The 43,562-nt window shown below is 41.7% G+C and carries 48 protein-coding genes and 4 pseudogenes; 15 read left to right on the forward strand and 37 right to left on the reverse strand.

All coding sequences use genetic code 11. The features are described 5' to 3' along the window. Positions 1 to 399 precede the first annotated feature (399 nt). Both AACX38_RS09875 and AACX38_RS09880 read left to right on the forward strand, forming a co-directional pair. Positions 400 to 930: a hypothetical protein gene (locus tag AACX38_RS09875; protein WP_228864122.1), complete on the forward strand. Its 531-nt coding sequence runs from the start codon at positions 400 to 402 to the stop codon at positions 928 to 930. A 250-nt stretch (positions 931 to 1,180) separates the two neighbouring features. Then, a complete protein-coding gene (locus tag AACX38_RS09880) occupies positions 1,181 to 1,381 on the forward strand; it encodes a hypothetical protein (RefSeq protein ID WP_228864123.1) in 201 nt (66 codons plus the stop codon). A 21-nt stretch (positions 1,382 to 1,402) separates the two neighbouring features. Here AACX38_RS09880 and AACX38_RS09885 read toward each other — a convergent pair whose 3' ends face one another. From AACX38_RS09885 to AACX38_RS09960, 16 genes are all read right to left on the reverse strand, one after another. Further along, positions 1,403 to 1,603, reverse strand: a complete 201-nt coding sequence (locus tag AACX38_RS09885; protein WP_228864124.1) for a hypothetical protein — start codon at positions 1,601 to 1,603, stop codon at positions 1,403 to 1,405. Then, entirely contained in the window at positions 1,603 to 2,388 is a 786-nt protein-coding gene (locus AACX38_RS09890) for a phage baseplate assembly protein V (RefSeq protein ID WP_228864125.1), read from the reverse strand. The genes AACX38_RS09885 and AACX38_RS09890 overlap by 1 nt, the downstream gene beginning before the upstream one ends. Before the next feature lie 58 nt (positions 2,389 to 2,446). After that, positions 2,447 to 3,430 (reverse strand): hypothetical protein, encoded by a 984-nt coding sequence (locus tag AACX38_RS09895; protein WP_228864126.1) that lies wholly within the window; start codon positions 3,428 to 3,430, stop codon positions 2,447 to 2,449. Further along, a complete protein-coding gene (locus AACX38_RS09900; protein ID WP_228864127.1) occupies positions 3,427 to 4,158 on the reverse strand; it encodes a hypothetical protein in 732 nt (243 codons plus the stop codon). Before AACX38_RS09900 ends, AACX38_RS09895 begins: the two co-directional genes overlap by 4 nt. 74 nt (positions 4,159 to 4,232) lie before the next feature. Beyond that, positions 4,233 to 4,481 (reverse strand): phage tail assembly chaperone, encoded by a 249-nt coding sequence (locus tag AACX38_RS09905; RefSeq protein WP_228864128.1) that lies wholly within the window; start codon positions 4,479 to 4,481, stop codon positions 4,233 to 4,235. Between the two features lie 26 nt (positions 4,482 to 4,507). Continuing rightward, positions 4,508 to 5,275, reverse strand: a complete 768-nt coding sequence (locus AACX38_RS09910; protein ID WP_228864129.1) for a hypothetical protein — start codon at positions 5,273 to 5,275, stop codon at positions 4,508 to 4,510. An 88-nt stretch (positions 5,276 to 5,363) separates the two neighbouring features. After that, on the reverse strand, positions 5,364 to 5,684 hold the full coding sequence (locus AACX38_RS09915) for a phage tail assembly chaperone (protein WP_228864130.1): 321 nt from the start codon (positions 5,682 to 5,684) through the stop codon (positions 5,364 to 5,366). 40 nt (positions 5,685 to 5,724) lie between these two features. Beyond that, complete coding sequence (locus tag AACX38_RS09920) at positions 5,725 to 6,507, reverse strand: hypothetical protein (RefSeq protein WP_228864131.1); 783 nt, start codon at positions 6,505 to 6,507, stop codon at positions 5,725 to 5,727. A gap of 20 nt (positions 6,508 to 6,527) precedes the next feature. After that, entirely contained in the window at positions 6,528 to 6,725 is a 198-nt protein-coding gene (locus AACX38_RS09925) for a hypothetical protein (protein WP_228864132.1), read from the reverse strand. 3 nt (positions 6,726 to 6,728) lie between these two features. Further along, a complete protein-coding gene (locus tag AACX38_RS09930) occupies positions 6,729 to 7,655 on the reverse strand; it encodes a hypothetical protein (protein ID WP_228864133.1) in 927 nt (308 codons plus the stop codon). An 11-nt stretch (positions 7,656 to 7,666) separates the two neighbouring features. Beyond that, a complete protein-coding gene (locus tag AACX38_RS09935; RefSeq protein ID WP_228864134.1) occupies positions 7,667 to 8,392 on the reverse strand; it encodes a hypothetical protein in 726 nt (241 codons plus the stop codon). Next, positions 8,392 to 9,555 (reverse strand): hypothetical protein, encoded by a 1,164-nt coding sequence (locus AACX38_RS09940; protein ID WP_228864135.1) that lies wholly within the window; start codon positions 9,553 to 9,555, stop codon positions 8,392 to 8,394. Before AACX38_RS09940 ends, AACX38_RS09935 begins: the two co-directional genes overlap by 1 nt. Then, a complete protein-coding gene (locus AACX38_RS09945) occupies positions 9,552 to 9,866 on the reverse strand; it encodes a hypothetical protein (protein WP_228864136.1) in 315 nt (104 codons plus the stop codon). The genes AACX38_RS09940 and AACX38_RS09945 overlap by 4 nt, the downstream gene beginning before the upstream one ends. After that, positions 9,863 to 10,489, reverse strand: a complete 627-nt coding sequence (locus AACX38_RS09950) for a hypothetical protein (protein ID WP_228864137.1) — start codon at positions 10,487 to 10,489, stop codon at positions 9,863 to 9,865. The genes AACX38_RS09945 and AACX38_RS09950 overlap by 4 nt, the downstream gene beginning before the upstream one ends. Positions 10,490 to 10,860: 371 nt before the next feature. Further along, positions 10,861 to 11,637, reverse strand: coding sequence for a hypothetical protein (locus AACX38_RS09955; protein ID WP_228864138.1), 777 nt, complete (start codon positions 11,635 to 11,637; stop codon positions 10,861 to 10,863). Positions 11,638 to 11,711: 74 nt separating this feature from the next. Next, on the reverse strand, positions 11,712 to 12,065 hold the full coding sequence (locus tag AACX38_RS09960; protein ID WP_228864139.1) for a helix-turn-helix domain-containing protein: 354 nt from the start codon (positions 12,063 to 12,065) through the stop codon (positions 11,712 to 11,714). 36 nt (positions 12,066 to 12,101) lie between these two features. On the opposite strand from AACX38_RS09960, the gene AACX38_RS09965 reads away from it, so the two are divergent. Beyond that, complete coding sequence (locus AACX38_RS09965) at positions 12,102 to 12,272, forward strand: hypothetical protein (protein ID WP_228864140.1); 171 nt, start codon at positions 12,102 to 12,104, stop codon at positions 12,270 to 12,272. A gap of 239 nt (positions 12,273 to 12,511) precedes the next feature. Here the strand turns inward: AACX38_RS09965 and AACX38_RS09970 are convergent. Then, positions 12,512 to 13,366: pseudogene (locus AACX38_RS09970) on the reverse strand (IS701 family transposase); the annotation flags it as partial. Positions 13,367 to 13,399: 33 nt separating this feature from the next. Next, positions 13,400 to 16,385, reverse strand: a pseudogene (locus tag AACX38_RS09975) (Tn3 family transposase). A gap of 160 nt (positions 16,386 to 16,545) precedes the next feature. Here AACX38_RS09975 and AACX38_RS09980 point away from each other — a divergent pair. Beyond that, complete coding sequence (locus AACX38_RS09980) at positions 16,546 to 17,130, forward strand: recombinase family protein (protein ID WP_228864142.1); 585 nt, start codon at positions 16,546 to 16,548, stop codon at positions 17,128 to 17,130. A gap of 86 nt (positions 17,131 to 17,216) precedes the next feature. Then, complete coding sequence (locus AACX38_RS09985; RefSeq protein WP_228864143.1) at positions 17,217 to 18,080, forward strand: PhzF family phenazine biosynthesis protein; 864 nt, start codon at positions 17,217 to 17,219, stop codon at positions 18,078 to 18,080. 302 nt (positions 18,081 to 18,382) lie between these two features. On the opposite strand, the pseudogene AACX38_RS09995 reads toward AACX38_RS09985, so the two are convergent. After that, positions 18,383 to 18,676 (reverse strand): annotated as a pseudogene (locus AACX38_RS09995) (transposase); the annotation flags it as partial. A 297-nt stretch (positions 18,677 to 18,973) separates the two neighbouring features. After that, positions 18,974 to 20,125, reverse strand: a complete 1,152-nt coding sequence (locus AACX38_RS10000) for an LLM class flavin-dependent oxidoreductase (protein WP_228860598.1) — start codon at positions 20,123 to 20,125, stop codon at positions 18,974 to 18,976. 424 nt (positions 20,126 to 20,549) lie between these two features. On the opposite strand from AACX38_RS10000, the pseudogene AACX38_RS10005 reads away from it, so the two are divergent. Together AACX38_RS10005 and AACX38_RS10010 are read left to right on the forward strand one after the other, a co-directional pair. After that, positions 20,550 to 20,793: pseudogene (locus AACX38_RS10005) on the forward strand (ISKra4 family transposase); the annotation flags it as partial. A gap of 152 nt (positions 20,794 to 20,945) precedes the next feature. Next, a complete protein-coding gene (locus tag AACX38_RS10010; protein ID WP_228864144.1) occupies positions 20,946 to 21,251 on the forward strand; it encodes a hypothetical protein in 306 nt (101 codons plus the stop codon). 642 nt (positions 21,252 to 21,893) lie between these two features. On the opposite strand, the gene AACX38_RS10015 is transcribed toward AACX38_RS10010, so the two are convergent. Both AACX38_RS10015 and AACX38_RS10020 read right to left on the reverse strand, forming a co-directional pair. Further along, positions 21,894 to 22,403 (reverse strand): ClbS/DfsB family four-helix bundle protein, encoded by a 510-nt coding sequence (locus tag AACX38_RS10015; protein WP_228864145.1) that lies wholly within the window; start codon positions 22,401 to 22,403, stop codon positions 21,894 to 21,896. 108 nt (positions 22,404 to 22,511) lie between these two features. Further along, entirely contained in the window at positions 22,512 to 23,099 is a 588-nt protein-coding gene (locus AACX38_RS10020) for a recombinase family protein (RefSeq protein WP_228864146.1), read from the reverse strand. 152 nt (positions 23,100 to 23,251) lie between these two features. On the opposite strand from AACX38_RS10020, the gene AACX38_RS10025 reads away from it, so the two are divergent. The 3 genes from AACX38_RS10025 (at position 23,252) to AACX38_RS10035 (ending at position 28,708) form a co-directional block, all read left to right on the forward strand. Next, positions 23,252 to 26,308 carry a Tn3 family transposase gene (locus AACX38_RS10025; protein ID WP_228864147.1) on the forward strand — a complete coding sequence of 1,019 codons (3,057 nt, stop codon included), beginning with the start codon at positions 23,252 to 23,254 and terminating at the stop codon, positions 26,306 to 26,308. Positions 26,309 to 26,702: 394 nt separating this feature from the next. Beyond that, positions 26,703 to 27,884 (forward strand): hypothetical protein, encoded by a 1,182-nt coding sequence (locus tag AACX38_RS10030; RefSeq protein WP_228864148.1) that lies wholly within the window; start codon positions 26,703 to 26,705, stop codon positions 27,882 to 27,884. Positions 27,885 to 28,261: 377 nt separating this feature from the next. After that, positions 28,262 to 28,708 (forward strand): helix-turn-helix domain-containing protein, encoded by a 447-nt coding sequence (locus AACX38_RS10035; protein ID WP_228864149.1) that lies wholly within the window; start codon positions 28,262 to 28,264, stop codon positions 28,706 to 28,708. Between the two features lie 99 nt (positions 28,709 to 28,807). Here the strand turns inward: AACX38_RS10035 and AACX38_RS10040 are convergent, their stop codons facing one another. From AACX38_RS10040 to AACX38_RS10050, 3 genes are all read right to left on the reverse strand, one after another. Beyond that, on the reverse strand, positions 28,808 to 29,227 hold the full coding sequence (locus AACX38_RS10040) for a type II toxin-antitoxin system HicB family antitoxin (protein WP_228864150.1): 420 nt from the start codon (positions 29,225 to 29,227) through the stop codon (positions 28,808 to 28,810). 51 nt (positions 29,228 to 29,278) lie between these two features. Continuing rightward, complete coding sequence (locus AACX38_RS10045; protein WP_228864151.1) at positions 29,279 to 29,458, reverse strand: type II toxin-antitoxin system HicA family toxin; 180 nt, start codon at positions 29,456 to 29,458, stop codon at positions 29,279 to 29,281. A 268-nt stretch (positions 29,459 to 29,726) separates the two neighbouring features. Further along, positions 29,727 to 30,098: a helix-turn-helix domain-containing protein gene (locus AACX38_RS10050; RefSeq protein ID WP_255712033.1), complete on the reverse strand. Its 372-nt coding sequence runs from the start codon at positions 30,096 to 30,098 to the stop codon at positions 29,727 to 29,729. A gap of 267 nt (positions 30,099 to 30,365) precedes the next feature. Here AACX38_RS10050 and AACX38_RS10055 point away from each other — a divergent pair, with 267 nt between their 5' ends. Then, positions 30,366 to 30,695, forward strand: coding sequence for a hypothetical protein (locus AACX38_RS10055; protein WP_228864153.1), 330 nt, complete (start codon positions 30,366 to 30,368; stop codon positions 30,693 to 30,695). Between the two features lie 3 nt (positions 30,696 to 30,698). On the opposite strand, the gene AACX38_RS10060 is transcribed toward AACX38_RS10055, so the two are convergent. From AACX38_RS10060 to AACX38_RS10100, 9 genes are all read right to left on the reverse strand, one after another. Further along, on the reverse strand, positions 30,699 to 31,226 hold the full coding sequence (locus tag AACX38_RS10060) for a hypothetical protein (protein ID WP_228864154.1): 528 nt from the start codon (positions 31,224 to 31,226) through the stop codon (positions 30,699 to 30,701). Between the two features lie 94 nt (positions 31,227 to 31,320). Beyond that, positions 31,321 to 31,911, reverse strand: coding sequence for a tyrosine-type recombinase/integrase (locus AACX38_RS10065; RefSeq protein ID WP_228864155.1), 591 nt, complete (start codon positions 31,909 to 31,911; stop codon positions 31,321 to 31,323). Between the two features lie 680 nt (positions 31,912 to 32,591). Next, a complete protein-coding gene (locus tag AACX38_RS10070) occupies positions 32,592 to 34,301 on the reverse strand; it encodes a terminase (RefSeq protein WP_228864156.1) in 1,710 nt (569 codons plus the stop codon). Beyond that, positions 34,301 to 35,425, reverse strand: coding sequence for a hypothetical protein (locus tag AACX38_RS10075; RefSeq protein WP_228864157.1), 1,125 nt, complete (start codon positions 35,423 to 35,425; stop codon positions 34,301 to 34,303). Before AACX38_RS10075 ends, AACX38_RS10070 begins: the two co-directional genes overlap by 1 nt. A gap of 12 nt (positions 35,426 to 35,437) precedes the next feature. Next, positions 35,438 to 35,788, reverse strand: a complete 351-nt coding sequence (locus tag AACX38_RS10080; RefSeq protein ID WP_228864158.1) for a hypothetical protein — start codon at positions 35,786 to 35,788, stop codon at positions 35,438 to 35,440. A 61-nt stretch (positions 35,789 to 35,849) separates the two neighbouring features. Next, complete coding sequence (gene lysC / locus AACX38_RS10085) at positions 35,850 to 36,077, reverse strand: Rz1-like lysis system protein LysC (RefSeq protein ID WP_228864159.1); 228 nt, start codon at positions 36,075 to 36,077, stop codon at positions 35,850 to 35,852. Beyond that, entirely contained in the window at positions 36,046 to 36,447 is a 402-nt protein-coding gene (locus tag AACX38_RS10090; RefSeq protein WP_228864160.1) for a hypothetical protein, read from the reverse strand. Before AACX38_RS10090 ends, lysC begins: the two co-directional genes overlap by 32 nt. Then, positions 36,447 to 36,875 (reverse strand): transglycosylase SLT domain-containing protein, encoded by a 429-nt coding sequence (locus AACX38_RS10095; RefSeq protein ID WP_228864161.1) that lies wholly within the window; start codon positions 36,873 to 36,875, stop codon positions 36,447 to 36,449. The genes AACX38_RS10090 and AACX38_RS10095 overlap by 1 nt, the downstream gene beginning before the upstream one ends. Before the next feature lie 67 nt (positions 36,876 to 36,942). Then, positions 36,943 to 37,191, reverse strand: a complete 249-nt coding sequence (locus AACX38_RS10100) for a hypothetical protein (protein ID WP_228864162.1) — start codon at positions 37,189 to 37,191, stop codon at positions 36,943 to 36,945. 451 nt (positions 37,192 to 37,642) lie between these two features. Between AACX38_RS10100 and AACX38_RS10105 the strand changes: the two genes are divergently transcribed. After that, positions 37,643 to 37,996 (forward strand): SH3 domain-containing protein, encoded by a 354-nt coding sequence (locus AACX38_RS10105; RefSeq protein WP_228864163.1) that lies wholly within the window; start codon positions 37,643 to 37,645, stop codon positions 37,994 to 37,996. Positions 37,997 to 38,098: 102 nt separating this feature from the next. On the opposite strand, the gene AACX38_RS10110 is transcribed toward AACX38_RS10105, so the two are convergent. After that, the gene (locus AACX38_RS10110) at positions 38,099 to 39,301 is read right to left on the reverse strand and encodes a tyrosine-type recombinase/integrase (RefSeq protein ID WP_228864164.1); all 1,203 of its coding nucleotides are present in this window, start codon (positions 39,299 to 39,301) and stop codon (positions 38,099 to 38,101) included. A 173-nt stretch (positions 39,302 to 39,474) separates the two neighbouring features. Between AACX38_RS10110 and AACX38_RS10115 the strand changes: the two genes are divergently transcribed. The 3 genes from AACX38_RS10115 to AACX38_RS10125 all read left to right on the forward strand — a co-directional run bounded on the left by AACX38_RS10115 (position 39,475) and on the right by AACX38_RS10125 (position 41,564). Beyond that, a complete protein-coding gene (locus AACX38_RS10115) occupies positions 39,475 to 39,699 on the forward strand; it encodes a hypothetical protein (RefSeq protein WP_228864165.1) in 225 nt (74 codons plus the stop codon). Between the two features lie 321 nt (positions 39,700 to 40,020). Next, complete coding sequence (locus AACX38_RS10120) at positions 40,021 to 41,217, forward strand: hypothetical protein (RefSeq protein WP_228864166.1); 1,197 nt, start codon at positions 40,021 to 40,023, stop codon at positions 41,215 to 41,217. A gap of 116 nt (positions 41,218 to 41,333) precedes the next feature. Further along, entirely contained in the window at positions 41,334 to 41,564 is a 231-nt protein-coding gene (locus tag AACX38_RS10125) for a hypothetical protein (protein ID WP_228864167.1), read from the forward strand. 139 nt (positions 41,565 to 41,703) lie between these two features. Here the strand turns inward: AACX38_RS10125 and AACX38_RS10130 are convergent, their stop codons facing one another. Next, the gene (locus AACX38_RS10130; RefSeq protein WP_228864168.1) at positions 41,704 to 42,669 is read right to left on the reverse strand and encodes an oxidoreductase; all 966 of its coding nucleotides are present in this window, start codon (positions 42,667 to 42,669) and stop codon (positions 41,704 to 41,706) included. A gap of 716 nt (positions 42,670 to 43,385) precedes the next feature. Then, a partial coding sequence (locus tag AACX38_RS10135; RefSeq protein WP_228864170.1) for a transposase occupies positions 43,386 to 43,562 on the reverse strand: 177 nt, incomplete at its 5' end.

Raw genomic sequence — 43,562 nt, forward strand, 5'->3', positions numbered from 1 at the left:
GTTATTTCCAGTGTTTGAGTATATAACTAACAGTATCTTCAAGTAAGATTGGTTTATCCCCTTTGATTAATTTAGTTTTTTCTTTTAAAGAAGTAGTTGCTTTCATTCAAACCAAAATTTTCTTTTTTGCGGAAATAATTATTTATATCATCTTTATATACTCTATCAGGTAATTCAACTCATAGGTGTGTGTTTTTACATAAATTAACCTCAATTCTTAATAATCTTGGTCCAAATATCCAGAAGTATGAAGAGCTAACAAGAATCCCTATTATATCAATAAGTTTTACTCTGCCAATTTATAAGGAGCCTCAGTACAGCATTATCGATAGTGTTGTCTTTCAAAGTGATGATTTAATGCTCGTCACCATATTTTCGAGATAACTTAGGATAATATAAATGAATAATCTGATTCTTCCCACTGATATGTTGTTAAAAGAGGGACAGGCCGTATTATTAACCCCAGTAGATCTAACCAAAGAAGATTCATCTCTGCTGGATTTACTACAACAGCAAACTGAAATAGAGGATAGTCTCGCACAATTAGCCGGACCAAGTTGGTATCGTGCTAATTCAGGGCCTAAACCAACTCAAGGCGGAATGTTTATTCCTGGTGCGACTCTGGCCCCTTTAAACGGACAGACTCTTTCAGGAATTGTAAGCAGCATTCTGTGTAACTATAACCGACTTAATTGGGCTGGTTGGCAAAATCAAATCACGCTGCGTCTTTATATTACCACTCCGAATAGTTCTGCTGCATGGGAAGCATTTTTGGATGTGGCCAGCGGCTCGGCCACTGTCAATGCTACAGGCGCGAATATCCCAGCCGATTGTAGAATTACTCTGCAAATGAAAGTTGGAAATATCACGGGTGGGTTGTATCAGCCACCGTATATTTCAACTTATGATTGTACGGTGTATTACAACTAATATGAACGGCTAAGAACTTGCCTTTGGTCTCTATTTTATGGAAGAAACCAAAAGGAAACTTTTTCAGTGGTTAAGTCAATTAGTTGTTCTACATAGCAGTAAAAGGGATGGGGATATACGTAGTGCCCCTCCCTTAACTATTGTATACATTAAAGCGCTTTCCTAACAAAATAAGATAAGTCTGTTTTGACTGATAAGAGTTAGTTAATGCCGCGCAAGAGCGCGGCTATGTTCATACAATGGAGAAACTATGGATAAAAAATTGTTTAATAATTTGGTTGAAAGCATGAATCAGATGGTAGCGATTGAAAAAGGTGAACTTGCTATTCCTGATAAAAATATCCATCACCAATGTCTATCTGATATAAAAAATCTGAGTGAATTTACTGAAACTGTTGGTAACTCAATTTCCTTAATTCAAAGCGAAGAATTATCAGGAACCAAGCGATAGCTCAAACTTCTGACCCTATCACTACACTATTTTAGCGATTTCCCCACTATAGTGACCACCACCTATCACAATCACCTGACCACTAGCGGTAATATGTTCAACAACCGCTTTTGCAATGGCTTCGGCTAAGTCGTTCATTCTTCCGTGTTCGTTGGCTGCAAAACCCAATGAAATCAAGTTGACTTCAATCATTCCTTTCAGTTGACCGCTGTTTAAAGCCATTATTTACCTGCCGTGACTCGCAATGAAAAATCAGAATGTGGTCTGCCAGTAAAGGAGCAAAGGCACTCAGCTGTAACCACACCTGCTCCTTTGTTTAGGTGAATACTTGTTGCATCTATATAAGCAGAACCACTGACATTAATACGCCAGAATCCACCGACTTTCTCAGTTAAGTGATTGCCTGCATTATTTGTAACGTTACCGGATGAATGATTTTCCATATCTCCGGTTGTCGAGTGATGGCTATCGCCCTCAACATGCAAAATTGAGTTACCCCGTGCATCAAATTCAAATGCCGTGCCTGTGGGCATATGGGTAACGCGATACACACTGTCTTTTTCTATCTCAAACATCATGCCATGCAGGATGTACACTTTACTTTCGTGATAACCCTGTCGTGCCGATTGCGGCTCTTTATGACTGCGTTTGTGCTGATAACGACCTTTACCCGCAAAAACCTCTGGCGGGAGATTGGGGATACCGTCTGGATTATGATGAACTGAACCGGTGATCCTTGGGCGACGAGTGTCTTTTCTGCCATGAGTATAATAAGGGAAATCTATCCAAACTAAGTCACCCACTTGCACTGGGGTAAAGTCACCTTCGTTTACTCTGGCTCCAATAGGTAATTTATAAGTAGCCCACGGTAATTTTTCATCTGACACATCATCAAATACACCAAAAACACGCACTTGTACGCGCATTTGTTTTTCTGGATCTTGTACATTAACTACCACAGCTTCTAGTTCTGGTCGCTGAAGCAGTAAATCTGCTGGGTTATCCATTTAATACCTTATTTATATTTAATAGATACTTATTTAATGCTGATTAAATATCTAATTACTACTTATCTAGTATTCCTTTTATACGAGCATACAGCTTTTTACCTTTGTAGCTATGTGCGACAAGTCCAATAACTACAAGGGTTGGCAGGCTTTCGTCTATCGGTCGTTCTAAATCAGAACGATTCCATACCACTTCAACTACATCTCCAGCCCTTAATCCACCATTACCAAACATGTAAGCATCAAGAACAGGAATGGGGATTTTGCTCAGGTTATCGAGCACGAACTTATTCGTGACGCCAGAATGTTCGATTGGTGTATTGGTGTGCTTACCTGAATAAACCATACCTTTTTTATCATCCCAACCGACAAAGCGACGATGAGTTAAATCCCTAATCAAAGAGCTATCATTCGGCAAAGAGTATTGGGCAATTTGATATTTTTCACGGGTATCGTTGTAGTGATAAGTAAACGTTGGCTTCATGGTCTGAAGTTCAGCCAGAGTGCGAAATACGAGCGTACCCCGACGAATAAACACAAGCGCACCCAGCTCTTTTGCCATTTGACGGATTAACCGTGATGGGCGTTGTGCCGGTAGTAGATGAAAATCCAGTCGGATGGGAAATGTTCCAACATCAATGGGCAGATTTGGTACTAATTGACGAAGCACTTTACTGACAGGTTCTCTGACAAAACAGCGAGCAATAGGCGATGGCTGTTTAAGATCATACAGCGTTTTCAAAAGTAGGTTAAACGTGATGATATCGCCTTGATTGACTGGCATAGTCATGACCACCCACTCGGCTTCCCAACTCAATATATCGAGATTTACCGGATCAGAAAGTACAATAGTGAATACGTCTCGTTCGGTAATAGCGAGGTCGTCTCTGAGGTACTTTTCTTTATCATCATACTCAATAATGAGTTTTGGCCCGTCTAATGTCGTCGTTTCTATGAACGTAGCTTCTTTGAGAAACGACAGATCCAATTCTTCTCCGTTGAATATAATCGACTGAACCAACTGATGTTGATGACGGCTCATGAAAACACCTCTTCAAGTGGACTGAACCCCACTGTCCAATGAATCGGACTAACATGACTTACCCCTTTACCATACAAAATAGGGGCATTTACTCTATGCTCTACCTCAACGGCATAGAGCCGACCATCTGCATAGTTATGGCTCAGGTTATTCGCTTCGATAGTTTGTGAGTCTTCTATCGTGATTGGTAGTTTGATGTCTTCACCAAACAACTCATAAGCGACGTAAAAACGATGGCCTCCAATACGGCGGCGAGAGATATACATGTGCCAGGCAAGCAACAGACGTTCTACAGATGCTTTATCATTACCCATAAAGACAATGCGATAGGTCAATTCCAGATAACTGATACTGATATTGGTTTTCTTCAGTAATGCATCATCCCAACCAGTCGCGTTCTCAACAAACTGGGCATACTCAGCTGATGCGCTACGAAATCCTATCGGTCGATAGTAGTTAATCAAAGGCAAGCGAGCCGCATTGAATTTACGTAAGCCGTCACTGCCTTGTTGCTTCTGGAACTGGCGAATAGCCTGAATAAAGGATTTGGGAGAATCGTAGTCACCGCGAAAAACCTGCTGTCTAGAATCACGCTGTAAGAACGATTTAACATGGTGCGGACAACTTTCCTGATCCAACACTGCTAAGGCATCAACGATATGGCTACCAAATGCCACATCAATGGGATAAAAATCAGTAATGTCGTTCTTTTCTGTTATCTCAGTCATGGTCGTTACCCAATGAAAAAGGGATAGCAATAACGCTACCCCTTTTCTTATCTGAGGTCGCTAACAGAGAAATGTTAAATGGATGGCTTTGTAGGCCAAACAACCGAAAATGGATCTTCGAATGATTGAGGTATATCCCGTAATTTTTTGCGATAAGCTCTGACTTCTTTTGAATCAAGATCGTTATCTAGTACTATATTGACTAGATTGTCAGCTTCCTTAAGTAAAACTGCTCGCTTTTCTATAATTTCAATCCACTTAGGATGAACAAGACCACGCTCTGTAGCAATTAGTATGCCTGAATTATATTGTGATAAATTCATAATAATATATTCCTTTATTCTTAATTTTAGTCATCAGTTTTAGGATGATGGCTACGCATATGCTTTTCTCTGGGGTTATATAAATTTCCATGCATGTATTCTTTAGGGAACAAGCCCGTACAAATAGTTGGAAGCGCTAAATACAATACATCTCCGACTTTAACATTATCTGAGAAATTAAGGTCAATATGAATGTAATGCCCGGGTGAATTATGCTGAATGTGCGAAAACGCTCTTTCCCATTTCCCACCACTATTACCTAGATAGCTAACCCCAAAATCACCCACCGTTTTGTAATACGCCATAAATGTAGAGCTAGGTGAAGTTTTTACATGTTGATCTGGAATAAAGAAATCGTAGTGTTCTAATTGAATGAAACTAGTATCAGTGACGGTCATCTTCAGAATATTAAATGTCTCTGAAAAATGTTTTATATTCCCAATTCCCATGAAATTCAATAACTCTATAGCTTCTGGGTTTCGTGTACTGGGCTCATCCCCTGTAGTCACTGGTATCATTTCCATTTTGAAGCAATCGTTTCTTTTTTCAGTAATTCCCATGCCAATTGGGAATGCATTGACTTCACCTTTAACATTCTTCATTTCAATAGTATCCATGAAGTCGCCGTTGTAATTGATAGCTTCAAAACCAGAAATAATACTTAACTGCTTTGCAAAAGCTTTGAATTCTTCCTTTGCATTATCAACTTCTTTTTTAATATCATTAATCTTTGTTTCTACAGCTAGATTTAAATCTCTGGTGCTTTCTATTACTTCTCTCAAAGGATCACTCATAAGACCTTCTTATAATTATGGTATACAATAGTAATGATGATTGTCATTCAATCATCCATTTAAAATAAAAAAACATTATCCTTAGTATCTATATAGGTGATTCTGGTTTTTCAGGCCACATTACGTCAGATAAAAATTGGTATTCATTTGTTATATTTCTTAATTTTTGTCGGTAATCTCTGTATGGAGCAATATCCAATTGCTGATCTAATGCGGTATTAACTAAGTGATCTGCTTCAGCTAAAAGAGATTCCCTATGAAGGCGGATTTTATTTAACTCTATTTCTAATAGATGCTCAGAGATTATTTTATTTGCTTCACTTTCCGATAAACCAAGTTTTATCAGAATATTTTTTTCTGCTGGGATATTAATCAACTCTTCATCGTTAATCAGTAATTTTGGGATCATATAGGTTCCTATTTTTTACTAGATGGCTATTTTTTTAATTTCAAGCTGATTCATATACTGCGCTGATAGTATCTGATTTTGATGCATATCCAATATATGAAACACCATGATTATTATTTTCATCTCCTGATTCAGCATCCGCTAATGCTACGGTTCTAGCCACCCATTTAACATTTGTATGGTCATAATCGTGTTCTGAAATAACATCACCGTCGTTCATTAACCTAAAATTAATAGGATAGTTTGAATAAACTTCATACGTTAAATTTCCACCACGTAGCATAAAAGAAGAACATTGCTTTTCTAAATAACCAGTTACATTACTGTTATAACCAGTATCTGGTTTGGCCGGATCTTTTTTGGTAGCTTCACACCATGCCTGAAATCCGACTTGAGCAACGCATTGACGATAGCGCTGAAAATTGACAACCGTTCTTAAATAATTTGCATCACCATGCCAAGGATTAGCTTGTCCTTTCAAGATAACCAATGCCGATGCAACATGTGTTGCATCAAAATCACTTGGATCGTTAGTATGATTAGCATTCCATGCATAAGCACGATATATTTGAATAACAGTTTCATCTCCTGAATTCATTGTAAAAATGACAGGATAAAATGTGTCTTTGTCACCTTTAACTGTTAATTTTGTTACATATCGCCCCTGTCCACTAAGATCAATGGATTTAACATTATCTTTCCAGTTGTTAAGATTATTAAGGCTACTATCTAACGTTGAGTTAATCTGTGATATTTGCATTTCTACAGTCTTATTCAAGCGGCGATTACTTTCTATCAATGCTTGAAATTGTGAATCACTCATGACAACCTCTCATCGTTTTTTTACGCATTAATTTTTCCATTTATTCGATCTGCTGACTCATTGTTTTGCTTCGTGATGGCAACAAATACTTCCATCATATTCTGCTTAAACTGTTCAAATTCGAGCTTGGTGAGCATGCCAGTCTGAGCTTCTTCTTTCGCTGTAGTTAATTGAGCTTCCGTAGCCAGTTCTTTATAACGTTTAGGAACTATTGCCATGATTTAGCTCTGTGTGAATGTTAGTGAAACTCGCACTGAAACTGGTGTGACACTGGCATCATGTGGTTGTGGCCGGAAATGAACGCCTTTCGATTTCAATGCAATGGTGAAACCTACAGCGAGTTTTTTAGTGATGTGCGCTTCCACTAACTGATTACCTTCTACTGTGGCTGTCGCCATGTAGTCAGTTGCTTGTGCGTAACTTCCTAACCCTTCCTGAGTCGTTAAAAAGTCATAAGTACCGGACGTACTGGAAATAGTGATATTCTTCTCTTTGAGCTTACGCATGGAATTAACCATATTGACGGTTTCCTGCATTTGCTGGAGTACATCTGTGTCAGTCTTACTCAGCTGTGCAAGTGCTTCATTGATAGTTGCAACTTTAGCGGCAATATCTGAATCCGTTGCATAAGTGGCATCAAGAGCTGCAATTTTTTCCTGACTATTCTTAATGGCACCGGAAAGCGTTGTCAGATTCGTCATCACTACCGACAGACGTTGGTTTATCGCCGTAGCCATGTCGGTATTCTGTTGCTTGTTATCAGTGCGGATTGTGGCTAACTCAACATTGATCGAGTCACGCAGGGCAACCATTTTGTTGTTGATTTCTACAACTTGTTGACTGTGTTCGGTTCCCAATTGGCCCAAGATGAGCGACACAGAATTAGCGAATGAAGTTAGCTTGGCATTAACATCATCGCGCAGTGTCTTGGCTGTGCGGTTTAGCGATTCATCGTTAACCTCATCAGCAGTAGATACAAGCGAGAAGTCAACAGCCTGTGGCGCTGAAACAGCAGGAATAGTGACCTTATTCTGGATCGGCTGTGTCACAATATTGCCGGGGGACGGTGCTTTGACTGCTGAACCATCCACGCCAGTGACTGGCGTCAATTTAATCTCGACGGGCGCATTAGGATCGATACCACTCACTCACTTTCCCCTTAAAACACATCAAAAATATCAGCAATGGAACCCACTTTTTCTTGTAGATCCGCCGCCTGTTTATTCAAATTCTTTTCGTTAACTTCATCTCGCTCACTCACCATTGGCACCGGCTTACGCAAAACAGCAATTTTATCTTTGCTTGCCATCTGAGAGAGTTTGTTAACTACACTGGTTAAACTTGGCTCTGGGTGTGGATTAGGCAAGAATACAATAGGCTCACCGGCTTCTGGCTTGAATTTGTCCGGTAAGAAATCACTACCGACATCAAACGACATAAGATTGTACTTAAAGCCGCCTGAACCGTGCTTACCTATAGGCTCAGCTTTGATGATATACAGTAAACGAACTTGTATCGTTTCATCGCTGGTCTGCTCTTCAATCCACAGCACACTTTGTTCTGGTACGTTCAGTTCTTTGATCAGCATCTGGAAGACTTCTTCACCTTCATCTGTGCCATCGCCAAATGCCATCATCTGAATAGAGCCGCTATCATGGGGCAATTCTATGGCCCGTGTAATGGTCGGGCTACTATAAGAAAATGTTTCCTCTCTTGATTCCAAATTTCCGACAACATCACTCTGACTAAGATGCTCTAACGCATTGAGATTGGCTTTAAACAACAGGCAATCAAAGGCATTCGGGTTAATATCCAGTGTCTTTTGCAGGTCGCCGTAGATTTGTTGAAATACATGGCGGCGGTCGATGGGCGTAATTCGGCTCATTACAGCTCCTTGGCTAGCTTCTGTGCTTCAGTGAGTGACAGCTTGTTCAGTTTGGCGAACACTTTCACCGCGTTCTCTTTGTCTGCGCCATACATCTTGGCGCGATCTAGCTCAGTACGTAGCATGGCCTTGAGCTGATCACGATCGGCGTTTTGTGCTTTCTTCTGATTTTTATCTATGGCCGATTTTGCCTTGGCTTTACTGATTGAAGCTTGTGATTGCTGTTTACTTAACTGCTTACGCAATTCTGCGACTTCTTTTTCCAGCTTCTTGATGTACTTAGGATCTTTAACCTGACGTTTAAATACGCGCTTCGCCTGTTTCATCTTCTGAATAACCTGCATAGCAGCCGCTTTGTCTACATTACGAGGCCGAGCGCGCTCCAATTCTTCACGGTCTTTTTTGGTTAAGAAAGTATTGCTACTGTCACCGGCAAAACCTTCTTTTTCTGCTTGGGTTTGAAGTTGTTTAGATAATTGAGCCTGTACTGTTGGTGATTTCAGTGCAGCTAATGCCTTGAGTTGATGTTTACAACAACATCCGGTTAGTTGTGGGTTTCGGATCTTGGGAAAGTCTTTTTCATAGGGAGCAATGGCAAAATTTCCAGCGGTAGCAACATAGCGATACCAATACTGGTATCGTCCACACTGGCAGTCGATAGACACATAACCCAACAAAATTCGTTTGATAGCCGCAGCCCAACTTCGTTGTGTTTGGGTTAACTCCTCCATCCAGTTTTCAAGACGAATGCGTACCTGATAATTATCTTCGCCATGTTTTCCCGAAGCGGTCACATTGAAATGCAGTAAGTCGCCACAGATTTTATAAAATCTGGCAGTCTTGATTTCTGTATTGGCACGGTGCACATCGATTTTACGTGGAGCCACGATAAGCTGATCCAATGGCGCACCACGAGTACGACTCCACTTCTTAGTGGTTGCTTTACGAGCCTTATCAAAAGCGCGTATATCATCAATTGTGAATGGCTCACCGCCTTGCTTCGAACCCAGCAAAACAGAGTGATAAACAGGAAGTTCACCAGCGCCTATTGCTTCACGAATTGCTGATGGTGACAATGTTCGCCTTGCGTACTGGCGCACTGATTTTTGTTTGCGACGACGAACATTAAATTCTTTGTCCTGCTCGCGGAGTGAATTTGTCATGTTCCCTCCTGTTCAAACTGGCAATAATAGCGAATACGTGTTCTCACCCACAAAATCGTTGGGAGTTTTATCAAGCTTCCTGCCCCCAAATTTTCTCGCATATCATCAAGCCCGGCACATACAGCAACCACTTTCTTCAGGCTGGTCGTTCCGTAATAACGCAGCGAAATAAGCTCAGGCATCCGTATTTCATCAAGAGATACTTCCCACTCTTCCCATTCAAATAACCCGTCACGCAATTCCTTATAAAATCGTGCTCGTATCAACTCATCCTGAATATTGAGGGGACTAAGGCGCGAAATCTGAGTCATAGTGTGGCCATATCTTTGTTAATAATGATGCTGCGAAACGTAGAGTAGGCTGACTCTTCCTCTTCTGCGTTAATGCCTGACAGGAAAGAATCGAGATAACCCTCGTTCATTTGGTTAAATTCACACGCAGCCAGCACACACAATAATATGGCTCGCTGATAACCAGAGAATTTGCTGTGGTCAATGTCGTAGCAATACCGCCCACGGTCATCAGGCACCACGTTAACCATCTGCTCACGGATCCAATGGCGTTCTAAGCCATCATTCAGGACTAAACAGCCTTGTTGATTACCATCCGAAGTACCGCCTATTCGGATTAGGTTAAAATAATGGTCAAAGGCGACATTCATGTAGCCCCGTCGTTCGGTTAGATCTGCATCTTCCAGCAATATCTTGTGTGCGTATTCACTAAAATCATCACCACGCTCTTCAACCAACAGATGGAAACCGTCTTCGTGCTTTTTCTTCAGTTCCTTTTTCAACCGTTGCTTCCACATCCCGAACGGGCCCATGATTTTTTCCAGCTTCACAATCACCAAAAGGTCATTATCAAACACCGCTGTGGCCTGAACCTGCTCACGCCCTAACAAAGAGACACAAAATATCTTCTTCTGAGTACTCATCGTTTCGTCTCATGTTGTAAATCAGGCCATGATGAAGGTAGGAGAAAAATGCCGCAGCAACAGGGAAATATTGCGATCTTTATGTTGCTTTGATTGGCTTTATATCTCGATATGTCAACTAGAGGAGGAGAGAGAGTCAATTATCCTTGGTATGACTGGTTTTTCTAATTGCTTTAAATTGCTTTTGTAAATTAAGATTGATGTTATTACAAACAGCCGTTAATAATTACATAATTAAAACCACTGTTGGCATAGTTTCATCGAACCACTACCTTTACTTGTCATTATTTAGCTAACGGATAACGACTCACAATTGAGAGTAAGCACACAGTGAACTCACCTTATGCTTACTGAAGTCATAAATTTATTTTCTAAATGCGTGGAAATGGGTTTGATGCAACAAGTAATGCAGTATAAATAGAACTAAAGAGTTTTTGTGATAGAGCTTCATATTCTTTTTGAATCTTTGGATCAGGAAAAAAGATGTCATTCCATGATCCCATTCCTCCAAATACCCAAGATGAAAGGCAAGCGTATATTAATTGATTACATTCTTCAGGCATATAATCAATTGGAAAAATTTCACTACCCCTTAAGTCGTGACTGGGGCCTCCAGATAAATATTTTAATCCTCGGTCAAAACAATTACCAAAATTAGGGTAACCATTTTTATGTGAAAATGAGCTAATCTCTTTTAATATCATTTCAAATTCAGATTTCATTTCTGTAAGGCTTGGGATTTTAGGTATATATTTTTGTGGGTGAAAAATACTTTTTTGAACCCGTACATAAGTGACACGGCAAGTATTATCGTGCTCCCACTCCCATTTAGCTTTCCAAAAATCTGAATAGTTAGAATTAACAACTTCTAACAGCCAATCGCACTTTTTTTCATCATTGAAAGATAAATAGCAAGTACGTAATTGTTTCACTCCGTAATTTTTTAATTTATCCAACCAAGATATAGGATCGCTTGCATAGGGTATTTCAAGCCATTTCTCACTATTTTTTTGTAGATCAACAAATTTAACGGATTGACAAAATTTAAACGCAACATGTTTAGGATAAAATTTGTCATAAAGTTTTTCTTCTAGATAAGCGTTTCCATATGTTGCTAATGATAATAACTGAAAAATTTCCGAGTTCATTTTATATTCCATTATAACGTAGGTGGTTTTTCGATGGAGTATCAATATTACACTTGCAAGACTCATTATTCTGGTTAAAAATCCAAAATTAATTGTGTGGGCTTACAATCATAAAGTAATGCCAATTTTTCCAATATTTCAGAGCGTAGGGTCTCTGCTTTTTCAAAACGAAATACTGCAGTTTGTTTTATCCCTAATTGCTCAGCCACCTCTTTTCGTGAAAAACCACGATATATACGCCATGCTGCATGAAGTGTGGTTCTTTCATCAATCATTACGCTAATAACTTCATGGGGAATGGTTTCATCATCATTAGCACCTTTGGTGTAAGAAATACTAACATAATCTTCATCACGCTCATCAATGGGTATTATCATAATTTGTTTAAAGTGGTTTGCAAAGTAGACAATAACCTCAGCAATTTTCAATGAAAAAAATTCTTTTTTATTTACATGATACTACAAGTGAAAAATAAAAAAGTTTTCGCGCTATTTGGTGCCATTCCAGATAGAGAAAAACGATATTTTTACTTTAAACCCGCCAATCCTTTGACTGGGTTAAATGCTGAGGCAATCATTGAAATTGCTAAGACACCAACATCTACGTTGAGCAAACGTCGTTCACTTATCGATTAGGATAATTACTATAAGGTACTCACACAAGTACCGCGAGCGATATATAGCTCGCATCTAGTACTACAGTCGTAACTGTTCCATGATCAGATATTCCTCTCGGCGGTGATAATGGCATTGTTGAGCGCGATACTGATGTCGTCGCCGCCAGTCTGACCAAAATAAAATCTGTTCTCTCGTTTCTCCTGCCTTTTCCATCAGTTTTGACAGCAGCTTACGCAGTTCCGCTACACTCAGGGCTATCAGTCCCGCCGGCGTTTTTTTTTCTCCTGTATCCGCAAAACCGCCAGAACCGCATGCGCCAATAATGACAACGTAATATGCCGATACCAGCTGTGCCACTGCCGCACTTCGTAATGATCCAGACCGCACTCGCCTTTTGTTTCCTCAAAACCGCTTTCGATTTCCCAGCGATGGCCGGCCACCTGAATCAACGTCTTGAGATCGGCCTGTTCTTTAAGGGCATAGACAACATAGGAGGCCAGTTCTTGCTTCTCATCCCGGTTACGCCGGAGCAGCAGATAATGACCATAACGCCGTTCCTCTTCACTCATTTGCAAGCGCCAGAGCGGGATCCGTGCCCAGTCATACCAACGTTCGCCTTTTGTTCCCAGCCCGGCTGACTGTGTTTCCCAGTCGTCATCGGTCAGACTGGCTGCAATGGTGTCTGCTCGGGTGTAATGCGGTGTTTGCCACCAGAGGCGCTCATTTTTGGGGATCGCTAAGACAAACGGTTGGTGCTGAGATTCCAGCCAGCATCGCAAGCGACGATCCTGTCCATAGACCGCATCAGCGGTGACCCAGCGACAGGGGATATTGGCCTTGAATGCCCGCGCCAGCATGTTCTGGGCGAGCTGGGGTTTCGTGGCAAAACTGACCGAGTCAGGCATGCCGGCGGCGTCACAGCGGAGGCGATCCTCTGTCCACTGTTTAGGCAGATATAAAGCCCGGTCAATGAAGGCATGACCACCGTTGCCGGCGTAACACAGGAAAACCTCTATCTGACTATTTTCAATCCGTCCCGCCGTTCCACTATACTGACGCTGCACGCCGGCAGAATGCGTCCCTTTTTTGATAAAACCGGTTTCATCGATAATGGGGTCCGCTTGGAAAACGGAAAATATCCCACGTTAAGACTGTTTTTTGTACAATTCGGTGTCGACTGTACGTAATGGCCGATATTTTCCGGACCCCAGCTTAAGATTATGGCGCCAGACGTAATCGCCACTCAGATTAATATGTTCCCAGCCCAGAGGAGAAAGATGAGCTACCAGTTGTTCATTAATCGGGACACCTTTTCGTTTCAGTGACTCAATGGCTCTTTCTATATATACCGTGTTCCACAACGTGATCGCCGCTGTCAGTAACGTCAGTCCGCTGGCGCGGTAACTCTGATTCTCCAGCCCACGATCCCTGATTTCACCCAGACGATGCATAAAGACCGCTCGCGCAAGGGCATTACGGGCCTCACCCTTATTCAGCCCCGCCTGGACGCGTTGGCGCAGACCCGGTTCACGAAACCAGTCCAGCATAAACAGTGTCCGCTCTATGCGGCCAATCTCTCTCAGCGCTTTGGCAAGCCCATTCTGTTTTGGGTAACCGGCTAACTTTTTCATCATCAGCGATGCGGTGACTGTCCCCTGCTTAATCGAGGTTGCCAGGCGTAATACCTCATCCCAGTGCGCCTCAATGTCTTTGAGATTCAGGCTGGTTGTTGATATGACGGACTGAAGCCCCGGATAGCACTCGGTCTTTCCATGAATAAACAGCCGCTTGTCATGAAGATCCCGGATCCTTGGCGCAAAAGCGAATCCCAGCAAATGCATCAGGGCAAAAACATGTTCAGTGAAGCCTGCGGTATCGGTGTAATGCTCGGTAATTTCCAGGTCGCTTTCATGGTACAGCAGGCCATCAAGCACGTGAGTTGAGTCACGCACCCGACTGATCACTTTGGCGTAGAACGGACTGTATTGGTCTGAGATATGGGTATAAATCTGCACGCCCGGCTCCTGGCCATATTTAAGATTGACCTGACCGGCATAACGTCCGTGACTGCCTACTCGAAAGTTCTGTCCGTCTGACGACGATGTTGTACCATCACCCCAGAATGCGGCCAGAGGTCGCGCTTTCTGAGCGTTGACCAACTCGACGAGGGCTGCTGAATAAGTTTCATCTCTGATGTACCATGCCTGAATACCTTCGAGTGACGATTTTGTTGCCCCTGGGCAGGATTCCGCCATTTTTGTCAGCCCCAGATTGATGCCGTCAGCCAGAATGGTAGTCAGCAACAGTCTTCCGTCTTTTGGTCTGACGTGATTATTTTTGAGGTGCGTGAAGTGACGCGTAAACCCTGTCCAGTTGTCCACTTCTTCCAGTATCTCCGTAATTTTCGGATGGGGAAGCATGCCATAAACCAAATCGGCAAAGGGGGGAGACACCTGAAGGAACGCTGTTCTCCAACGGAGTTATTTTTACGCCTTTATCTGAAATATCAACATCGGGCAACTCACCGGCAAGCGCCATCGCGTTAACTTCTTCCAGACGCGATGCAAGAAGGGTCATACGGGCCTGAAGGTATGCCTGGCAATCGGTCTGAACGGCCAACTGTAACTGATCATTGTGTCGGAATTTCTCAAACTCAGCAACCGGGATGAGATAATCATCAAAATTTCTGTAGCGACGTGATCCTTTTACCCAGATATCACCGGAACGTAACGCCCCTTTGAGTTCATTCAGTCCGCAAAACTCGTAGTATTTGCGGTCGATTCCTGACGGCGTGAGCACCAGTTTTCGCCAGCTTTCAGGGATAAAGCCTGTTGGCGCTGCCGGCGGAACTTTACGAAGTTGCTTACGGTACATTTCCGTTATGGTGTCCAGCGCATCGCTGAGCGTCTGCGCAGCAGGCGTCGCCGTGAACTGCAATGCTGATAGCATACGCGGGGCGTATTTACGCAGCGTGCTGTATTTTTCGGTGATCAGGTGAAGTGGGTCGAAATTGCCCTTACGTGACAAAAACCGCGTTTCCTCCACGCTGTTGATGAATTCCTGCCAGGGAAGGACGTCTTCTATTGCGGTCCAGGGATCTTCGCCGGATTCTCTGGCGTTAAGTAACGCCTGACCGACGGTAACGTACAGCTTTAGCTTGCTCTGAATAAGCTTTCCCGTTTGCTGGAGTCGTTCGGCCTGCGTTCGTTTTGCCCTGCTGAACAAACTACCCAGAATACGCTCGTGCAGATCAATCACTTCGTCTGTCAGGGTGGCCCTGGCCTCTGTTATTATACAAACCATCGTAGCGTAACGTCTAACATCGGTGAATTTTGCCAGGTCTCTGCTGCTCATTTTTCGGCCCTCACGCGCCAGTTTAAGCAACCTGTTCTGGTGAACGGAAAGCGCAATACCATCAGGCAATCCCAGCGCGGCAATGGAATTAAGCCGGTCGATATGTTGCAGCACATTTTTACCGTTGATTTTACCCGGAGGCTGAAGTAGCCATGCCAGACGGGAAGGTTGGTCACTCTCTGATATGAGCAGGCTGTCGAGTGCTGATTTATGCTGATTTTCCAATTGCGCGGTAAGTGCCGAAAATACGGCTCTGTCAGCGAGCGTGACGACTTCGGCAATCGTCCGTTCGATCACATCAACAGAAGGGAAAATAACATTATTGTTATGTAGCCAGCTGAGCATTTCTTCCGCCAACATAAACCCTTTGTCAGTTCGCATGGCATAGGGGTGCAGATGCCGGATACAGTCTTTTTGCCGCGTTCGGCTGAACGGGGATAATTTCAGGTAGCGATAAAGTTCGGTCAGATGTTCCCAGCGGGTTTGCTCTCTGGATGCATATTCATGCCATAAATCAGGCTGAAGTTTCAGTCGGGAAGCGACTCTGGATACGACGCCACTGTAAGGCGCGGTACTTTTGTCCGGAATAAATCCAGGTCCACGCAGATAGCAGAGTAAAACGGCAAAGCCCAGGCGATTCGCTGGCCGTCTGTGCTTATTAATGAGCGCAATATCACGCTCATTCAAAAAACACATTCGGATCAGAATAATTTCATCATCGGGTATAACCAGTAAGCGCTCCTGTTCTTCACTGCTCAGTATCTGTCGCCGTGGCATAAATGCTTCTCTCGCGTATAGTTTCAATTTGTTATTGGTTAACGATGACCGAAACTGACCGGTTTCGTACACCAGTCAGCAAACCTGTCCAAAACTTAGTGAATTTAATTTAGTACATATGTTATATTTCGTACATTTATTTCGTACAGGAAATTACGCTATGTCACGAGTTTTTGCCTACTGCCGGGTGTCCACCCTGGAGCAGACTACTGAAAACCAGCGCCGGGAAATTGAAGCCGCCGGTTTTACCGTCAGACCCCAGAGATTAATTGAGGAACAAATCAGCGGTTCGGTGGCAGCCAGCGAACGCCCCGGTTTTGCCAGGCTGCTTGACCGCATGGAAAATGGCGATGTGCTGATTGTCACCAAACTGGATCGCCTGGGTCGCGATGCAATGGATGTGCGAAAGACCGTGGAGCAACTAGCGACGTCAGATATTCGGGTTCACTGTCTGGCGCTGGGCGGTGTTGACCTCACCAGCCCTGCCGGAAAAATGACCATGCAGGTGATTTCAGCGGTCGCTGAATTTGAGCGTGATTTACTTCTTGAACGCACTCAGGCCGGTATTGCCCGTGCCAGAGCATCGGGTAAACGTTTTGGTCGTCCGCCAGTATTAAATGAAGAACAAAAGCAGGTGGTACTTGAACGAATTCAGTCAGGGATAAGTATAAGTGCAATTGCCCGTGAGTTCGGAACAACACGTCAGACTATTCTCAGGGTGAAAGCTACACATGTATTATTATAGAATTTCCGATTATTTTTAATATAAACATTACATTTCCGTTAAGAGTTATGTTATTTAAAAATAAACAATAAACAATCGGAGCCGTAATGAAAAATCTAATTCCTGAGCTGATACACATCGCTGCATTTTCCGATAACGGGCAAGGTGGGAATCCAGCAGGCGTATATATTGGTGCCAGCTTACCGGTAGCAGCGGATATGCAGCGTATTGCCACTGAAGTGGGGTTTTCTGAAACGGCTTTTGCTGCCCCGGTGACAGAAGATAATACACACGAATGGAAAGTCCGTTATTTCTCACCAGAAGCGGAAGTACCCTTTTGTGGCCATGCCACTATTGCCACAGGAGTAGCTCTGGCAAGGCGTTTTGGCAAAGGTGAGTATAAGCTGCATCTAAATCAAACTAATATTCACGTTTCAGGTTGGTTGGATAATTCAGGGATATGGCAGGCGGCTCTACAATCACCGCTGACCAGGAGTCAGCCTGCATCCAGAGAGTTAGTGGAAAAAGCGTTGGCTCTTTTTGGTTATACCGTCGCCGATTTGGATCCCCGAATTTCTCCGGCTCTTATTCACGGCGGTGCAGATCACTTAGTCCTTCCCTTAAAGCACCGGGCTTCACTGGCGTCTATGCATTACGAGTTAGAGCGAGGGCGCGATCTGATGCAAACATATGGCTGGGTAACAATTTTATTAGTTTATGTGGAGGAGGAGCGGATATTCCATACACGTAATCCATTTGCTTATGGGGGAGTGTATGAAGATCCGGCTACCGGTGCGGCAACAGCGGCATTTGCCGGTTATTTACGGGATATACGCTGGCCACACAACGGATCAATTGATCTTATTCAGGGCGAAGATATGGGCATGCGATCCAGAATCCGCGCGGAAATAACAGATGAGTTAGGGGGTTCTATTAGAGTGTCAGGTCAGGCCCGGCTGATACAAATCTAAAAAAACATCATATGGATAGCGTCTGGCGAATCACTAGTTTTCGTACGATTGGGCTTCAAACACCATATAAAAAGAGCCATTGAGTTATTAGTCACTGAAACGAAAAGGTATCGAGATTAATGAGCAGCGGTACCTCATCTTTCCTCTCTGGGTTGGGAACATATTAATCTGAGTGAAGATTATGTCTGGCGTAATAACGTTAAGCTGGGGTCAGGAAAATACCGTCCATTACGTGCAGTCGATACTGAACTGTACAAAAAACAGCCTTAGCGTGGGATATTTTCCGTTTTCCAAGCGGACCCCATAATGAGGATACCTTGCTCATCCCCCAAATGTGCGGTGACATAATCACGTAAGATATCGCGGGCGGCTTCAGCATCCCAATGAGCCCGTTCCAGAAAATATTGAATGCCATCCGGTGAGCGTTCACCCAGCCATTCAGCCAGTTGCCAGCCGTTTTTACGTTCAACATCGCTGAGTAATCCACGAAGATACGCCAAACAACGTTGCTGAGAACTTGCAGAGCAAAATAGTGGGATCAGACGGGAATGAGCCAGCAGAAGCGCCTGTTCCCAGAAATTGACAGGTGAGGCCATAGGGCACCTCCCTTAGGATGAGGAAGAAAGAAGATAGCTATCATGACACAATGCCGGCTACGACTGTAGTACTAGGTCAAACAAGCCAGCCGGATATAGAGAAGTGGCTCCATCTTTCCAAAAAAATGGTTCAGCGAATGCGATTTATCTCCCCAACGCATCCATGCGCTTCAATGTGGGCTCCCAGAGAAATGTTAAACTTATGATGTTGCGTTTAGATGATATTTTGACCTAGTTGGGGGAATCACATTATCATCAATCATCACAGTAAAAAGCATATTTTACCGCGCCAAAAAATTAATCGCTCTCAGAATTAAATTGGAGTCGTAAGCCAGCTTGCTCCATAGCTGGTAAGACATCTCTCACGAAGCTCTTAATGCCCTCGTGATAATCCAGCCAGGTCAGAGCAATACCATCGATTCCCCAGTCTGAGTATTTCTTGAATTGCTTGACAATAGATTCGACAGAGCCAACAAGTGGAACACCTGCCAAGCCGGCTTTGAAGTGGAATTTGAATTCTTGTGCTTCTTCAGGAGTAAATATACCCGTTTGTATCCCTAACTCCTTGGCAATATTGTCGGCACCTTCGTCATCTCCTTGCTCGACAGCGTAGTAATTCACATATTCAGCCGCCTCTTCATCAGTATCCTTCTGTACAACGTAACCATAGCACCATATCTGTATATCTTTACCGAATTCCGTCTTCGCCAGATCTTTATATGAGGCAATTTGCGATCTAACAGCATCTTCGCCATGCATGTGTTTTATTATTAAAAACGCTGCATCGCAGTATTGGGCGCAAAATCGCTTGCCCCGGGGCGATCCCCCGGCGTTAATTAGGAATGGTTTGTTTATAGGCTTGGGATCGGAAATAGCTTCGACAATCGAAAAATGTTCTCCAGTGAAGTTGAACGGTTCCTGCTTTGTCCATGCATTTTGAGCAATCTCTAGCCATTCTTCGGCGTAATCATAACGCTTATCGTGGTCCATCATAGTGCCGTTGAACATTCGCATTTCGGCACCGTACCAACCGCAGACAATGTTCAACCCGAAGCGTCCACTGCTGATATGGTCGATAGTTACCGCCTGTTTAGCCGCGAATAATGGGTGCACTGTGGATAAATGGGATGTGGTGAAAACCGCTATCTGATTTGTCAAAGCTGCAATTCCAGCAGCCCATGTGTAAGTCTCGTAGCAGACGCCACTGGTATTATTTTCCCCACCAAATCCCTTCCATCGCCCTACAGGAATGAATGCTTCAAAACCTGCTTGATCGGCAATTTTCGCTATCTCAAGATTCCCCACCCAGTCGTCACCACGCAATCTCTCAGGTGCGTTAGTTACAGTGCAGCCGCCCTCAGTATTGGTAGAAAAAACGCCCAATTTCATTAAATTTTTGCTTGTACGAACTGGATTTTCCTTCACAAAATAATCTAACTTTTTATTCATGTTTTTCTCCCGGCTAGGCCAGATCAAGTGTATATCCAGACAATTGTGTTGCAGGGAGATTGTAGCATTGTATTCAACTGCAATTCTGCGACAACACAACCTATGATATACACATACGGGAGAAATCGAAGACAGCTTAATGCCTGAACACTTAGTAATTCTTTGCTTGAAACGCTCCGGAGGTTTGCAGGCTTGATGCGCCCTGTTATATTTTATTTAATCTATTATTTTTTATGATAATAATGAAAAACCATATCAACTTTAACCCTATCTCACCCAATAAAAATCAAGAGGTTTATCACAGTACCTAATCATTGGTAGAATGACCGTCCATCACATCCTACAGCCTAAGCGCTTCCTCTGAGCCCGATAAAGGAGCGGCTATGTCATTTCAATTCACCATAAAAGTCGAGCATCGCGTGAAAATAAGAAATCCTTGTCAAGACATCTCGATGAAATGTATACCTATATTGAAAATAACCGCCTGATGATCCCGAATTATGGTGAAAAAACAGCAAATGCAGTGGAGCCAACAAGGTGCGCATTACTTACTTCAGACACGCACAGCCGTACTGAATGATGATTTGAAAACCCAATTTGGGCATTGGTATCCGGGCATAAAATTAGGTGACGAAGCGGAGCATTCTTGGGCAGAAAAGATGGCTGCATCAATGCCCAACGGTTTTTTATGGTCTCCAGATAGTCCTCAAGACCACGCGAAAGACATAATCTCATTAGTCGATAAATGTAAATAATATCAAGGCCGTCAAACGGTGGCCTTTTTATCGAAGTCTTACATCTTAATAATAGGAAAGTAGATATGAGAAAATACAGTTTTAGAATTGTGGTAGGCGGAAAAAAAATCACTACCGACAATGATTTGTTTGATATATCTGATGCTTTGTATGAAGCAGGATGCAGTGATGCTCACCCAGCTGCATACAACGGTACATTGTACGTTAATTTTACACGTAACAGCGAAAGTTACGCTAATGCTGTCCTGTCCGCTATTACTAACATTGAGTCAGTTTCAGGGTTAATGTGTCTGTCGGTCGATATTGGAGATATCGTCAGCTTAAGTGATACGGCTGAATTGTCTGGCACAACCAAAGCGGCATTATCCTGATACAGTAGGGGAAGCAGAGGAGCTGGTGATTTTCCAACGCCTCTTTTACGTGTAGACAGTAGTCGTCCGTTATGGTCCTGGACTGATGTTGCTGAGTGGCTCGCCAAAAACAAAATCATCGACAATGAGTTGGTAGAACAAGCCCGTATTACCGGCTCTATTAACACAGCACTATCCATTCGAAACACGAATTCAATGGATGTTGTATTTCAATTTATGAACGCATTAAACAATAACAATCTAAAGGCCGTCACAGTATAGGGGTTGTAAGCCGGAACCGTCCAAAATTTTGTCAGGTTAATTTGGAATAGTGACAGGGTAACTGCAATAGGCACTAATGCTCCAAGTTCCTACCGGAGTTTTTTGGAGTTGTTTGTTTTTCATCATCAACTTCCGTTAGCTATCGTTCGCTGTTCTGTTACGGGCCAACGTCCCATATAGGGGTAGTGATCGGGTAGCTGTGATAACCGCCAACTTTTTTATCACTTTAAAATTCATCTTTTTTAAGTACTAATCCAAATAATGGGTTCTCAATGTCCGGAATGGGGTGGTAAACTCGGACCCGAACCGCCGAAAACTCCGTTATCTGGTGATTAGCGATAATCGTTTATTTATTTATTTGTTTGTTATAACAATATTATTTTAAATGTTATTTTCTTTTAACCATTTTCTGATTCTCCCTCGGACATTGGCATAGGGGGAAAACGTATTGAGCTGTATCATTCGGCCTTTGGGCCATTTACCATACCAGGACATGTGGTAAAGCTCCTTATCTGACCGATTTGATATAGTTTCTACCAGTTCCGCCTTTACGGTCTCTAACCGCTCAAGTAACTCAGCCCAGTTGGAAGACTGATAATCCGTATAAAATTTTTGAGCAAGTAAACCGAGTTGATTCCATTTGAAACCCGTTTCGGGAAAATCTACAGATTCTCCCCTGTCATCCTGACACAACCATTTCAGGACCAGTTCATTCCAACCCAGCAAGTATGACACTAAATTGGCCGGACTTATTTGCGTTCCTACCACATGACCTCTCATTGAACATTCGTGAACCCGACTTTCGGGAACACGTGCAAGATCATCGGTCAGTCTTTTGAATGTCATGGAAATAACCGATAACAACTCGGTCTTTGACGTTGGTACAGCCATAAATTTTGCAACTCCTCCGGTTCATTCAAATCAGGGTTGAAAGGCGAAAATAGACACACTCATTGTTGAAAATCGGTTGTGCTGCTTATTTTTCAGGAACAATTCCCGTTAGTTATCATTTGTTATTCTGTTGCGGGTCAATGTCCGGTAAACCGTGGGCCTTGATACTGAAAACAATTCAGCCAAATCACTGATCGAATACTCGCCTGTGCCGTGCATCCGGCACAGTTCTTTCTGTTGCTTATGGGAGAGTTTGGGCTGTTTCCCGCGCAGTTTTCCTTTCGCCCGGGCGATCGCCATCCCTTCGCGTGTGCGCAAACGAATCAGGTCTCCTTCAAATTCCGCAAACGTGGCCACTACGTTGAAAAACATTTTGCCCATCGGGTCGGTCGGATCATAAATACTCTGGCCCAGTGCCAGTCTGACGCCTCTCGCTTGCAGTGAGTCGGCAATGTCACGCGCATCAGGCACGGAACGTGCCAGTCGGTCCAGTTTAGGGACGACCAGCGTATCACCGCGCCGCACTGCGGCCAAAGCCTGATCCAATCCGGGGCGCTGCCGGTTTGTTCCGGTCAGACCTTTATCAAGGTAAATCCGGTCCGGGGAAACGCCGAGTTTTAACAATACTTCCTGTTGGGCGGTCAGATCCTGCTTATCGGTAGAACAACGGGCATAGCCGATTAATATTCCAGTCATCAGTGTGTACGATTAGGGGGCTACAAAAGAGATTGCTATCGTACCACTTCTGTGAGACAACGGCAGCAGCGATTTATCGGGATTATCAACCTGTATTCTCACCGTCCGCAGAGCGATCCCCTTACGGACATTCATTTCCCGGAGTCAGCGCGATGACTCATCATACAAACAAAACCGCCAGTAAAGAAAGGTTGTCCGTATTAATCGAGGCTGAACAGGAGGCTTTGTATGGCTTGGCTGATTTTGATGACGCCCAACAGCAGGAATTTTTGTCGCTTTCAGCTAACGAGCTGGCGCTTGCCAGAAATCGGCCTAATTTATCTGCTCAGGTTTACTGTATTTTACAGATCGGTTATTTCAAAGCGAAACAGGCTTTTTTCCGATTTTCACCTGATGAGGTGGAAAATGATTACCATTTTGTCATGTATCGCTATTTTTGCGATACCCCTTGTAAACTCAAAATGATTACCGATCACGAATACTACACACAACGTAAATTGATAGCCCGGTTATTCGGTTATCGTTTGTGGGCCGGTGAATTTCTTCCCCAGCTTGTTATCCAAGCTGAACACCTTGCGCGCCGTGACATTACTCTCGGATTTATCGCTACAGAATTAATCTGCTGGCTGAATAACAACAAAATCGTTCGGCCCGGATACTCAACTTTCCAAAAAATCATCAGTAAAGCACTGGTTAATGAACGGCAGCGTCTGGCTGATATTTTATCCGACACATTACAGACAGAAACCCGGGAAGCGCTGGATGCGCTGTTGGTGAAAGAAGATGCATTATCGGAATTGACGGTCTTAAAACAGGATGCCAAGAATTTTCGCTGGCGGCAGATGCTTAAAGAACGGGAGAAAAGAACCCTGATAGCGCCGTTATATTGGGTTGCTAAATCGTTGTTACCCCGACTCGGTATATCACAACAAAACCTGTTGTACTTCGCCAGTCTGGCCTTGTTTTATACCATTTATGATCTGCGCAACCTGAAAAAAGAACAAACCTGGCTATACCTGCTGTGTTATGTCTGGCTACGTTACCGGCAACTGTCTGATAACCTGGTCAGTGCCCTTATCTGGCATATGAGGCAGACAGAAGAACGATGCAGTGCAGAAGCGAAAAAGAATTTTGAAGCCGCCCAGCTACGCCGCCAACAGGATAATCAAAAGTTGGGTCGTGTGCTCTCCTTGTTTGTTGATGATAATGTGCCCGATAACCTGTTTTTCGGTGATGTGCGTCAGCAAGCCTGGAAAATTATGCCCAGAGAGAGCCTGCAACAGGCAGCTTTACAAATGAGCAGCAAACCCGACAATAAACTGGCCCGCCACTGGAAAGCGGTAGATATTCAGGTAAGTCTCATTCGCCGTCATTTGCGGCCGTTGTTCTGTGCGCTGGATTTTTCCAGTGTGACGGCTGACTGTCCATGGTTAGCCGCGCTTGCCTGGGTTAAGGAAGTCTTCTCCCGGCAACAACGTTTAACTCAACGTCCGTTGGCGGAATGCCCAATAGCAACCCTGCCGAAACGACTGCGTGCGTGGTTGTTGATCCTGGATGAAAAAGGTCACCCTGTCGGATTACAGGCAGATCGTTACGAATTCTGGCTCTACCGACAACTCAGAAAGCGGTTTGAATCGGGGGAATTATATCTCGATGACAGTCTGCAACACCGGAATCTTTCTGACGAACTGGTTTCCATTGAAGATAAAGACGACATTCTGGATCACATGGACATTCCTTTTTTGCGTCATCCGATAGAGCAACAACTGGAGACCTTAACCAAGGAGCTGCATCTTCAGTGGATAGCATTCAACCGTGAACTTAACCAAGGAAAACTGCCCCATCTGGAGTTTGATAAAGGCACTCAAAAACTGAGCGGGCACAAGAGCGAGAGTACAGAAAAACCCGACAGCGGACAGGAGTTCTATACTCAGCTGCCTTTCAGTGAATTAACCGATGTATTTCGCTTTGTTAACCAACAATGCCAGTTTCTATCAGTCATGACTCCCATCCAGCCCCTTTATGCAAAAAAGAAGGAAGCTGATGCTGACAGTCTGATGGCCGTGATTGTGGCTCAGGCCATGAACCACGGTAACCGAACGTTAGCCCGAACCAGTGATATTTCCTACCATGTCTTGAATGAGGTCTATGCGCAATATCTGCGTCTGTCTTCGCTAAAATCCGCCACCGATTGTATCAGTAATGCTATCAAAGAGTTATCTGTGTTTCCTTATTACTCTCTGGAGCTGGGCACATTGTATGCCGCCGTTGACGGACAAAAATTCAGCGTTGAACATCCGATGATAAAGGCCCGCGGTTCAAAAAAATATTTTGGTCGCGGGAAAGGTGTAGTGGCTTATACCATGCTGTGTAACCATATTCCCCTGAATGGCTATCTTATCGGTGCGCATGAATACGAAGCCCATCACGTTTTTGATATCTGGTACAGAAATACCGCCGGGATTACACCCATGACGATCACCGGTGACATGCACAGCGTCAACAAGGCTAACTTTGCCATTCTGCATTGGTTTGGATTACGTTTTGAACCCCGTTTCACGTCAGTGGGAGAAATGCAGAAAGAACTCTATTGTGCTGATAACCCTGAGCAGTATAAAACGTGCCTGATACAGCCCGTAGGACAAATCAATCAAAAGGGCATTATTGATGAAAAATCCCATTTAGATCAGATAGTGGCCACGCTCGGATTCAAAGCAATAACACAAGGGGCTTTAATCCGTAAGTTGTGCACTTACACCACAAAAAATCCGACGAGGCAGGCCTTATTCGAGTTTGATAAGCTCATTCGTAGTCTTTATATTCTGCGCTATCTTCGAACCCCCCAAATTTCCAGAAACAGCCATCGTTCACAAAATCGGATTGAGTCTTATCACCAGTTACGCTCTGCCATTGCGCAGGTTGGCGGAAAAAAAGAACTGACAGGTCAGAATGACATTGAAATTGAGATCAGTAATCAGTGTGGTCGATTACTGGCCAGTGTGATCATTTATTACAACTCCGCGTTGTTATCACGGCTGATGCAAAAATTGGGAGACAGTCTGGGCGATATGGAAAAAGCGGGGAGACTTATCAGTAAAATATCTCCTGTGGCATGGCAACATATTTTGCTGAATGGTCATTATACCTTTAATAGTGAAGGGAAAAAGATTGATCTGGATGCGATTCTCGAAGGCTTGAAAGTAATCTGACAAAATTATGGACGATTCCGGCTTACAATCCCAGTATAGTGAACAAAAAGCCTTGAAAATGATAAGTCTCACTATTTTGTTTGGCCATCTTAATGATGGCCTTTTTTCTTATATGCTGATTAATGCAAATTCATAACTGTCATTTTCAGAAGCTATATGTACTAAACGCTATCATACGCGATATTCATGTACGCCAAAACCCAGAACTACAGAGGATGATTGCTAATATAGCTCTCACAATCGAGTTCAGACGATTTTTGACATTCCGTACAATCTCTTCTTAAAATGACAATTGTATAATAAAAAGAAATTGAAATTTCTATTTCATTATATTTTTCTGTTATATAGAAACTTGCCCTCAATTATTGATAATTCCCAAATTTGGATATGACTAATGGATGATGATTTAACTCACTTAATACGCGCTTTTATCTTGGATGAAAACAAATCTTTAGAGATTGATGAACAGGGCGGAATTTGGCCAAGAAACCATCATCATATAAAACCTTATGCAGCAAGATTGTCTAAAAGGCTAACCCCAGAAGAACGGGTATTATTTTATTTTCATTATATGCGCGTGCAAGGCACTGTTCCCGCCGTTGCGACACCAGAAATTCCCTTGCTACTTGAAGCCTATCGAAAATGGTTGCCCCTGATTGATCAATATGGAGCAGGCTTGGCAAAACGCCATGTCATGCTGTTTATTTTTGGGTTTGATGATACTGGTGTTTTATCGGTCGGGGAGCTGGCAACTGCGGCGGATTTAAAAACCCGTTTAAAGACGTTACACCAAATTCAACGGTATACCCGGCTGGTTTCGCAGCGTGATAAAAAAATGCGTTTTCAACCTTTTACAGCGCAATCTTTCTATTTATTGGAAATATTACGTCATCTTCAATATCAACATGATCATGATCCGAGGTCTAGTAAAAACTACAATACAACAAACCTGACATTTTGGGGGATGGTGCTGATTGTTCTGTTAAATAAAGCCACCCGTACCCATCTTGTCCGCGATATGCTCGAAGGAACTTATTCTATTCCGGACAGGGAACACCATTTAAGTATTCTCAATGATACGGTTTTATGTATTTTACCTGAATGTGAACCTGATGAGACGGATTTTATCAACCTTGCCGAACGCCTTGCATTTATCGAAAAAACACGGCGTGAAGCAACAGAAAGTGTCGCTTTAGCAACGTCATTGAATTTACCATTCGCAAGTGATCAATATTGGGAAATTGAAATCTATATTCCCCAACTTGATGACGCGTTAGAGGGCTTTATTCAGCCCAGTCTTTATCTTCGCATACAACCTGATCCTGATTATGAATGGAATATTGAACTGAGTCATTCTCCATTAGGCCGATTTTGCGAATGGAGCGGTAAAATTACACAAAATGATCTTAAACTTACTGGACTCGGCAAAGGTAATCTTGCCGATTTACCCAAATGGCTTCATCGACTTCACAAAGAATACAAAATTACTTTGAATTTATCTAAAGCTGAAATTTATACAAGCGGGAAACGCTCGACTGTTAAACTTATTAAAGAGTGGTTAAATTCGATGTCTTAGCCTAAAAACTGTAAATTATTTTGTACCGTTGCCATGATTTTATCATTAAAATTAGGCAATGGTGCAAAATTTAGTCTGCTACCTAAACAGAATGAATCATCTATATATTCATTTTATTAGCTAGCCTCCTATAGAAGCAGCTCTTTACCTTTTTAGCGACGTTATAAGTCGTTGATGAATTATTTAAGTACCAATTAGATATCTAATAAGTATTTATTGAATGCCTGCATCCAAGTTAGTAGATAATTGGTATCGGAGGTAACAATCTTCGTATTATTGTATACATCAAATTTGAAACTCAGAAACATGTTTATAAAACACATAGTGACTCACAAAGATTATGACCGGCTCACTGATCACTACCGGAGAAATCCAGAATGATGTCTGTAAACAATTATGAGAACTATGAGGTAGCGTTAAGCGCTACCGCAACCCTGATAAACGCCATTCCCTTGTTGGGCGGAAGCAATAGACGTGATGACTATGAACAAGCACTTGAGATAGTAGAGCAGTTGCTCGATACTGATGATGAAAACCCGCTTATTGACCTGCTGGCGAAAAAAATCGCTGATTATGAGAATACAGCGCCCGAATTCGCCGAATTTAACGCACACATTGCCGCTGTACCACAGGAGTTGGCGATGTTGAGAACCTTGATGGATCAGCACGGACTAGATCAAAGCAGTTTTAAAAATGAAATTGGCTCTTGCTCTTTGGTAAGCATGATTTTGAAAGGTGAACGTAAGCTAACGTTAGAACACATGAAAAACCTATCAAAACGCTTTAATCTGCCAGTATCAGCGTTTATCGATGAGAACGAATAACGTTTCTAGTGAAACTCGGATGAAATGCTATGTAGTAGTTCAGATATGATCTGAACTACTACAACTACTACAATTACAACTAATTCTGGTTAATAATCTTTATTGCTGAATACTATTCTGTAATTCATGCAAAGCAGCCACTTGTAAAAAGTGGCTACGATTCTTGTACAAATTGGGGCTTTCTTTAACCTGATCATCGATTTTTTTCGATAATAAATCAGGTAGAGTGACATTGAATTTTGTCGATTTGCCTAAGTATGGCTCGACATCAATTTCAACCACAGCCCACGCCCACCCTGTATATTCTTCATCTTTGAGCCAGTAATCCAGTGTCTTTGCTTCTGGGGGTAATTGGTTCATTTCGGCCAACAACTCTAAATGTCCAGTAATAGCTTCTTTAGCATTTTTTACTGCATCTTCCAATGAATCTCCAGCTGAAAAACAACCAGATATATCGGGCACAGCCACGCCATAAGCGTGGTTCTCGTCACCGATTTCAATCGCAATAGGATATAACACGTTATATTCCTCCAATATTTTAAAAAATTTGATTAGTGCAGATAAGGGGGCTTATAGCCCCGCTTGCTTCTGTATTTTTCTGAGCAATCCCACTTTAATTTCCTGCTTCGGGTGTGGGATTGTCAGTAGGTCGTCATGTTCAGGATGTTTAAAATGATGATGGCTTCCATTGATTCGCACCAGCACCCACCCTTTTTTCTCAACCTCTTTGATTAAATCTGCACTTCTCAAACCAACTCCTATCTGTTTAACTTGGCAATAATAATAACCCCAATAACCCCATAAGTCAAGATATAAATAACCCCAATAACCCCATAGAAATTTGAATGACTATTCAAATCAGCTCATTTGTTCACAACACAATGAAATTAAAAGTATTTATATTTGTAATTTAGGGAGATAAGTAGTGTTAGAAATTGGATTACTACAAATCATCAATGAAGGGAAAGTAGATTCAATAAGACATATATCCAGAGTTGTTCTTTCATATGATGCAAAATCATTTAGGCATGACTTTTTTGAATGCTTCAATTGCCATTTTATAGCGACTAATTTTATCTTCTGCGCTTTTTAATTCTTTTTGTAAACACAGAATGTCATCAGATTTTTGAAACGAAACCTCTTTATTTTCATATAATTCCAATATTCTACGCGCAAGGTTTTCGTCCCTAGTGTAGAAATAACCCTCTGGTACACCTAAATAATCTGCAATTTTGCATACAGTATCAAATGACGGTATGTAACGATCATTTTCATAGTGTGAAATTTTCACTCTGGCAGCATTTGTATCATCTAATCCCAATGCTTCTCCCAAAGTCTTTTGGGTTATCTTTCTTGATTTCCTAATTGAAATCAATCTCTTGCTTATCATTTTTCATATCAATCAAATTTATGTATTGACTAACTTTTACCATTGATACAGAATCCTCCGTAAGATAGAAATGCGAACCGTTCGAATTTATATCTAAGATCTTTAACTAAAATATCTATATCAATGACAACATCAGGGAATTATTTCACTAATTATTATTAGGATAGTAGTTCATCTATCAAAAAGATCCATGCTGTCTTCCCTCTGTTTTTGCAGAGGGCTTTCTATCTGTGGCTTATATTTTTATATATCTATGATGAGGGTAATATGAGTAGCGAATTCACTAAATATGATAATGAAAGTGTTTTTGAAGATACCATTTCAGATATTCTACTTAACCTACCGTGGAAATCTCATTCAGCTACAGAGCTAAAAAAAGAAATTTTCGCAATAATCGAGTCATATCAGGGTGTTCAGGGGGAGGTTAGAGCTGTGTGTATTTACTGGCTGTTATATGATGAATATATAGATGAAACGAAGAAAAAGCTCAAAGAGGACAGCAAAATTTATAATAAAATGGAAATTATGGCTCGTATGATTATTAACATAGCCATAGAAAGAATTGATACTAAAATTTCACTAGCAACAAAGCATTAAGCATTAAGCATTATCATATAGCCAATATTTCATTAGTTTATGATCCTGTATTCGCTTAATATAGTCAACTTTGTTTACATACGGGAATTGCTCATAATGCTCGATAACATCTACTATATCCTGGTTTTTCCCGAGGAAGTAAGCTTTCGTTTTTTCTTTATCTTCACCAAATATTGGCTCAATGTCCATTGAGCATCTTGCATCAAAAGTAGTTTCAAACTTGGTTCGATAAAATAGCAGGGAATCTTCTATATCCGCCATAGTCAGAAGCATGTATGACAACGCCTTCATAAGGTCTGTATAATAATCATAGATCGCACAGCTCTCAACTTCATGTTTCAATAAAAAACGGATAAGAGCCTTATGCTCAGTTGTAAAAACAGGATACAATTCTTGAATGATCCGTCTACGGTTATATCGATTAACATCTCCTCTTCCATAATAATCTTTTTTTCCATTATCCAAAACAATAAAGGGGGAAAGTATTTCTTCAGGAAGATTTAGGCAATCCTTAATTATATACTCATACATATTTGTTCCTTTTTTATTATTTTATCCTAAAGAGCGATTATATCGTTACAGGTAATCCCCCATAAAAAATAAGAAGATTACCCTTCCTATTATATTACAATCCTATTTCTATACTCAGATATACGTCACGAACGCGCTCATCGGTAATACCAATATACTTAAATGTCTCGGTAACACTGGAGTGATTAAATAGTTTCTGCAATACGTTAATATCCGTGCCGCGTTTATAAGCGTGATAGCCAAATGTTTTACGCAGTGAGTGGGTATTTAGACTGTAATCCAGTCCCAGACTATCTTTTACGTCAATAAGCTTGGTAGAAACCCACTGACGACTCACCGGCTTAAGATCACCTTTAACGCGATTCCCCTTAGCTTGAAACAGATAGGTATCACCCGGATTTTGTGCTTTTAGACGTTCAATGCATTGCATGGCGGTCCGATTCAGTGTTAAACGCTTAGGTTTCCCGGTCTTTTTCTCTTCCAGCTCGATATAACCAATATATTCGCCTTCAAGTTGTATCGTTTTGATATCGCCAAACTTCAGCTTCAGTAAATCACTTATACGCAGAGCCACATTACACCCCAGCATAACCAATTCGGCTTCTCGATGATTTCCCCATTTGTTTAAACGATTGTAGATAGCTTTTACGTCATCCAAGTCTTTGATGGGATCAACTTGTTTCACTCTTTTTTCCTTTGGTCGGGGATAATAAACTTAATTGCTATAACGAGAATATAATTAATTTATGTCAACCAATCAAGAGAAAAACAATAAAAAATTAGATATAACATGACATTATTAATTGCTATAAGATACTTAAAGCAATTAGATGGACAAAAAAAGCCCCGCATCCTTGCGAGGCTGACTCTCAATTACCCTGTGCCCTACATTCAGTGCAATACCGTATAAAATAACAACAACAACCAATAGGGATCGCAATGTTCGACTTTAAATGATGGTGAGAGCCAGCAGACAGTGTAAAAAAGTCACTTCTTACCGCACTCTCATATGTAACTAAAGGGAGCTACGCCATTTCAAACATGCAGTTGCATCTTAGTGCATCAACTAATCAGCAATCTACAACATAAAAATGTTGAAAAAACAAAGCCCACTATTAAGATGGGCTTTAGAGGGCTTAACGACTACCTATACTGAGAAAGTATTGAAAAGGGTATCAACTTTCACGGCGGATACTACAAACCGTAACTGGCTGATGCCACAATATTTTTATGTTTTTTCTCTCTATTAATCTAAAAAAACACATAGCAATTGTATGCAATTTATGTAATTAGGAACTTTGTTCCTATTTAATATATCTGATTATCTTTTACACAGGCTTATCCACTGAAATTGGGGATAACTTATTAAGCTCGTTTATAAAACTTAAAGAATTCATCTAATCGCTCAATTTCCAGCAACCCAACCTGAGCATACTCATTCATGCCATCCTCGATCCATTCACCACAGGCAGCCTGTATTGCCTGACGAACTTCTGGATAATCACCAGAATGACATTCAACGACCCGATTTGATTCAATAGCAGCTATCGCTTTATCCGCTGCACTGACTTCCATTTCACCCAACAACGCCATTGCGTTAGCTAATGCGCTATCCGATTGGCTATCACTCTGCTCACCAGCCGGAATATAATCCACTAACCAGAAGAACGCAGTTGCGTCAAAGATATCGGGTGACTTAATCCCTTCACTACGGAGCTGTTTTTTGGAAAAAATGCGCCAACGTCCTAATTCATCAAACTCGTAAGGAATTTTGACGAACTGCTTCTGTAGCTTCTTCTCAAACAGTTTGGAATCACCTTTACAGAGCTTGATTCGCCCATTGTCCAGTGCCTCTTTTAGCATGACACAGGCATAATCTTTTTCTTTCGGGAAACGTTGCTTCACTGAATTTGCGTGTGGCGGTCTACCCCAGTGGATACGAACAACATTCACGCCCAGTTTTTCGCATTCCTGAGCCGTTGTGAGTCCATATCCATCAGCATCTATACCCACAGTAATATTGGTATAACCTGCTGTTTCCTGATGGATAAAGCGAGCAAATTGAACACCGTCCATATCTGCCGGTGCCTCAATAGCCCTCACAACCTCAACCTGCCTTTCACTACCAAAACCACAAACTTTGCCTATCTTAAGCACGGAACTATCTCGACCTTCACCACCGGAAACGTCCGCAGTCGCCACCCAACCCCACTCATCGGCAAATTCAATAACAGCATTAAAACCCTTATCAACCATACTGCGGGAAATCAGGAAACCTGAAGCATTATCAGGGCAAATACCCAACACTCGGATTCCGTATTCAGGGCTATTAATTCCACCATATTCGATACGTTTTTCACGAATAAAACGCACATTTACAAATGGACTCAGTTCGCTATTCAGGGTTATAGATGTGTATAGCTCCTGTTCAGCCAGTTCTGTTTGTGAATCTGCAAAATGACCGGTTGGCCTAGTAAACTGACTGATTAGTAACATTTTGTTATTGTCTTCTGTCAATGCTCCTCGCAGAACTTCAAATGCACGGTCAGAAACCCCTGAAGCTTCATCGACAACAACCATATAGTCGCGCCGGTGTTGCCCAGCTAAACCTTCTTCATTACCTTTAGAGCAAGTCTTACCGAATATTTGCCAGACGCCTTTGTATCCCTTTGTATAGAAAGATTTAGCGGTAATAACAAAATACTGTTCAAGCCACGGCTGGCGCTGGCAAATTTTTACCCAAAGACGTTTTATGTACGAGAAAATTACGTTAGTGACCTGATCCAGCGAGTTCGCTGTCAACATACATAATGACTCTGGGTGAGTTATGATGAAATGTAGACACAATGCCGCTGTAAGATGGGATTTGCCTGTACCGTGCCCTGAAGCTACAGACACCCGTGCGCCGATCGGAGTCAGAGCATTGATCACTTCAATTTGCTGGAATGATGGCTCCATCCCAATGATGTCACAAATAAAGGCCAGTGGCTGACTGCGATAACTTGCTGCAAAGTCCAAATAGCGCGGATCCAATGTGATGGCAGCATGACCTTTTTTCTTATGCCTTTTTGCCATTAACGAGGTTCCTCTTCATTTAGTTCTTCCAGCTCAGCCATACGAGCTGCTAAAAATGCTTCAGAGCTTTGTTTATTACCCAGCTGAAGCTGTCGCTCGCGCTCTTCCACTAATTGCGGGGTCACAGCGCCTGTTGGCAAATCTGAATCGTCACCATCCCCTTCTCCTAATTCAAAACGAATTTGAGCAAGCAAATTAGGAGGAATGTCTAAACCGTTTGCACTCAACATGTGGCTCGCAGTTAATGCATCTATCTCATCGTTCAACAACTGATTAAACACAGTGGATTTGATTGCCAGTTGCTCACTGTATGTTAGTGTGCAACCCTGTAGCAGTTTATGACGCAAAGATTCCAGGTTCGCAATACGCCCCAGCCATCGGTCAATAACAGTGTCCCAGTCCACTCGCCTCATTTTTATATTTATAGTAGTACCCTGTGGGCCAAGATTGTCTTCAAATTCTTCAGCTCGCATGGCTGCATGATTGAAATATGATGCTTTATCACTATTACCTATACTCACCTCTGGTCTTAATTGTTCTTCAGCCGTTCGTTTTTCAATGTACTCTTGCTCACCTTTCAAACGAAAGGCTTCTGTTAATTTAGCTCTAGCCAGTGCCAATTCATGATCAATACCACCCGCCGCAGAAAGCGCTGACTCATAGGCTTCAGCCATTTCTTCTGATAAATGTTGTGTATATAAGCCGTGTTTTCTGGCATTAGAATTACCAACTTGCCCTCCCCTATTTCGTTTCGTACCAGACAAAGGTAATGATCGGCTGCTTTGGTGTGCCCGCTCCCCGATTAAGTGATCGCTACAATACTTAACTTGTTGTTTAAAATTGTTAATGTCAGTATTTTTGCGGCTTTTTCTTGATTTATTACGATCACTCAAACGATCACTATTAAGATCGCTTTTTCGATCACTATTGCAATGGTCGATAGGAGCATATCTAGACACTTCTATCTGACCTTTCCTGTACTGAGTAATAGCACGAGTCAGCGAACCAAGCGGGATACTCTCGTCCTTAGCAAAATCTTTATTTTTATACTTCGGGTTCTCCTTCTGGCGCTGAAATAACAGCGCCAGAAGACTTGACCAATCGTAGGTGGGCTTTCTAGCCATAGCTAACCTCTACTACTGCGCTGCTTCAGCAATACAATGATCACACTTTGCTAGTAATTCGTTTTCTTGCAGTAACCTTTCGTTAATCTTTTCTAAATTCTCTAATCGCTTACTCATTTCAGAGATTTTTCCTTCTAAATGAGCACGTTCCCGCTCCCACTCTCTACGCTCACTCGCTAATTGCTTCCCATACAAATCTTCGATAGATTTCACTCGCCTATCCAGATCTTCCTGCAACTGTTTCATGACTTTTTGCTGTAACTCCACGACGGACGTAGCCCCTTGAATCATTACTTCATCAGCGCGTTTTTCCTCAATGGCAGCCTTTGCATCATCCAGACGTTTTTCTTGGCGTTTCTTCATGAAACTCCAGAAACCAGCACCAAGACCAGCAGCCAGAACCGGGACTACATAGTCTTTAAAATCAGTTAACATCATCCTCTGATTCCTCGTTTTTTACCCATTCACGAAGAGAACGCTTATCGACATTACAGGATTTAATGACCATTTCACGTTCCACACTTTGAGCAATAACATCTTTATAGGTATTTCCCTTCAAGGGAGAATCAAGGCAATCCTTGAGCCATTCTTCTGGCGGATATTGTTTCTCTACAACTGTTTTAGTTACTGTGATTATCTTCGGTGATCCCACCGAGCAACCTGATAGCATAATTAGGTAGCCTAATGTGCATACAGCCAGATTCTTTACCTTCATGACTACTAACCTCCTTTTCAAGTTGCACTAATTTGGCGCGAAGATCGCCACTATTTTGGAAGAGTTCTTGCTCACGTTCTGAGGCTATCAACCGTTCTTTATTAAGCGTCTCCAGCATCTGCTCAATAAAATCGTCAGCTTCCTGTAAATCACTTTGAAACTGTGAATTAGCTTGTTTCAGCCGATCACCCTCCTCTGTTTTGATTTCTATTACGGACTCCAGATTGTTGATGCTGTAATACTGAGTACCAATGACACCCAGTAAAAATGCACCAATAAAACCACCTATTACAAATATTGGGTTCATCAGTTAATCCTCATTAACATCCAATACCGCCAAATACGCTCAACATACGTCATCGTTTCTCTGGAATGCTTACCAGTCACTTGTGGAAGACATCGGATAATTTCTTTGTAATGTGCAGAATTACCGCAAAGTTTTTGAGCTTTGATAATCCAGCCGCAACCCGCGTTATAGCAGGCCCAAGCAAGTGATAAACGATCAGACATTGGACGTGGGGATTGCCAGACGTTAAGCCTACTAGCTATATAATAAGCAGCAGCTTCGATATTGTGCTCAGGGCTATGTGCTGACACGCCTGCGAAACCAAGTTGAGCAGAAACATCAGCCCAAGTTTCAGGCATAAACTGCCCTAATCCCGCTGCGCCTACATAACTGACAGCTTTGGGATTGAGCAAGCTTTCTTGGTATAGCTGAGCCTTTAAAATTTCCATTCCATAGACTGCTTCATAGGTCGGAAGCCAGTGCTTAGCTGACTTCCTGATTTGAGCGTCATATGTGTCAGGAAAAGATATTGCCGATGAGGTAACAGGTACTACCAAACATAACGCACTGATAAATAGCAATAGAACGGTAATCACTCTTTTCTTTAGCTTTCTGAATCCAGTCATTTTTTACCCCATCACAACCAAAAATCATCTTACGCATCATAGTCATAACAATCAGAGCAAGGCATAGAAACATCAGTTTCATACCGATACCCGCCAGGGCAGTAAATCCCACCGTTGTGAGATTGATTGATTCAGGCATAAGCCCTCCAAATTTTTAATAAAAATACAGTGTTAGCTGAGTCTGTAGTTTGTTTCGATGAAGGGTTTCTCGCATCAACACATTTTTATCAATTCGCTCCGCTGATACCGTGAATCCTCCTACGTAATAGATTCACTAAAACAGCGCTACGGCTTGATCAATAAGGAATTGGGAAGGTATAGAGCGAAATAGAGATTGCGCGCCTGTCTCACTTTTTAATCTGAATATTTGGGGAAAATCAGACACAAAAAAACCAGTTATGAAACAGGCTTGTACGAAAAGCTCAACTGCAGAGTGTGAATTCTTCAGGGTACTCGACCAGCTAAATCGGTATTTTTATCCTTTCATTTTGAATAAGAAAAAACATTCATTAAAATAAAAAAGGATAGTTTATTAGACTGCGCTATGAAGCATAGCTTCCTTGCAAATTTTTGAGTGGAGTTTGAAGACAATGCAATATATCGTTACCAAAGATCATATAAGCGAATTTCCTGAACCAATCACTTTTTCTAAAGGTACAAAACTTATCATTGGGGAAAAATATGAAGGTGATGAAGGATGGGAAAATTGGTATTTTTGCAGCGTATCGGGGCAAAAATCCGGTTTTGTTCCAGCGCAATTCATTGAATGGATTGATGATGAAAACGGTATTGCACTGAAAGACTATACCGCCCACGAATTGAGTGTAAAAGAGGGGGAAACCGTTAGCGGCACGGAACGTTTGAATAGCTGGTTATGGAGTACCAGGGATTTAAATGGCGAATGTGGTTGGGTGCCTTTGGAGCACTTGAAACCAAAAGGATAATTGGACCCTTTTCAGCCATTGTAAACAAAGCGTCACTGATCCACATGAAATACCCTCACCAGAAAGGCGATGGCATGCAATAAAATGTCTGAGCCTTTACATCTAAGATTCGGCAGATTGATCCTGGCTAATGCGCAACAATACCTCAGAATTAAGCCAGCAATGGTAATCTTCTAAGGCTTCTTTCATTTTGTGTTCCACATGAGTATGGATATAGGTTTTATCAAGTTTACTAAGGGCGTGATTCAACAACATTTCTCCTACCATGTAATCGACACCAAGATCTGCCCACACGGTTCGGGCGACTTTTCGCAAATCATGGGCGCTCCACTTACCGGAAGAAAAACTCTTAATTTGAGTACTAGCAGTACTCGCTGACACACACTGACCACTGCGAACGCCATTAGGAAATAGAAACTGTCCGGTATATCCCTTCGCTTTTTGGGTTTCTCGATATAAATCCAGTAGAGCTTTAGAGACGGGAGTTAATGGCAAACGATGTGCTTGTTTGGTTTTTGTATGTTCAGCCGGTAGAAGCCAATAACTATCATCTATATGGGACCACTTAGCCTGTCTAGTCTCCCCGATACGGGTTCCAAACATTAGCATCATCAGGATAAGCATTCGGGTGCTATAATGGCAATCTACCAGAGAATAAAGAATGACAGGTATATCTGTTGCTCGAATTTGCGCATCTTTGGGATGAATTCGTTTCTGGATAAAATCGGTGAATTGCAGAGCTGATAGTGGATTAGTCTCTATGCGATTTTGCTTGAATGCCAGCTTAAATGCAGCCTTAAGAGCTGAAAAAATCAGACGCACATTTGATAAAGAGTATTCACTTTGAAGTGACCAGATAAGATTATCATCGACACAAGCATGGTTTAGCTCATTAATAGATTTGTTTCCCAACATAGGAATTAAATGTTTATTAATGACTGATTTCAAAGTTGCTTTACGTTTTTTGGAAAGTTCACGATCTGATAATGAACGTTCACGATACCAAGTCAGTAAATCTCCTACCTTCTGAAAACTGCCAATTTCCACTGTTGCATCAGTATTCATCGCCAACTCTAATAATATATGGGGCAGACGCTCTTTTATAACGTTCGTTGATACAGCTGGATATATGCCAAGCCGAATATAACTCTTTCCCTTCCTGAGCCACCAGGTGCCAGTTTCACCCCCTTTATGCGGGCGCAATAAGATCGTAGGGCGCGATGATACCTTGATTTCACAACCCTTAGCTGTTTTCAGTGCTCTCTTGATGGATGATTCAGAAAAACTGGTTATGAGTGTCTGCATTGGGTATTCCAATCAACTGAATTTCAGTTTTCTTCATTTATTCCTCAAAAAAATCCTGTACATTGTACAGCTTACAGTGTTTAAATATATATTGGCGTCGTTAAAGCAAAGGAAACTAACTTTTAGCGACGTTAACACCAAATTTTACATCTATCGACAACAGGAAAATGTTGATGACAACACTACAAAGACATGCAGATAGAGAAGGGAAAAACAAAATGATCGTGCTGTCAGCGTACTTTCAAGGCAATTCAGCCAAGAATTTGACTCGACACCAATTCGCGGACTTCCACGCTGATGCTCAGCGGCTGGCTGACGATATCGGTTGTGAATTTAACCTGACAGGTAAGAAAACTAATGGAGATGAATTCAGGCTTAGGATTAAACCGCAGTTTTGAAGGATTGGCGTATCGCCCCGACCAAAGATTGATACGCCGTAATTTACACATCACACAAGAAGAAGGATTCCTACAATGAACAAACAACAGTTATCCAGGTTGGAACGCTCAGAGCGCCTATTATCTATCCACTGCTATTTAATGCGTAAACCTGTCCCTTATTCTATTCGGCTAAAAAGAGCACTGCAAGCAAAGTTAATACGTATCGACCAGAAATTAAGCCTTTATATCGACAAATTTTGGCAATTTTTAAACAGTTCGATGCAACCGTGAATATCACCGATTAAAAAGTTTTGTTTTGAGGATTCAAAGGAAGAGCCTATGACCATTGAAAAAAATACCGTAGCAGCAGTTCTACAGTCAGCATTAAATCCAGCTCGTTATCAACTTGGCATTGCCGCTAATAAGACCGAGGGTATTGCTCATACTTCTGTTAATGCAGCAATCACTATTGTCGATCAATTAGAAGCACTTGTTATCGAACAATATAACATTGAAATAGATGAATTTAATGAGTTATGTGATGCACTTGAAACTAGCCAGCTCCAACTTGCAAACACAGAAAAAGATTTAAACGCTTTTCGTACTAACTTTACAGAGTTAGAGCTTCAGGCTCAAAAATCGATTTCTGAAGCTGAACGAGAAAAAGCTAAGGCCAAAATTTCACAGGCTAATGTTAAAGATAAAATGGAAGAACTTAAACGCCTCCAGAACATGAAACCAGAAGACATGAGGCAACGCATTGCTGATCAGCGTAAAAAGCTTGATGAAAAGCAAAAGTTATTAGAGCAACAACGCATTGCAATTAGTGAACTAAAAAAACAGGTCGTTGACGCTGAAACTAAGAAAAGTGTCATGATACAGACAAATATCCAATTAGCAGAAGAAGCCAAAGAAATGCGTTCTCACCTCATGCATCAAGATGGAGATATAATCAAAAAAGAATTCTCTGGTACCGATAATAACCTCAAATGTTATATCCACGTTTTTGAATATGGCTTGTCGTTCCGACCAGGCTCAGCCGATATCAAAATCATTAATGATCTTAACTGGCATTTTGAAGTAAAGAGCAATTATGGACTTAGCCTTACAATTTCCGTAACTGAATGGTTGCAACCATTCTACCCACCATGTGACTACCTAGCCGATCGCTGGCCGACTGATATTCATGACGCATTGCATGATCTTATCGTTGATCGTGTTGAACTAACACATCCACATCTCATTGAGCGTATGGAATGGGCCAAAGAGAACTATTTAGAAGAAGCAGACTTAGATCCTAAACACGTTGAGATCCTGAATAATGCTGGCTTTCAAAGCTTATATAGTGTTTTACACGTTCCACCTCATCGACTGCTTACTATCATAAAGGATAATAATAAAGAGGCTGCAAAAAGTTTCGGGGAAGCAGCAGTCAAGCAATTGTATGCCAAACTGGAAAAAACAGTTAAGCAATGGCAACAACAAAATGAAAATTGGAATGGGACAAACAGAAAAATCACATTAGAGGCTACTTAATTATCTTTTCGTAGCAAATATCATTCGAAGGCGGGAAACCGCCTTTAAAAAACCATATCCTGTACTTTGTACCGTCTGAATGTTATTTTCTATGAAATATTTCATGGAATAATCGTATGTCCAATAACGAAAAACTCAAGATAATTCAAAAACATTTTAAGTTAAAAGCTGCTCAAGTAGCTAGTATTTGCTACAAAACCAGTGTTAACACTGTTTGGGCTTGGCGCACTAACCCTGATAGCGTTCGATTCCGAACCATGAATGATGGTGAATATGCTTTATTGGTAGATTGGCTAGTAAAAAATGATCATATCACTGAGATTTCAGAGTTAGACAAAATGTTTTAAATAAATACTAACTAAGTATATAAGGAGTATCATATAAATACTTCTTATATACCCAATCAGCATCTAAATTCCAAAAATACAAATCTTTCATTTGAAATCGCCGTGTGACTATATAAATTGACTACGAGCACAGCTGTTTTTAGCTACGAGCCGCTACAGCGACTAAATCAATCTCCTCATTATCCAATTGTCGTATCAGCGTTCCAAGATCGGAAGCTGGAATGAGCTCCCCCGATGAAGATAACCTGATTGAACCTGCTGCAATTGTAGGAAGTTTCGTCAGTTCTTTGGCCCATACCGCCAAATTGCGTTCTGAACCCCGAAAAGCCGGTTGATCAACATGAATATCCGATGCATGTAACAAGGTTGTACCTGCTTGAACAATCGGATCAAGCAGCAGCTCCAGGTCTTGCGGACGGATTGCAATGGCTGTATTGCTGGCACCTAATTTCCATTGCGAAAAGAGAAAATAGATCGGAAAGGTGCGGCTGGTCACCTTACGCACGGCAGCTATGATCTGTGCCGCGAATTGAGCACGATTACGTATGGTTCCGCCCCACATATCTTCGCGGCGATTTGTGTATGCCCATAGGAATTGGTCTATCAAATATCCATGTGCGCCATGAATCTCTACACCATCAAATCCGACTGATTGGGCAAAGCGAGCTACCTCAGAAAAAGAAGCAATAATTGTGTCAATATCATCAAGCGTCATGGAATTACCGTATAACCCCCTTATTGCTGAAAAACCCGATGGGCTCCAGGCCAATGAAGGATTGAGCCGTCCTTCATCGTCAGCACCTTGATGGAACAATTGGGCAAAAATCACGCCATTAGTATTATGTACGGCCTTAACTATTTCCGAAAAACCTAATTTAGAACCCGACTCTAAGCGAGGTACATTTAGTTTCTCTCCAGCAGATGGATGATTGATATAGATTGCTTCTGTAATAACCAGACCAACCCCACCGTTGGTTGTATACTGGCAATAGTGTTCTGCCATCTCTTTTCCAGATACACAGCCGAGCGAGCGTTCTTGCGCTATAACAAGACGATTTCGCAATGTTAAAGAACCCAAATCAAATGGTTTGAATAACGAGTTCATTGCTTCTCCTCTCTGTCAGCAGTTACTTTAAAAAGCCCTCAAATAGCTTTCTAAGCGCTTTAAATCGTTTATTCACCAAAACCATAACTTCTATCTTAAAAACCTTCAGAGTGTGATTGAAGAAACATAAACGTTTATTTGAACTAACAATCCCTTATTAACCTTCTCTTATTGTGAGAAAGTGGAGATTACACACTTCGTGTTTTCAAAAGGAAAATCTTTATTATTTTTTTTATTTAGAGAGCTATTAAGGCTATAAGATGGATATAGAATGGTTACATATGGTTATAAAATGATTGTTATTAGAAAAAAACGTCCATGAAAAATTAATAACATTTTGTTTTACATTATATTTTTAAAATTATGGTATCTCAATTTATGTTTTTTCGGTATCTCTATTTATGCATACAGGTATCTCAATGTATGCATATTGGCATCTCAATTTATGCATGATAGTATCTCTGTTTATGCATTTAGGTATCTCTATTTATGCATTTTTTTATCAAAAAAATACTGTATAAACACAAGTTATGCCACTGTATATTAACAACTATTCCACAGATCGACAGTGTGAAATAAATACAACTTTTGAAGACATAAGATAGCAAGATCTAAAGGAAAGCTCTTTCACCTAGTAAATATATGCTCCTAAAACAACTACATCAAAAATATTCATCCGCCTCTAAATAACTTTTCATAATAGTGGGACACTCGATTTACTTTCTCTGAAAGAGTCTATTTGCATATTTTTTCAAGAATTTTTTCACATTACTGAGCAGTTGCCACATATACCGACAACAATGGTTACGTGTGACTGTTTCATGTAACGTGTGCCATAAGTATTCTATTTTGTTCAACCAAGGCGAGTAGACGGGCAGGAATAAGAGGATAAT

The sequence above is a fragment of the Xenorhabdus sp. PB30.3 genome, from assembly GCF_963895965.1.
In the GTDB taxonomy this organism is placed as follows: Bacteria; Pseudomonadota; Gammaproteobacteria; order Enterobacterales; family Enterobacteriaceae; genus Xenorhabdus; species Xenorhabdus stockiae.

What these genes read in the sequence shown, in the direction of transcription:
- AACX38_RS09875 (WP_228864122.1), top strand. Translation starts at nt 400, where the DNA reads ATGAATAATCTGATTCTTCCCACTGATATGTTGTTAAAAGAGGGACAG.
- AACX38_RS09880 (WP_228864123.1), top strand. Translation starts at nt 1,181, where the DNA reads ATGGATAAAAAATTGTTTAATAATTTGGTTGAAAGCATGAATCAGATG.
- AACX38_RS09885 (WP_228864124.1), bottom strand. Translation starts at nt 1,603, where the DNA reads ATGGCTTTAAACAGCGGTCAACTGAAAGGAATGATTGAAGTCAACTTG.
- AACX38_RS09890 (WP_228864125.1), bottom strand. Translation starts at nt 2,388, where the DNA reads ATGGATAACCCAGCAGATTTACTGCTTCAGCGACCAGAACTAGAAGCT.
- AACX38_RS09895 (WP_228864126.1), bottom strand. Translation starts at nt 3,430, where the DNA reads ATGAGCCGTCATCAACATCAGTTGGTTCAGTCGATTATATTCAACGGA.
- AACX38_RS09900 (WP_228864127.1), bottom strand. Translation starts at nt 4,158, where the DNA reads ATGACTGAGATAACAGAAAAGAACGACATTACTGATTTTTATCCCATT.
- AACX38_RS09905 (WP_228864128.1), bottom strand. Translation starts at nt 4,481, where the DNA reads ATGAATTTATCACAATATAATTCAGGCATACTAATTGCTACAGAGCGT.
- AACX38_RS09910 (WP_228864129.1), bottom strand. Translation starts at nt 5,275, where the DNA reads ATGAGTGATCCTTTGAGAGAAGTAATAGAAAGCACCAGAGATTTAAAT.
- AACX38_RS09915 (WP_228864130.1), bottom strand. Translation starts at nt 5,684, where the DNA reads ATGATCCCAAAATTACTGATTAACGATGAAGAGTTGATTAATATCCCA.
- AACX38_RS09920 (WP_228864131.1), bottom strand. Translation starts at nt 6,507, where the DNA reads ATGAGTGATTCACAATTTCAAGCATTGATAGAAAGTAATCGCCGCTTG.
- AACX38_RS09925 (WP_228864132.1), bottom strand. Translation starts at nt 6,725, where the DNA reads ATGGCAATAGTTCCTAAACGTTATAAAGAACTGGCTACGGAAGCTCAA.
- AACX38_RS09935 (WP_228864134.1), bottom strand. Translation starts at nt 8,392, where the DNA reads ATGAGCCGAATTACGCCCATCGACCGCCGCCATGTATTTCAACAAATC.
- AACX38_RS09940 (WP_228864135.1), bottom strand. Translation starts at nt 9,555, where the DNA reads ATGACAAATTCACTCCGCGAGCAGGACAAAGAATTTAATGTTCGTCGT.
- AACX38_RS09945 (WP_228864136.1), bottom strand. Translation starts at nt 9,866, where the DNA reads ATGACTCAGATTTCGCGCCTTAGTCCCCTCAATATTCAGGATGAGTTG.
- AACX38_RS09950 (WP_228864137.1), bottom strand. Translation starts at nt 10,489, where the DNA reads ATGAGTACTCAGAAGAAGATATTTTGTGTCTCTTTGTTAGGGCGTGAG.
- AACX38_RS09955 (WP_228864138.1), bottom strand. Translation starts at nt 11,637, where the DNA reads ATGAACTCGGAAATTTTTCAGTTATTATCATTAGCAACATATGGAAAC.
- AACX38_RS09980 (WP_228864142.1), top strand. Translation starts at nt 16,546, where the DNA reads ATGTCACGAGTTTTTGCCTACTGCCGGGTGTCCACCCTGGAGCAGACT.
- AACX38_RS09985 (WP_228864143.1), top strand. Translation starts at nt 17,217, where the DNA reads ATGAAAAATCTAATTCCTGAGCTGATACACATCGCTGCATTTTCCGAT.
- AACX38_RS10000 (WP_228860598.1), bottom strand. Translation starts at nt 20,125, where the DNA reads ATGAATAAAAAGTTAGATTATTTTGTGAAGGAAAATCCAGTTCGTACA.
- AACX38_RS10010 (WP_228864144.1), top strand. Translation starts at nt 20,946, where the DNA reads ATGAGAAAATACAGTTTTAGAATTGTGGTAGGCGGAAAAAAAATCACT.
- AACX38_RS10015 (WP_228864145.1), bottom strand. Translation starts at nt 22,403, where the DNA reads ATGGCTGTACCAACGTCAAAGACCGAGTTGTTATCGGTTATTTCCATG.
- AACX38_RS10020 (WP_228864146.1), bottom strand. Translation starts at nt 23,099, where the DNA reads ATGACTGGAATATTAATCGGCTATGCCCGTTGTTCTACCGATAAGCAG.
- AACX38_RS10025 (WP_228864147.1), top strand. Translation starts at nt 23,252, where the DNA reads ATGACTCATCATACAAACAAAACCGCCAGTAAAGAAAGGTTGTCCGTA.
- AACX38_RS10030 (WP_228864148.1), top strand. Translation starts at nt 26,703, where the DNA reads ATGGATGATGATTTAACTCACTTAATACGCGCTTTTATCTTGGATGAA.
- AACX38_RS10035 (WP_228864149.1), top strand. Translation starts at nt 28,262, where the DNA reads ATGATGTCTGTAAACAATTATGAGAACTATGAGGTAGCGTTAAGCGCT.
- AACX38_RS10050 (WP_255712033.1), bottom strand. Translation starts at nt 30,098, where the DNA reads ATGATAAGCAAGAGATTGATTTCAATTAGGAAATCAAGAAAGATAACC.
- AACX38_RS10055 (WP_228864153.1), top strand. Translation starts at nt 30,366, where the DNA reads ATGAGTAGCGAATTCACTAAATATGATAATGAAAGTGTTTTTGAAGAT.
- AACX38_RS10060 (WP_228864154.1), bottom strand. Translation starts at nt 31,226, where the DNA reads ATGTATGAGTATATAATTAAGGATTGCCTAAATCTTCCTGAAGAAATA.
- AACX38_RS10070 (WP_228864156.1), bottom strand. Translation starts at nt 34,301, where the DNA reads ATGGCAAAAAGGCATAAGAAAAAAGGTCATGCTGCCATCACATTGGAT.
- AACX38_RS10075 (WP_228864157.1), bottom strand. Translation starts at nt 35,425, where the DNA reads ATGGCTAGAAAGCCCACCTACGATTGGTCAAGTCTTCTGGCGCTGTTA.
- AACX38_RS10080 (WP_228864158.1), bottom strand. Translation starts at nt 35,788, where the DNA reads ATGAAGAAACGCCAAGAAAAACGTCTGGATGATGCAAAGGCTGCCATT.
- AACX38_RS10090 (WP_228864160.1), bottom strand. Translation starts at nt 36,447, where the DNA reads ATGAACCCAATATTTGTAATAGGTGGTTTTATTGGTGCATTTTTACTG.
- AACX38_RS10095 (WP_228864161.1), bottom strand. Translation starts at nt 36,875, where the DNA reads ATGGAAATTTTAAAGGCTCAGCTATACCAAGAAAGCTTGCTCAATCCC.
- AACX38_RS10100 (WP_228864162.1), bottom strand. Translation starts at nt 37,191, where the DNA reads ATGCCTGAATCAATCAATCTCACAACGGTGGGATTTACTGCCCTGGCG.
- AACX38_RS10105 (WP_228864163.1), top strand. Translation starts at nt 37,643, where the DNA reads ATGCAATATATCGTTACCAAAGATCATATAAGCGAATTTCCTGAACCA.
- AACX38_RS10110 (WP_228864164.1), bottom strand. Translation starts at nt 39,301, where the DNA reads ATGCAGACACTCATAACCAGTTTTTCTGAATCATCCATCAAGAGAGCA.
- AACX38_RS10115 (WP_228864165.1), top strand. Translation starts at nt 39,475, where the DNA reads ATGACAACACTACAAAGACATGCAGATAGAGAAGGGAAAAACAAAATG.
- AACX38_RS10120 (WP_228864166.1), top strand. Translation starts at nt 40,021, where the DNA reads ATGACCATTGAAAAAAATACCGTAGCAGCAGTTCTACAGTCAGCATTA.
- AACX38_RS10125 (WP_228864167.1), top strand. Translation starts at nt 41,334, where the DNA reads ATGTCCAATAACGAAAAACTCAAGATAATTCAAAAACATTTTAAGTTA.
- AACX38_RS10130 (WP_228864168.1), bottom strand. Translation starts at nt 42,669, where the DNA reads ATGAACTCGTTATTCAAACCATTTGATTTGGGTTCTTTAACATTGCGA.